The sequence below is a fragment of the Halomonas jincaotanensis genome (genome assembly GCF_018448785.1).
Classification (GTDB): Bacteria; Pseudomonadota; Gammaproteobacteria; order Pseudomonadales; family Halomonadaceae; genus Halomonas; species Halomonas jincaotanensis.
Genome location: NZ_JAHCLU010000014.1, coordinates 1 through 56,314, shown reverse-complemented (window position 1 = coordinate 56,314; position 56,314 = coordinate 1). Strand labels below are relative to the sequence as shown.

57 protein-coding genes (2 of these 57 running past the window's edge) are annotated in these 56,314 nt (G+C 61.9%); 28 read left to right on the top strand and 29 right to left on the bottom strand.

All coding sequences use genetic code 11. From position 1 onward, the window contains the following. Positions 1-56, top strand: partial view of a DMT family transporter gene (locus tag KG088_RS13445; protein ID WP_213826121.1) — the end only. The gene continues 1,006 nt to the left of window position 1, outside the view; the window shows 56 of its 1,062 coding nt (coding positions 1,007-1,062); its start codon lies off the left edge, out of view; it ends in the stop codon at positions 54-56. Here KG088_RS13445 and trmB read toward each other — a convergent pair. The 3 genes in view from trmB to thiS are tightly spaced (at most 32 nt apart) and all read right to left on the bottom strand, a layout consistent with a single transcriptional unit that may run on beyond the window. Then, a protein-coding gene (gene trmB / locus KG088_RS13440; RefSeq protein ID WP_213826118.1) for a tRNA (guanosine(46)-N7)-methyltransferase TrmB crosses the window boundary here: on the bottom strand, positions 1-726 show its 5' portion. The gene continues 18 nt to the left of window position 1, outside the view; only the first 726 of its 744 coding nucleotides appear in the window; it begins with the start codon at positions 724-726; the stop codon falls past the left edge of the window. The two genes, KG088_RS13445 and trmB, sit on opposite strands and share 74 nt — an antisense overlap. Before the next feature lie 32 nt (positions 727-758). Further along, entirely contained in the window at positions 759-1,556 is a 798-nt protein-coding gene (locus tag KG088_RS13435) for a thiazole synthase (protein ID WP_213826116.1), read from the bottom strand. Between the two features lie 23 nt (positions 1,557-1,579). Continuing rightward, positions 1,580-1,780 (bottom strand): sulfur carrier protein ThiS, encoded by a 201-nt coding sequence (gene thiS, locus KG088_RS13430; protein WP_213826114.1) that lies wholly within the window; start codon positions 1,778-1,780, stop codon positions 1,580-1,582. Between the two features lie 144 nt (positions 1,781-1,924). Here thiS and KG088_RS13425 point away from each other — a divergent pair, with 144 nt between their 5' ends. Then, positions 1,925-2,308 carry a DUF423 domain-containing protein gene (locus KG088_RS13425; protein ID WP_213826112.1) on the top strand — a complete coding sequence of 128 codons (384 nt, stop codon included), beginning with the start codon at positions 1,925-1,927 and terminating at the stop codon, positions 2,306-2,308. 4 nt (positions 2,309-2,312) lie between these two features. On the opposite strand, the gene KG088_RS13420 is transcribed toward KG088_RS13425, so the two are convergent. The 3 genes from KG088_RS13420 to KG088_RS13410 all read right to left on the bottom strand — a co-directional run bounded on the left by KG088_RS13420 (position 2,313) and on the right by KG088_RS13410 (position 6,689). Further along, complete coding sequence (locus tag KG088_RS13420) at positions 2,313-3,797, bottom strand: alanine/glycine:cation symporter family protein (RefSeq protein ID WP_213826111.1); 1,485 nt, start codon at positions 3,795-3,797, stop codon at positions 2,313-2,315. A 137-nt stretch (positions 3,798-3,934) separates the two neighbouring features. Continuing rightward, a complete protein-coding gene (locus KG088_RS13415) occupies positions 3,935-4,348 on the bottom strand; it encodes a PaaI family thioesterase (RefSeq protein WP_213826110.1) in 414 nt (137 codons plus the stop codon). 166 nt (positions 4,349-4,514) lie between these two features. Then, on the bottom strand, positions 4,515-6,689 hold the full coding sequence (locus tag KG088_RS13410) for a malate synthase G (RefSeq protein WP_213826107.1): 2,175 nt from the start codon (positions 6,687-6,689) through the stop codon (positions 4,515-4,517). 238 nt (positions 6,690-6,927) lie between these two features. On the opposite strand from KG088_RS13410, the gene KG088_RS13405 reads away from it, so the two are divergent. Further along, positions 6,928-7,929, top strand: coding sequence for an alpha/beta hydrolase (locus KG088_RS13405; RefSeq protein ID WP_213826105.1), 1,002 nt, complete (start codon positions 6,928-6,930; stop codon positions 7,927-7,929). Further along, positions 7,926-8,429: a hypothetical protein gene (locus KG088_RS13400; protein ID WP_213826103.1), complete on the top strand. Its 504-nt coding sequence runs from the start codon at positions 7,926-7,928 to the stop codon at positions 8,427-8,429. The genes KG088_RS13405 and KG088_RS13400 overlap by 4 nt, the downstream gene beginning before the upstream one ends. 14 nt (positions 8,430-8,443) lie before the next feature. Here KG088_RS13400 and KG088_RS13395 read toward each other — a convergent pair whose 3' ends face one another. Next, a complete protein-coding gene (locus KG088_RS13395) occupies positions 8,444-9,949 on the bottom strand; it encodes a YifB family Mg chelatase-like AAA ATPase (protein WP_213826100.1) in 1,506 nt (501 codons plus the stop codon). 73 nt (positions 9,950-10,022) lie between these two features. Further along, a complete protein-coding gene (locus KG088_RS20055) occupies positions 10,023-10,481 on the bottom strand; it encodes an accessory factor UbiK family protein (protein ID WP_213826252.1) in 459 nt (152 codons plus the stop codon). Positions 10,482-10,771: 290 nt separating this feature from the next. Here KG088_RS20055 and KG088_RS13385 point away from each other — a divergent pair, with 290 nt between their 5' ends. The 3 genes from KG088_RS13385 to glnK all read left to right on the top strand — a co-directional run bounded on the left by KG088_RS13385 (position 10,772) and on the right by glnK (position 12,898). Beyond that, positions 10,772-11,110 (top strand): P-II family nitrogen regulator, encoded by a 339-nt coding sequence (locus KG088_RS13385; RefSeq protein WP_213826098.1) that lies wholly within the window; start codon positions 10,772-10,774, stop codon positions 11,108-11,110. Between the two features lie 44 nt (positions 11,111-11,154). Further along, positions 11,155-12,405 carry an ammonium transporter gene (locus KG088_RS13380; protein ID WP_213826250.1) on the top strand — a complete coding sequence of 417 codons (1,251 nt, stop codon included), beginning with the start codon at positions 11,155-11,157 and terminating at the stop codon, positions 12,403-12,405. A 154-nt stretch (positions 12,406-12,559) separates the two neighbouring features. Further along, a complete protein-coding gene (gene glnK / locus KG088_RS13375) occupies positions 12,560-12,898 on the top strand; it encodes a P-II family nitrogen regulator (protein WP_213826096.1) in 339 nt (112 codons plus the stop codon). A gap of 186 nt (positions 12,899-13,084) precedes the next feature. On the opposite strand, the gene KG088_RS13370 is transcribed toward glnK, so the two are convergent. After that, positions 13,085-13,861 (bottom strand): ferredoxin--NADP reductase, encoded by a 777-nt coding sequence (locus KG088_RS13370; RefSeq protein WP_213826094.1) that lies wholly within the window; start codon positions 13,859-13,861, stop codon positions 13,085-13,087. A gap of 144 nt (positions 13,862-14,005) precedes the next feature. On the opposite strand from KG088_RS13370, the gene KG088_RS13365 reads away from it, so the two are divergent. Continuing rightward, positions 14,006-14,932: a LysR family transcriptional regulator gene (locus tag KG088_RS13365; protein WP_213826092.1), complete on the top strand. Its 927-nt coding sequence runs from the start codon at positions 14,006-14,008 to the stop codon at positions 14,930-14,932. A 102-nt stretch (positions 14,933-15,034) separates the two neighbouring features. On the opposite strand, the gene KG088_RS13360 is transcribed toward KG088_RS13365, so the two are convergent. Beyond that, positions 15,035-15,463, bottom strand: a complete 429-nt coding sequence (locus tag KG088_RS13360; protein WP_213826090.1) for a host attachment protein — start codon at positions 15,461-15,463, stop codon at positions 15,035-15,037. 258 nt (positions 15,464-15,721) lie between these two features. Here KG088_RS13360 and KG088_RS13355 point away from each other — a divergent pair, with 258 nt between their 5' ends. Continuing rightward, positions 15,722-16,207: a hypothetical protein gene (locus tag KG088_RS13355; protein WP_213826088.1), complete on the top strand. Its 486-nt coding sequence runs from the start codon at positions 15,722-15,724 to the stop codon at positions 16,205-16,207. Here KG088_RS13355 and KG088_RS13350 read toward each other — a convergent pair. Both KG088_RS13350 and hemE read right to left on the bottom strand, forming a co-directional pair. Next, complete coding sequence (locus tag KG088_RS13350) at positions 16,199-16,591, bottom strand: VanZ family protein (protein ID WP_213826086.1); 393 nt, start codon at positions 16,589-16,591, stop codon at positions 16,199-16,201. The two genes, KG088_RS13355 and KG088_RS13350, sit on opposite strands and share 9 nt — an antisense overlap. Then, entirely contained in the window at positions 16,584-17,660 is a 1,077-nt protein-coding gene (gene hemE, locus KG088_RS13345) for a uroporphyrinogen decarboxylase (RefSeq protein WP_213826084.1), read from the bottom strand. Before hemE ends, KG088_RS13350 begins: the two co-directional genes overlap by 8 nt. A gap of 188 nt (positions 17,661-17,848) precedes the next feature. On the opposite strand from hemE, the gene ribA reads away from it, so the two are divergent. Beyond that, entirely contained in the window at positions 17,849-18,484 is a 636-nt protein-coding gene (gene ribA, locus KG088_RS13340) for a GTP cyclohydrolase II (RefSeq protein ID WP_213826082.1), read from the top strand. A 673-nt stretch (positions 18,485-19,157) separates the two neighbouring features. Next, positions 19,158-19,829 (top strand): PAQR family membrane homeostasis protein TrhA, encoded by a 672-nt coding sequence (trhA, locus tag KG088_RS13335; protein ID WP_213826080.1) that lies wholly within the window; start codon positions 19,158-19,160, stop codon positions 19,827-19,829. A 35-nt stretch (positions 19,830-19,864) separates the two neighbouring features. Here trhA and djlA read toward each other — a convergent pair whose 3' ends face one another. From djlA to KG088_RS13315, 4 genes are read right to left on the bottom strand one after another with little or no spacing between them, the layout of a single operon-like run. Beyond that, positions 19,865-20,626, bottom strand: coding sequence for a co-chaperone DjlA (djlA, locus tag KG088_RS13330; protein ID WP_213826078.1), 762 nt, complete (start codon positions 20,624-20,626; stop codon positions 19,865-19,867). 30 nt (positions 20,627-20,656) lie between these two features. Then, positions 20,657-22,606 (bottom strand): 1-deoxy-D-xylulose-5-phosphate synthase, encoded by a 1,950-nt coding sequence (gene dxs / locus KG088_RS13325; protein ID WP_213826076.1) that lies wholly within the window; start codon positions 22,604-22,606, stop codon positions 20,657-20,659. Between the two features lie 16 nt (positions 22,607-22,622). After that, positions 22,623-23,522 (bottom strand): polyprenyl synthetase family protein, encoded by a 900-nt coding sequence (locus KG088_RS13320; protein ID WP_213826075.1) that lies wholly within the window; start codon positions 23,520-23,522, stop codon positions 22,623-22,625. Then, on the bottom strand, positions 23,512-23,817 hold the full coding sequence (locus KG088_RS13315) for an exodeoxyribonuclease VII small subunit (protein WP_250148258.1): 306 nt from the start codon (positions 23,815-23,817) through the stop codon (positions 23,512-23,514). The genes KG088_RS13320 and KG088_RS13315 overlap by 11 nt, the downstream gene beginning before the upstream one ends. 189 nt (positions 23,818-24,006) lie before the next feature. On the opposite strand from KG088_RS13315, the gene serA reads away from it, so the two are divergent. The 13 genes from serA (at position 24,007) to KG088_RS13250 (ending at position 37,804) form a co-directional block, all read left to right on the top strand. Next, entirely contained in the window at positions 24,007-25,257 is a 1,251-nt protein-coding gene (serA, locus tag KG088_RS13310) for a phosphoglycerate dehydrogenase (RefSeq protein ID WP_213826073.1), read from the top strand. A gap of 116 nt (positions 25,258-25,373) precedes the next feature. After that, positions 25,374-25,823, top strand: a complete 450-nt coding sequence (locus tag KG088_RS13305; RefSeq protein ID WP_213826071.1) for an ion channel — start codon at positions 25,374-25,376, stop codon at positions 25,821-25,823. A 217-nt stretch (positions 25,824-26,040) separates the two neighbouring features. Beyond that, entirely contained in the window at positions 26,041-28,524 is a 2,484-nt protein-coding gene (locus tag KG088_RS13300; RefSeq protein WP_213826069.1) for a glucose/quinate/shikimate family membrane-bound PQQ-dependent dehydrogenase, read from the top strand. Positions 28,525-28,668: 144 nt separating this feature from the next. Next, the gene (locus tag KG088_RS13295; protein WP_213826066.1) at positions 28,669-29,523 is read left to right on the top strand and encodes an SDR family oxidoreductase; all 855 of its coding nucleotides are present in this window, start codon (positions 28,669-28,671) and stop codon (positions 29,521-29,523) included. Positions 29,524-29,557: 34 nt separating this feature from the next. Beyond that, positions 29,558-31,075, top strand: coding sequence for an NAD(P)H-dependent oxidoreductase (locus tag KG088_RS13290; RefSeq protein ID WP_213826065.1), 1,518 nt, complete (start codon positions 29,558-29,560; stop codon positions 31,073-31,075). 157 nt (positions 31,076-31,232) lie between these two features. After that, positions 31,233-31,688, top strand: a complete 456-nt coding sequence (locus KG088_RS13285; RefSeq protein ID WP_213826063.1) for a hemerythrin domain-containing protein — start codon at positions 31,233-31,235, stop codon at positions 31,686-31,688. Between the two features lie 221 nt (positions 31,689-31,909). After that, positions 31,910-32,458 (top strand): hypothetical protein, encoded by a 549-nt coding sequence (locus KG088_RS13280; RefSeq protein ID WP_213826061.1) that lies wholly within the window; start codon positions 31,910-31,912, stop codon positions 32,456-32,458. 81 nt (positions 32,459-32,539) lie between these two features. Next, positions 32,540-32,986 carry a phage holin family protein gene (locus KG088_RS13275; protein ID WP_213826059.1) on the top strand — a complete coding sequence of 149 codons (447 nt, stop codon included), beginning with the start codon at positions 32,540-32,542 and terminating at the stop codon, positions 32,984-32,986. Next, on the top strand, positions 32,983-34,389 hold the full coding sequence (locus KG088_RS13270; protein ID WP_213826057.1) for a DUF3618 domain-containing protein: 1,407 nt from the start codon (positions 32,983-32,985) through the stop codon (positions 34,387-34,389). Before KG088_RS13275 ends, KG088_RS13270 begins: the two co-directional genes overlap by 4 nt. Before the next feature lie 123 nt (positions 34,390-34,512). Continuing rightward, the gene (locus tag KG088_RS13265) at positions 34,513-34,695 is read left to right on the top strand and encodes a DUF3008 family protein (RefSeq protein ID WP_213826055.1); all 183 of its coding nucleotides are present in this window, start codon (positions 34,513-34,515) and stop codon (positions 34,693-34,695) included. Between the two features lie 139 nt (positions 34,696-34,834). After that, positions 34,835-35,623 carry an endonuclease/exonuclease/phosphatase family protein gene (locus tag KG088_RS13260; RefSeq protein ID WP_213826053.1) on the top strand — a complete coding sequence of 263 codons (789 nt, stop codon included), beginning with the start codon at positions 34,835-34,837 and terminating at the stop codon, positions 35,621-35,623. Further along, positions 35,614-36,819, top strand: coding sequence for a cardiolipin synthase ClsB (gene clsB, locus KG088_RS13255; protein ID WP_213826051.1), 1,206 nt, complete (start codon positions 35,614-35,616; stop codon positions 36,817-36,819). Before KG088_RS13260 ends, clsB begins: the two co-directional genes overlap by 10 nt. A gap of 7 nt (positions 36,820-36,826) precedes the next feature. Further along, positions 36,827-37,804, top strand: coding sequence for a lysylphosphatidylglycerol synthase domain-containing protein (locus KG088_RS13250; protein ID WP_213826049.1), 978 nt, complete (start codon positions 36,827-36,829; stop codon positions 37,802-37,804). A gap of 97 nt (positions 37,805-37,901) precedes the next feature. On the opposite strand, the gene KG088_RS13245 is transcribed toward KG088_RS13250, so the two are convergent. Next, complete coding sequence (locus KG088_RS13245) at positions 37,902-38,873, bottom strand: YihY/virulence factor BrkB family protein (protein WP_213826047.1); 972 nt, start codon at positions 38,871-38,873, stop codon at positions 37,902-37,904. A 116-nt stretch (positions 38,874-38,989) separates the two neighbouring features. Further along, positions 38,990-39,472, bottom strand: a complete 483-nt coding sequence (locus KG088_RS13240) for a helix-turn-helix domain-containing protein (protein WP_213826045.1) — start codon at positions 39,470-39,472, stop codon at positions 38,990-38,992. 203 nt (positions 39,473-39,675) lie between these two features. Between KG088_RS13240 and KG088_RS13235 the strand changes: the two genes are divergently transcribed. From KG088_RS13235 to KG088_RS13225, 3 genes are all read left to right on the top strand, one after another. Continuing rightward, complete coding sequence (locus tag KG088_RS13235) at positions 39,676-40,401, top strand: EAL domain-containing protein (RefSeq protein ID WP_213826043.1); 726 nt, start codon at positions 39,676-39,678, stop codon at positions 40,399-40,401. A gap of 330 nt (positions 40,402-40,731) precedes the next feature. Beyond that, a complete protein-coding gene (locus tag KG088_RS13230; protein WP_213826041.1) occupies positions 40,732-42,189 on the top strand; it encodes an ATPase domain-containing protein in 1,458 nt (485 codons plus the stop codon). Next, on the top strand, positions 42,186-44,489 hold the full coding sequence (locus tag KG088_RS13225; RefSeq protein WP_213826039.1) for a putative bifunctional diguanylate cyclase/phosphodiesterase: 2,304 nt from the start codon (positions 42,186-42,188) through the stop codon (positions 44,487-44,489). Before KG088_RS13230 ends, KG088_RS13225 begins: the two co-directional genes overlap by 4 nt. A gap of 4 nt (positions 44,490-44,493) precedes the next feature. Here the strand turns inward: KG088_RS13225 and KG088_RS19860 are convergent, their stop codons facing one another. Both KG088_RS19860 and KG088_RS13215 read right to left on the bottom strand, forming a co-directional pair. Beyond that, positions 44,494-44,685 (bottom strand): HPP family protein, encoded by a 192-nt coding sequence (locus KG088_RS19860; RefSeq protein ID WP_213826037.1) that lies wholly within the window; start codon positions 44,683-44,685, stop codon positions 44,494-44,496. Continuing rightward, positions 44,633-45,358, bottom strand: coding sequence for a Crp/Fnr family transcriptional regulator (locus KG088_RS13215; protein ID WP_213826035.1), 726 nt, complete (start codon positions 45,356-45,358; stop codon positions 44,633-44,635). The genes KG088_RS19860 and KG088_RS13215 overlap by 53 nt, the downstream gene beginning before the upstream one ends. A gap of 259 nt (positions 45,359-45,617) precedes the next feature. On the opposite strand from KG088_RS13215, the gene KG088_RS13210 reads away from it, so the two are divergent. After that, positions 45,618-46,343, top strand: coding sequence for a Crp/Fnr family transcriptional regulator (locus KG088_RS13210; RefSeq protein ID WP_319941435.1), 726 nt, complete (start codon positions 45,618-45,620; stop codon positions 46,341-46,343). Positions 46,344-46,354: 11 nt separating this feature from the next. Here the strand turns inward: KG088_RS13210 and KG088_RS13205 are convergent, their stop codons facing one another. The 9 genes from KG088_RS13205 to KG088_RS13170 form a co-directional block, all read right to left on the bottom strand. Further along, positions 46,355-47,452, bottom strand: a complete 1,098-nt coding sequence (locus KG088_RS13205; RefSeq protein ID WP_213826032.1) for a type III polyketide synthase — start codon at positions 47,450-47,452, stop codon at positions 46,355-46,357. Then, complete coding sequence (locus KG088_RS13200; RefSeq protein WP_213826030.1) at positions 47,449-48,726, bottom strand: NAD(P)/FAD-dependent oxidoreductase; 1,278 nt, start codon at positions 48,724-48,726, stop codon at positions 47,449-47,451. The genes KG088_RS13205 and KG088_RS13200 overlap by 4 nt, the downstream gene beginning before the upstream one ends. Beyond that, a complete protein-coding gene (locus tag KG088_RS13195) occupies positions 48,723-49,454 on the bottom strand; it encodes a methyltransferase domain-containing protein (RefSeq protein WP_213826028.1) in 732 nt (243 codons plus the stop codon). The genes KG088_RS13200 and KG088_RS13195 overlap by 4 nt, the downstream gene beginning before the upstream one ends. A gap of 74 nt (positions 49,455-49,528) precedes the next feature. Further along, positions 49,529-50,344, bottom strand: a complete 816-nt coding sequence (locus tag KG088_RS13190) for a sulfite exporter TauE/SafE family protein (RefSeq protein WP_213826026.1) — start codon at positions 50,342-50,344, stop codon at positions 49,529-49,531. A gap of 8 nt (positions 50,345-50,352) precedes the next feature. Further along, positions 50,353-51,318 (bottom strand): zinc-binding metallopeptidase family protein, encoded by a 966-nt coding sequence (locus tag KG088_RS13185; protein ID WP_213826023.1) that lies wholly within the window; start codon positions 51,316-51,318, stop codon positions 50,353-50,355. 174 nt (positions 51,319-51,492) lie between these two features. Further along, positions 51,493-52,827: a DEAD/DEAH box helicase gene (locus KG088_RS13180; RefSeq protein WP_406565608.1), complete on the bottom strand. Its 1,335-nt coding sequence runs from the start codon at positions 52,825-52,827 to the stop codon at positions 51,493-51,495. Continuing rightward, positions 52,739-54,070, bottom strand: a complete 1,332-nt coding sequence (locus tag KG088_RS19965; protein WP_319941434.1) for an SWIM zinc finger family protein — start codon at positions 54,068-54,070, stop codon at positions 52,739-52,741. Before KG088_RS19965 ends, KG088_RS13180 begins: the two co-directional genes overlap by 89 nt. A 214-nt stretch (positions 54,071-54,284) precedes the next feature. Then, the gene (locus tag KG088_RS13175; RefSeq protein ID WP_213826019.1) at positions 54,285-55,049 is read right to left on the bottom strand and encodes an ElyC/SanA/YdcF family protein; all 765 of its coding nucleotides are present in this window, start codon (positions 55,047-55,049) and stop codon (positions 54,285-54,287) included. Positions 55,050-55,273: 224 nt separating this feature from the next. Beyond that, positions 55,274-55,930, bottom strand: coding sequence for a TetR/AcrR family transcriptional regulator (locus KG088_RS13170; protein ID WP_213826017.1), 657 nt, complete (start codon positions 55,928-55,930; stop codon positions 55,274-55,276). Between the last annotated feature and the right edge of the window lie 384 nt (positions 55,931-56,314).

Here is a 56,314-nt window from a genome sequence, read left to right as displayed (position 1 = left end):
GATCAGGTCCCAGACGCCGTGCCCCAGCCGCTCGCCACGCGCCTCGAACTTGGTGAGCGGCCGAAATTCGGGGCGCGGCACGCAGGATGACATGGCCGAGTCGGTGGTATTGGCATAGCCGGGCGCGGCGCCCAGCACCTCGGCCATCCACTCGGCATAGGCTTCCCAGTCGGTGGCCATGTGCAGCGTTCCGCCGATCTTCAGGCGCGTGCGGATCAGCTCGATAAAGGCCGGCTGGACGATGCGCCGCTTGTGATGCTTCTTCTTCGGCCATGGGTCGGGGAAGAACAGCTGCAAGGTGTCCAGGCTCGCCTCGGGCAGGCACTGTTCCAGCACCGCCAGGGCATCCTCACGGTACACACGCAGGTTGGTCAGGCCATGCTTGTCGGCTTCATCCAGCAACTTGCCAACGCCGGGGGCATGGACTTCAATGCCGATGAAGTCGGTGTCAGGATGGCGCTCGGCCTGCTCGACCAGCGAGGCGCCCATACCGAAACCGATCTCGACCACACGCGGTGCCTGGCGACCGAACAGCGCATCGAGATCCTGACGGCCCTCTGCCAGGGTCAGGCCCAGCCGCGGCCATACTTCTTCCAGTCCGCGTGACTGTGCCTGGGTCATGCGCCCAGCACGCAGCACATAGCTCTTGATGCCGCGACGATGCAGGGGAGCGTCCGGCCACTCGGGGCCGGCGCTGGCAGGATCGTGCGTGTTCAGATCGGTCATGGTATCTCGTGATAAAAAACGGTTCGGGAAACTCAGCCGTGGATGCGGCCGGCGAAGGGCGAAGAAGGCTCGGCGCTCTGGCGACGCGGCATGCGCCCGGCCAGGAAGGCCTCGCGTCCGGCCTCGATGGCCTTCTTCATGGCACCGGCCATCAATACCGGCTGTCGGGCATGGGCGATGGCGGAGTTCATCAGTACGGCATCGCAGCCCAGCTCCATGGCCAGGGCGGCCTCGGAGGCGGTGCCGATGCCGGCGTCCACCAATACCGGCACCCCGGACTGCTCGATGATCAGGCGAATGTTGTAAGGGTTCTGGATGCCGTGGCCCGAGCCGATCAGTGAGCCCAGCGGCATGATCGCGCAGCAACCCAGGCGCTCGAGCTCGCGGGCGACGATCGGGTCGTCGCTGGTGTAGACCATGACATCGAAGCCGTCGGCGATCAGCGTCTCGGCGGCCGACAACGTTTCGACGACGTTGGGGTAGAGGGTCGCATCGTCGCCCAGCACCTCGAGCTTGACCAGGTTGTGACCATCGAGCAGCTCGCGGGCCAGTTTGCAGGTCCGCACGGCGTCCTTGGCCGTGTAGCAGCCGGCGGTATTGGGTAGCAGGGTGAAACGCTCCGGTGGCACGGCGTCGAGCAGGTTGGGCTCACCGGCGTCCTGCCCCAGATTGGTGCGCCTGACGGCAAAGGTCACGATCTCGGCGCCGCTGGCGGCGATGGCCTCGGCCGTCTCGTCGAAGTCACGGTATTTGCCGGTGCCGACCAGCAGGCGAGAGGCGAACTCGCGCCCGGCGATACGCAGCGGCGAATCCTGGAAAAAGTCACTCATATGGGGCTCCTGTAGGCCGACGGCTAACCGCCGCCGATGGCGTGGACGACCTCGACCCGGTCGCCCTCGGTCAGTCGGATGCCATCGTGCTCGCTCTTGGGCACGATCTCTTCGTTGACTTCCACGGCGATGCGCCGACCGGCGAGGCCGAGCGACTCGACCAGCTCGGCAACCGTCGCGTTGGACTCCAGGGCTCGGGTCTCGCCATTGAGTAATATTTGCATGGCGTCCTCTCTCGATGCGCTTGCGCTCAACGAGGCATACGTCATTGGCGCTCCGCAATCGTCGTTTTCATGGAGCCATATTGTAGCCGACTCGAGACCGGCGGGGTACGGTAAGCAGCGATTCGCTCGCAAGGAGACGACGACATGCAAGACAGAGGCTGGTGGTTGGGCACGGCGCTGTCCGGCGCGCTGGTGGTGCTGGCCGGGGCCTTCGGCGCCCATGGCCTGGAGGGTCAGCTAGCGCAACGGCTCGCGGCGGCCTTCGAGACCGGCGTGCGCTATCAGGCCTGGCATACCCTGGCGATGCTGGGGGTGCTGGCGTGGCGCGCCTCCCTGCCACTCGCCGGGCAAGTCCTCGGGCTGGGGCTTTGGGCGGCCGGCATGCTGCTTTTCAGCGGCTCGCTGTACGCCATGGCCCTTTCGGGAGTCGGCGCGCTGGGGGTCGTCACGCCCATCGGAGGCGTGCTGTTGATCGGCGGCTGGCTAGCACTTGCCAGTAGTGTCATACGCGCCAGGCGCATTACTTGAGACGCTACCTCGATGTTGGCATCGGCCAGACGTCGGCATCTACCAGCTCGGGTCGCTTGAGCACGCTGGGGTCGAAGACGGGCTCTTCGATGCCTTCGCGCCGCTGGCGCTCGTAATCTTTCAGCACGGCGAGCGCCGAGGGCACCATGACCAGGATGGCGAAGAGGTTGGTAGTGGCCATCAGCCCCATGGTCAGGTCGGCGAAGTCCCAGACGAAGGTCAACTGAGCGACGGACCCTATCATCACCATGGCCAGGATAGCCCAGCGCAGGGTGTGATCAGCCGCTCGGGCGTGACCGCGAAAAAGATACTCGATATTGATCGACGAGAAGGAGTAGTTGGCCAGCAGCGAAGTGTAGGAGAAGAAGAAGATGATCACCGCGATGAAGATCTCACCGAAACCGCCGAGGTGATCGACCATCGCGTCCTGGGTCAGCTGGATGCCCTGGATGGAGTCACCGGGTGACGTCGCCAGCAGTGTCTCGTAGACGCCCGACAGCAGGATCACCACCGCCGTGCAGCTGCAGATAACGATGGTATCGACGAAGACCCCGAACGACTGCACCAGACCCTGGGCCGCGGGATGCTTGACGTTGGCCTGGGCAGCGGCGTTGGGCGTCGATCCCATGCCAGCCTCGTTGGAGAAAAGGCCACGTTTGATGCCATTCTCCATGGCCACCTTGATGGCATAACCCGCTGCCCCGCCGACGGCGGGGCCGAAACCGAAGGCACTCTTGAAGATCAGCGCCAGCATCGCCGGCACTTCGGGCAAATTCATGGCGAGGATCACCAGCGCCACGATCAGGTAGAGAATCGCCATGGTCGGCACGATCTTCTCGGCGGTACGGGCCACCGACTTGAGACCTCCAAATATCACCAGCGCGACCAGCAGCACCAGCGCGACTCCAGTGATCCACGACGGCACCCCAAAGGCCCCGCTCAAGCCCTGGGCGATGGTATTGGCTTGGGCCGCGTTGAAGGCGAGGCCGTAGGCGACGATGAGAAAGAAGGCGAACAGCATGCCCAGCCAGCGCCAGCCCAGGCAGCGCTCGATGTAGTAGGCCGGCCCCCCGCGGAAGACGCCGTCCTCATGGCGGTGCTTGTAGGTCTGGGCCAGGGTCGATTCGACGAAGGCAGTCGAGAAGCCGACCAAGGCCGTGATCCACATCCAGAAGATGGCGCCCGGTCCCCCCACCCAGAGGGCGATGGCCACCCCAGCGAGATTACCGGTCCCGACCCGAGCCGCCATGGAGGTAGCAAAGGCCTGAAAGCCGCTGATACCGCCTCCCGCCCCGCGTGACGAAAGCGTGACTCTGGCCATATGGCCAAAGAGGCGGAACTGCATGCCGCGGGTGAGCACCGTGAAGAGTATCCCCGCCCCCAATAGCAGATAGACCAGAATGTAGGACCAGACGAAGTCACTGACCGGCGTCATGACAGCGTAAGCGGCGTCGCGCAAGGTCAGGAGAAGGGAAAGCAGGACATCCATGTGGCGCATCTCCGGTCAGGGGGAAGCGATGTGGTCAAGTGATCGGCAGAGATACTGGCAGTGCCTCCTCAAGGTAGCCAAGCCATCCTCTGCTGTCAGGTGCTTCGCTCACGAGCTCGCTCGGCGCGAGGAAAAGCTCACTCCTGGTCGGGAAGGGCATAGGTCGCGGTCACCAACGCCACCGGCGCGTCGTCGCCGGCAGAGAAGAGCTGCACCTCGCCGACCGCCAGGCGCCGGCCCAGCTTGACCACGCGAGCGTTGGCGATCAGGTCACGGTCGCCACGGGCGCGCCGCAGGAAGTGGCAGTTGAGATTCGCGGTCACCGCCATCGGCTCCGGGCCGATCTGGGCCAGTATCGCCACATACAGGCAGACATCGGCCAGTCCCATCATCGTCGGGCCGGAGACGCTGGCGCCGGGACGCAGATGCTCGTCCTCGATGGCCAGGCTCATGGTGGCGCGCATGTGGTCGACGCCCTCGATCGTGCCGTCACGCTGGGGAAAGACGTCATCGAGGAAGTCCTGGATGGCGGCGGCGGTCATCACGGTCATGGCTTGGCTCCGGCAGGCGACGTGGGCTCCAGATAACCCGATCACGATAGCCCAGGCGAGCGACGGCGCACAGTCGTCACCGGTCGTGTCTATCAACGCGAGCGCCCCTGCGGTCAGACCGCAGGGGCGCTCGTAGCGCGTAACCCGTCGCGATTCCTCGTCTCGATTACTTGGCCTTGTGCACGGCACGCCAGTGATGCAGCAGCGGCTCGGTGTAACCGGAAGGCTGAACGCGACCCTTGAAGATCAGGTCACTGGCCGCCTGGAAGGCAGTGGAGGCCGAGAAATCGGCACTCATCGGCACGTACGCAGGGTCACCCGCATTCTGTTCGTCGACCACCTTGGCCATGCGCTCCAGGGTCGCCTGGATGCGCCCGGCGTCGACCACCCCGTGGTGCAGCCAATTGGCCAACAGCTGGCTGGCGATACGCAACGTCGCGCGATCTTCCATCAGGCCGACGTCATGGATATCCGGCACCTTGGAGCAGCCCACGCCATGCTCCACCCAGCGCACCACGTAGCCAAGGATGCCCTGGCAGTTGTTGTCGAGCTCCTGCTGGATCTCGTCATCGCTCCAGTTCGGATTCTCGGCCACCGGCACGGTCAGCAGGTCATCGAGGAAGTCCGGTTCACCCTGGCTTTCCAGTTCGCGCTGCACCTCGGTGACATCCACCTGATGGTAGTGCAGGGCGTGCAGGGCAGCGGCGGTGGGCGACGGCACCCAGGCGGTGTTGGCACCGGCCTTGGGGTGGCCGATCTTCTGCTCGAGCATCGCCGCCATCAGGTCCGGCATGGCCCACATGCCCTTGCCGATCTGGGCGCGGCCGCGCAGGCCGCAGGCCAGGCCGACCTGGACATTGTTACGCTCGTAGGCGCCGATCCAGGCCGAGCTCTTCATCTCGCCCTTGCGGATCATTGGCCCGGCTTCCATGGCGGTGTGCATCTCGTCGCCGGTGCGGTCGAGGAAGCCGGTGTTGATAAACACCACCCGCGAGGTCGCCTCATTGATACACGCCTTGAGATTCACCGAGGTGCGGCGCTCCTCGTCCATGATGCCCATTTTCAGGGTATCGCGCGTCAGGCCCAGGATGTCCTCGACGCGGCCGAACAGGGTGTTGGAGAACGCCACCTCCTTCGCCCCGTGCATCTTCGGCTTGACGATGTAGACCGAGCCACTGCGCGAGTTGCGCGGCTCGTCGGCGCCCTTCTTGAGGTCGTGAATGGCGATCAGCGAGGTCATCACGGCATCGAGGATGCCTTCCGGCAGTTCGTTGCCCTCGGCATCGAGCACCGCCGGTGTGGTCATCAGATGGCCGACGTTACGCACGAACATCAGCGAGCGCCCTGGCAGGGTCACGGTACCGCCGCGGGTGTCGGTCCAGGTGCGATCGGGGTTGAGGCGGCGGGTAATGGTCTTGCCGCCCTTTTCCACCTGTTCTTCCAGATCGCCCTTCATCAGCCCCAGCCAGTTGGCATAGACCCCAACCTTGTCCTCGGCGTCCACCGCCGTCACGGAATCTTCGCAGTCCATGATCGCGGTCAGAGCAGCCTCGACAACCAAGTCCTTGACGCCGGCCGGATCGGTCTTGCCGATCGGGTGGCTCGGGTCGATCTGGATCTCCAGATGCAGGCCGTGATTGACCAACAGGATTGCCTCAGGGCTGGCGGCATCGCCGTCGAAGCCCACCAGCTTGCCCGGGTCCTTGAGGCCGGTATCGCGGCCGCCCTCGAGGGTGACGATCAGGTGACCATCACGCAATGCGTAGTTGACGGCGTCACGATGCGAGCCGGTCGCCAGCGGTGCGGCACGATCCAGAACGCTGCGCGCATAGGCGATGACCTTCTCGCCACGCTTGGGATTGAAACTCGTGCCTTTCTCGGCGCCGTCCGCTTCGGAGATCGCATCGGTACCATACAAGGCATCATAGAGGCTGCCCCAGCGGGCGTTGCCGGCGTTGAGGGCATAGCGGGCGTTGTTGACCGGAACCACCAGCTGCGGACCGGCCTGGACGGCGACTTCGCGATCGACATTGGCGGTCGTTACGCTGACCCTGGACGGCGATTCGACCAGATAGCCGACCTCGCCCAAGAAGGCCCGATAGGCGGCCATGTCGCGCACCGGACCAGGATTCTCGCGATGCCAGGTATCGAGGGTTTCCTGCAGGCGGTCGCGCTCGGCGAGCAATTCGTGGTTCGTCGGGGTCAGATCATGGAAGAGGGCATCCACGCCGGACCAGAAGGCCTCGGGGTCGACGCCAGTACCGGGAAGTGCACGCTCGTTGATGAAACGGTCCAACTCGGCGGCCACCTGCAGACGGTGGCGAGTGACACGTTCGGTCATGGATGGATCTCCTCGTGCTTGGCAGCCGGTCGGTGACGAGGCCGGCCAGGGAATAGAAACAGCGTGGGGATGAATTTTGTGGAAAATACTTCCATTTGTAAACCCATCAACCCGCAATGTCATGTCGAACTCGACCAAAAGAACAAGCCACTTAAGCCTCGACCGCTTGCCTCGAACGGAATTCAGTGACTCACCTAGCGGCATGACGCTAGCATGGCCCAGCGTTGCGGAGGATGCGATGAGTGATTTTACCCCACTGCAGGCTTTGGGCCCGGTTCGTCTGGTCGAACTGACCGAGCAGGTAGCCGGTCGAGGCCACCTCGAGCATTACCTGACCCATTATGGGCTAGCACCGCTGCTGGTCGACCATGTAGGCCTTTACGCCGGTTACGTGGACGCTCCGCCCTTTCGCCTCTGGACGCAGGTGTGGAGCCCAGACGCCCCGATCGGGACGGCTTTCGTGGTGCACGGCTATTTCGATCATCTGGGACTGTATCGCCACCTTCTGGAACGGCTGCTCGATCGCGGTTGGCGGGTGGTACTCTGGGATCTGCCCGGCCATGGCCTGTCGAGCGGGCCGCGCGCCTCCATCAACGATTTTGAAGACTATGGCCGCTGTCTACGTGCCCTGCAGCAGCAGCTTGACGCCCAGGACATGGCGCCGCGTCCCTGGCTCGGCATCGGCCAAAGCACCGGGGCGGCAATACTCGCCACCGATGCCCTTGCCCGCGGCGATGACCAGCACTGGGCCGGTCTTGCCCTGCTGGCGCCGCTGGTGCGTCCCTGGGGGTGGAATCAATCGAGCTGGCTGCATCGTCTTGTGGAGCCGTTCGTGAGCTCGATACCGCGCAAGTTTCGCGATAACTCGACCGACGCCGAATTCGCCACCTTCCTCCGCGAAGGCGACCCTCTGCAGGCGCAGCGTCTGGAAATGGAATGGGTCAGCGCCATGCGCCGCTGGATGCCCCAGCTGCTCGCGCTGACCCCCAGCAATGTGCCGACGCTGATCCTGCAAGGCGAGCAGGACCTGACGGTGGACTGGGAATGGAACCTCGCGGTGCTCGAGAACAAGTTTCCCAATGCCGAGATCCACCGCCATCCTGAGGCTCGTCATCATCTGGTCAACGAAGCCGAGCCGATCCGCAAGGCCTTGTTCAAGACCCTCGACCGCTTCGTTGCTACGCTGGAACCTGATGCCACGCATCTGGCTGGCGCGCCCCCGGAGACCCGACGCCGATGAATGCTCGTCCCGCATCCCTTCCAGCAACCCTGCTGATAGTCCTTCTGACGACCCAACTGGTCGGATGCGCCGGTGCGCCCGAGCGCCCCGAAACCCTCCGCCAGGCACTCTATGGTCTCGGTGAAGTGGCCGCCGAGCGCGTCCTCGCCGCGCCGGCGCTCCCCTCGCCAGGCACCAGCCAGGTACTGCTGCTGGCGACCCCGGAGGTCGACCCCACCCTGGGCATCGACCAGGAGCGGCTACGCGAGAGCCTGACCCGGGCGCTGCTGGGCGCCACCGACGGCCCGCAGGTCCTCAACTGGAGCGACGTCATGAGAGAGGGCGGAGGCGATAACCAGTGGCGCTTGGAAAGTCGGCTGGACGCCGACGGCCCACGCCTGACCCTTTCCGACCGCGACCTGCTGCCCTATCGGTTGACCCTGGCACTGCGCCGCCCTGGCAGTGAGACCGCACTGTGGACCACCGACATCAGCGGGGCCCTGGATGCCAGCGCGCTCTAGGAGGCAGTGGGGACTTATCGCTTGAGCAGACGATCCAACTGTCGATAACCGATCGCCTCGATCAGCTGATCACGCTCGGGATGCGGCAAGCCGGCCAGATCGGCCAAGGTCAAGGCCACCCTCAGCACGCGATGGTAGGCCCGCGCCGACAGCTTGAGCCGTTCCAGCACCCCGGCCAGCCAGGCGCGATCGCCCGTCGAGAGGGCGCAAGCGGCCTCGAGCTCGCGCCCAGCCAGTTGGGCGTTGAGTGATCTCCGTTCCAACTGGCGTTGCCGAGCGACCATGACGCGCTCTCGAACCACCGCCGAAGGCTCTCCGGCCACCCGCGAGGTGAGCTGTTCGGGCGGCAGGGCCGGAACCTCCACCTGAAGATCGATGCGGTCGAGCAACGGCCCGGATAATCGAGCCTGGTAGCGCTGGATCTGCGCCGCAGTACACTGACAGCGCTGGCGTGGGTCGCCGAGGTGGCCGCAGGGGCAGGGATTCATTGCCGCCACCAACTGGAAGCGTGCCGGAAAGCGGCGCTCGTGATTGGCCCGCGCGATATGGATGCGCCCCGATTCCATGGGTTCGCGCATCACCTCCAGCACGTGACGCGAAAACTCGGGAAGCTCGTCCAGGAACAACACCCCATGGTGAGCCAGGGAGATTTCACCGGGACGCGGCCGAGAGCCGCCACCCACGAGAGCGACGGCGCTGGCGGTATGGTGTGGCGAACGGAAGGGACGACGTCCCCATTCTTCACGCAGCGCCAATCCGCTTACCGAACGAATGGCGGCGACTTCCAAGGCCTCCTCCTCGCTGAGCGGCGGCAGAATGCCGGGAAGACGACTGGCCAGCATGGTCTTGCCGGTACCCGGCGGCCCGGCAAACAGAAGATTATGCCCCCCGGCCGCGGCGACCTCCAATGCCCGGCGTGCCTGGTGCTGACCGCGCACCTCGGCCAGATCGGCGCCCAGATCCACCGCCGGCGCCGGTCGCTCGAGACGGTGCGCCGGAATCGGTGTCTGGCCGAGCAGGTGGGCCACCACCTCGAGCAGATGATCGGCGGCGATGACCTGCAGGTCGCCGGCCAGTGCCGCCTCATCGGCATTGGCACGCGGCACGATGAGCTTCCTGCCGGCTGAGCGAGTGGCGAGCGCCAACGGCAAGACGCCGTTTACCTGGCGAAGCCGACCATCCAGGGCTAGCTCACCGACGCACTCCAGACCCTCGAGGGCTTCTGGCGGCACCTGACCAGACGCCACCAGCAAACCTAGGGCGATGGGCAGATCGAAGCGCCCGCCGTCCTTGGGCAGATCGGCGGGCGATAGGTTCAGGGTAATGCGGCGCGTATTGGGAAAATCGAAGCCGGCATTGACCAAGGCGCTGCGGACGCGTTCGCGGCTCTCCTTGACGGCGGTCTCGGGCAGGCCCACCAGGGTCATGCCGGGCAGGCCGTTGGCCAGATGCACCTCGACCTGCACTTCTGGCGCCTCGAGACCGAGCCCGGCACGGGTATGGATGATTGCCAGCGTCATAAAGGCGCCCTTCGCCGCGAATGTGCCCTTAGGCTACCCCAGGTCGGCACGCCTCGCCCAATGACGCAGCGGATTACGGATTCCTCTTGTCGTCGCGGGGCTCGTTGTCTAGCGCAGAATGGCCTGGCGTGGAAGGCCCCTTTGCGCCTGGCTCGTCAGCCGTCACATCGGGAGTCGGCGACGCCTGAGAGGGCTTATCTGCCGCTTTTTTGGCCACACCTTCGCCTGCTGTTGCGCCTGTGGCGGTCCAATCCGTCTCAGTACCTTGCGCAGTCGTGGTCGATGGATTGCCCTGTACCGCTTTTTCCAGCTCAGCGACCTGCTTTTCCAGCGCCTCGATCCGGCCCCGGGTGCGCTGTAGAACATCCATCAGGATGTCGAAATCCTCGCGCGACACCAGCTCGAGGCGGTCGACGGCGCCACGCACCACCTGTTGAATCCCTTTCTGCATTTCCTCGGGGGCCCGCGAGGCGCCTTGCAAACGGTCGCCGATCTGCTGGGCCAGGCGGCTAATACGGTCATGGCTCACCATGGGGTCTCTCCTGATTAATGAAGTGCCTGACCACAGGATACGCAAGGCGTCGATGATACGCATGCTCTCCCGCCATGCTCTCTTTTAGCGCACATGCACCGCCGCAAAGCACCAAATCGGTGCACTATAACTGTCTCTACACGACGACAGCCGTATAAAGCGCCGAAACAATCTCACTATCTTACTGAAATAATTGATGACTACTGGCTTCTGGCATGCTTTACGCATGGTCGCAATCGTCATGCATCGGCGGCAAGTTGCCGTCACTAACTCAGTAGTGGAGATACGGGATGAAGCTCATCACCGCCATCATCAAGCCATTCAAGCTCGACGACGTTCGCGAGGCGCTGGCCGAGAACGGCGTACAGGGAATTACCGTCACCGAGGTCAAGGGCTTTGGCCGCCAGAAGGGCCACACCGAGCTCTACCGTGGGGCGGAATACGTGGTCGACTTCCTGCCCAAGGTCAAGGTGGAAGTCGCTGTCGACGACGCGCGACTCGAAGGGGTGCTCGACGCCATCTGCACCTCCGCCAACAGCGGCAAGATCGGCGACGGCAAGGTCTTCGTCACGCCACTCGAGGATGTCATCCGCATCCGCACCGGCGAGCGCGGTGCCGACGCCGTCTGAAGTCGCTTACCGATCCCCTCTACGGAGAGTTCCCTATGAATGATATTCCCGAACTTGTCGAGCTGATGTACGCCGTCGACACCTTCTACTTTCTGATCTGCGGCGTGCTGGTCATGTGGATGGCCGCCGGCTTCTCGATGCTCGAGGCCGGCCTGGTGCGCTCAAAGAATACCGCCGAGATCCTGACCAAGAACGTCGCGCTGTTCGCCATTGCCTGCACCATGTATCTGCTGCTCGGCTACTACCTGATGTACTCCAGCAGTGCCGGCGGCATCCTGCCCAATCTGGGCTTTCTGATCGGTGGCGAGAATACCGTCGACGCCATCACCTCCGGTGAAGAGGGCGCACCCTACTACTCCATGCGCTCCGATTTCTTCTTCCAGGTGGTGTTCGTGGCGACCGCCATGTCCATCGTCTCCGGTGCCGTGGCCGAGCGCATGAAATTGTGGGCCTTCCTGGCCTTCGCCGTGGTGATGACGGGTGTTATCTACCCTACCTCCGGCTACTGGACCTGGGGCGGCGGCTGGCTCTCCGAGGTCGGCTATTCGGATTATGCCGGTTCCGGCATCGTGCACCTGGCAGGTGCTGCGGCAGCCCTCGCTGGTGTGCTGGTGCTCGGGCCGCGTAAGGGCAAGTACGGCAAGGATGGCAGCATCTACGCGATTCCCGGTGCCAACTTACCGTTGGCGACCCTGGGTACGTTTATCCTGTGGATGGGCTGGTTCGGCTTCAACGGCGGCTCTGAATTGAAGCTCTCCGATGCGGCGTCCGCCAACAATGTCGCCCAGGTATTCGTAAACACCAACGCCGCGGCCGCCGGTGGCGTGATCGCCGCGCTGATCCTGGCCAAGCTGTGGTTCCGCAAGGCCGACTTGACCATGGCCCTGAACGGCGCCCTGGCCGGCCTGGTCGCCATCACCGCCGATCCCCTGTCGCCCTCCGCGCTAGGCGCCGCCATGATCGGTGCCGTGGGTGGCCTGATCGTCGTCGCCGCCATCGTCGCCTTCGACAAGCTCAAGATCGACGATCCGGTCGGTGCCATTTCGGTGCACGGCGTGGTCGGCATCTGGGGCGTGATGGTCGTGCCGCTGACGAATGGTGATGCCAGCTTCGGTGCACAGATCATTGGTATCCTCGGCATCTTCGGCTGGGTGTTCGGTGCAAGCCTGATCGTCTGGCTGATCCTCAAGGCCATCATGGGTGTTCGCGTCAGCGAAGAAGAAGAATACGAAGGGGTCGACCTGGCCGAGTGTGGCCTGGAAGCCTACCCGGAGTTTAGCGCCTCGAAGAAATGAGGCGACATACCGAGTGAGCCGGTCGGCTCCTACTGGCCTCCTTAGGGAGGCCTTTTTTCTTCCCAGGCCACGCGGTGTATGCTTGTCTCCAACGCCACCTCACACGCGCGATGGTGACCGCCATCGTCACCCGGACAGGACGAGGACAGAGATCATGAAACTGGTAACCGCCATCATTAAACCCTTCAAGCTGGACGACGTGCGTGAATCCCTCTCCGAAATTGGCGTTCAGGGCATCACCGTGACTGAGGTCAAGGGCTTTGGTCGGCAGAAAGGCCATACCGAGCTCTATCGCGGCGCCGAATATGTGGTCGACTTTCTCCCCAAAGTGAAACTGGAAGTCGCCATTGACGACGACATGGCCGACAAGGTGATCGACGCCATCACGCAAGTCGCCAACACGGGCAAGATCGGCGACGGCAAGATCTTCGTCATGCCGATGGAGCAGGTGATCCGCATCCGTACCGGCGAGACCGGAAAAGACGCGGTCTAAGCGCCGAGCGACGAGCGCCGAGCGCCGAGCGCCGAGCGCCGAGCGCCGAGCGCCACAGGATGATGCCACCGGTTGTTGTAACGTCCACGAAGAAACCCCGCCGGATTCCACATCCCGCGGGGTTTATCGTTTTCAACCTCTTCACCCGCCGTATCTGCCGGGCGCTAGGCGCTTGCAGCTGGGCGCTTACTTCTCCACGAAGGCGCGCTCGATCACGTAGTCACCGGGCTCACCCATCCGCGGCGAAATCGTGAAGCCGAGATCGTCGAGCAGGCCGCTGGTGTCGTCAAGCATCGCCGGGCTACCGCAGATCATCGCACGGTCCTGGCGCGGATCCAGCGGCGGCAGGCCGGTATCCTCGGCCAGCTTGCCACTGCGGATATGGTCGGTCAGCCGACCCTGGGTGTGGAAGTCCTCACGAGTCACGGTGGGGTAATAAACCAGCTTCTCGCTGATCTCCTCGCCGAGGTACTCATGAGCGGGCAGTGCCTTTTGAATGAACTCCGCGTAGGCGAGTTCGCTGACGTTACGTACCCCGTGAATCAGCACAATCTTCTCGAAGCGCTCGTACGCTTCAGGGTCCTGGATCAGGCTCATGAACGGGGCGAGCCCGGTGCCGGTGGAAAACAGGTAGAGATTACGGCCCGGCAACAGGTCATCGGTGACCAGGGTGCCGGTAGGCTTGCGGCTGACCATGATCTGGTCGCCAACCTGCAGGTGCTGGAGCCGTGAGGTGAGCGGGCCGTCCGGCACCTTGATGCTGAAGAACTCTAGATGATCCTCGTAATTGGGGCTGGCAATAGAATAGGCCCGCATCAGTGGCTTGCCGGCAACCTCGAGGCCGATCATCACGAACTGACCGTTCTTGAAACGCAGACTGCGCTCACGCGTGGTGCGAAAGCTGAACAAGGTGTCGTTCCAATGGTGAACACTCAGGACTTCTTCCAGGGCGAACTTGCTCATGCCGACTCCTCGATATTCCCGATTCGAATAATTTGTCTTGATTAGATTTGATAACAATTCTAAGAGACCGGCGAATATCTGTTAAATGGTTTGTATGGATATCGATCATCTATAATATAGATATACAGACTGAGGAGCCGGTTCATGCGCTATACCCTGCGTCAGCTAGAAGTCTTCATCGCCGTGGCCCAATACGAGAGCGTCTCGCGCGCCGCCAAGGTACTGGCGCTCTCGCAGTCGGCGGCGAGCACGGCGCTGGGCGAACTCGAGCGTCAGTTCGATTGCCAGCTACTGGATCGAATCGGCAAGCGGTTGAAGCTCAATGCCTTGGGCTTCCAACTCCTGCCCAAGGCCGTGGCCCTGCTTGACCGCGCCGAGGAAGTCGAGGAGCTGCTGCGGGGCCAGCAGGGCGTGGGATCGCTGGACGTGGGCGCCACCCTGACCATCGGCAACTATCTGGCGACGCTGCTGATCAGCGACTTCATGCAGCGCCACCCCGGAAGCCGAGTGCGACTGTCGGTGCGCAACACTCGCGCCATCATCGACCGTATACGCCAGCACGAGCTGGACCTAGGGCTGATCGAGGGACAGTGCGAAGACGACGACGTCATTACCCAGCCCTGGGTAGAAGACGACCTGGCGGTGTTCTGCTCGCCACGCCATGCGCTGGCCGGAAAGGGGCCGATCGAACTGGACCGACTGCTGAGAGAGGACTGGATCATGCGTGAGCAGGGCTCGGGCACCCGCCTGACCCTGGAACAGGCCGCCCGGCACCGTCGCGGTCGCTTCAATACCTTGCTGGAACTGGAACACACCGAAGGGATCAAGCGGGCCGTCGAGTCGGGTTTAGGCATTGGCTGCGTGTCACGACTGGCCCTGCGGGATGCCTTCCGTCGCGGCAGTCTGGTGCCTATTCCGACGCCCGAACTCGACCTTAGCCGCCAGTTCAGCTTCATCTGGCACCGTCACAAGTACCTGGCCACCGGCATGCGTGAATTCTTGCGGCTGTGCCGGCAAATGACCGAGGGCGTCAAGCGCAGCGACGAGATCGATCTGCCCCATGTGGGCTGACGTTCATCACTAAGGCAGGCCATCCCCGACAACTGACGCCGGACAGGGGCCGAACACCAGTTGTCGGGCAAACTTGCGTAGTCAGGGGAGGACAGGCCTCACTCAGCGTAGATCACTGACTGCATCCTGGATGCTTTCCAAGCTGCCCTTGGAGAGATCCTTGGAGAGGGTGTGGATTACCCGCTTGGCAGTGGGGCCGTCGAGCTTGTCGCGAAGCCGACCCAGAAAACGCGGCGGCGCCACCAGGATCAGCTTTTCCAGCGTGTTTTCGACGCGTGCCCGATAGAGACGCTCGGACACCTGTTTGGCGAAGATTTCATCTTCATGATTCGTGGCAGAGTTTTCCTGGCCTGAGGAGCGCGAGGTAGTCGATGTCGACTCGTGCACGTCGCCTCCACGATCGGTCACCAGATCGCCTTCGTGCAGTCGACCCTCGGCGTGCACCAGGCTCTCCTGCTCGACCAGCTTGAGCGCATCACGGGTGAAGATCCTGGCCCGTGCTGCATCTGCTACCACGATATAGGTTGTCATAGCCGCTCCTTGAGGCGGGGGGAGATACGACGCAGGCCTGCCCTATCCGGGCTTCCTGCCTTTGTTGCATATTCAAGTATTGCAGATTCAAGAACTGCACGTTAAAGATTGGCAAGGCCCCCTCGAAGGGTCAACAGCGGTGCGGGCTAATTGCTCTGCAGTGCTGCAGCGCCGCGAAAACTGGAGTAGCATTCCCAAGGGCCAGTACGGAGACTGGTTCGCTCATCGCCTTGATGCGTTATTCCCGGGAGGACTCCGATGCTACAGTTCCTGTTTCCCCGCCGCCCACTCGCCCGCTCCACCCTGCTGACCTGCCACCTGCTGCTGCAGTTGGGTCTGGTGATTGGGGCAGCGTTGTGGCTGGTTCCCCGTACGCCTTGGGTGGCTCCCGTCGCCTGGGTCAACGTCTGGCCGACGCTGGCACTCGGCGTTGCCGCTTGGCTGCTGAGCGCCATCGGCCTGCGGCTGCTGGCCGAGTTGTGGCTGCTGCCTTACCACCTCTCGAACCTTCGACCCGGCTTCACGCCCGGCGCCGTCATCACCCGCTCCTTCGAGCGCCGTCCCGCCGTACACGACGAGGACGACTCCTGGACCAGCGAGGCGCGTCCGGTGGACACCGACACAGGCGTGGTCGGCAGTGCCCGGGTGAGACGACCCGCCGAACGCCTGCGTCCTCAAGCCGCCAACCACGAGCCGACCGTCGATCTGGCCGATGCCGACCCGCTAGGCAAGGGCTCACCCTGAACGCTGCTCCAGCGGCAGGCTACGCAACCCCAGCAGCACGACGACAGCCGCGGCCGCGCCCAGGCCGTTGGCGAGGATATCGGCCCAGTCGCCACCGCCGCGGCCGGCGACCGGGATCTGCAGTAACTCGATGGCGATACCGAAACTCAACGCGGCCACAAAAGCGAGTGGCAGACGCACGCCAGCGAGGCCCATCAGTCCTGATAAACCGGCGTAGCCGATGAAATGATTCGCCTTGTCCCACGGCAGGTTCGAGGGCATCTCGTTTCCCGGGACGAGACTGCCAAAAGCGATCATCAACGCCGCTAGTCCGGCCAGCAGCGCCCAGCGGCGGCGCCACTTGCTATCCTCGCTCCAGGCTACCCGCCGCAGCCACTCAACCATGCTGAATCTGGCGATGATAGGCAGGGCTCAGCTCGTGCAGGGCGTCCATGAAAGCGGTGACATGCGCCGGATCGGTGAACTGGCTGATGCCGTGGCCAAGATTGAAGATATGCCCCGGCCCGCTGCCGTAGCTGTCCAGAACCCGCGCGACCTCGGCACGGATCGCCGTGGGGCGGGCGAACAGCACGTTGGGGTCGAGATTGCCCTGCAGGGCGACTCGCTTTCCGACACGCGCACGCGCATCGGAAAGCTCAGTGCTCCAGTCCAGCCCCAGGGCGTCGGCCCCCGAGGTGGCCATGTCCTCGAGCCACTGCCCACCATTCTTGGTGAACAGGATCACCGGCACCCGACGACCCTCGTGCTCGCGGATCAGACCCGCGACGATCTGCTCCATATAGCGCAGCGAGAACTCCAGGTAGGCCGGGGTCGACAGCGACCCGCCCCAGGTATCGAAGATCTGCACCACCTGAGCGCCGGCGCGGATCTGGGCGTTGAGGTAATCGGTGACCGCATGCGCCAGGGTATCGAGCAATCGGTGCATAGTGTCGGGAGTGTCGTAGAGCATCGTCTTGACGTGACGGAAGTCCTTGCTGGAAGCGCCTTCCACCATGTAGGTCGCCAGCGTCCAGGGGCTGCCGGTGAAGCCGATCAGCGGCACCCGGCCGTTGAGTTCACGACGGATCGTCGCGACCGCCCGCATCACGTAATCGAGATCGCGCTCGGCATCCGGCGCCACCAGCGCCTTGACGTCGGCGGTGGTGCGCACCGGCTTGCGAAATTTCGGCCCCTCGCCGGTCTCAAAATACAACCCCAGGCCCATGGCATCGGGAATTGTCAGGATGTCCGAGAACAGGATGGCCCCGTCCAGGGGGTAGCGCTCCAGCGGCTGCAGGGTCACTTCGCAGGCTCGATCCTGATCGCGACACAGGTCCATGAAGCTGCCAGCCTCGCCCCGCACCTGTCGATATTCGGGAAGGTAACGGCCGGCCTGACGCATCATCCATACCGGCGTACGATCCACCGGTTGGCGCGCCAGGGCGCGCAGCAAGCGATCATTCTTGAGTTCCATGCAGGCGCTCATCCACGGGAAATGTGGGCGCTATTGTACCCGAACATCCGAGCCCGAACAGCGCGCCAGCGCCTGACGCTGGCCTTACGATTCGTGAGCCCGTCGCGGCTTCCTGTTAGAATGGCCGTCCACCCGCCGCCACCGCCCTGCCGTGGACAAAAAAGAAGGGCCTGACACCGAGGTATTTCGTGACGATCCGATTCATCGCCGACTCCCGGCTACCCACTCCTTGGGCCACCTTCACCATGCATGGCTTCGAAGACGACGCCACCGGCAAGGATCATATTGCCCTGACGTTAGGCGAAGTGGCCGACAGTGCACCGGTGCTGGGGCGGGTGCACTCCGAGTGTCTAACCGGCGATGCGCTGTTCTCGATGCGTTGCGACTGCGGTTATCAACTTCAGGAAGCGCTCAAGCGCATTGCCGAGGAAGGTCGGGGAGTGCTGCTCTACCTGCGTCAGGAGGGTCGCGGCATCGGCTTGCTCAACAAGATTCGCGCCTATCACCTCCAGGACAAGGGCGCCGACACCGTGGAGGCCAACGAGCAGCTGGGCTTCGGTGCCGACTTGCGCCGTTACGATCTCTGTGTGCCGATGCTCGACCATCTAGGAATCAATGCCCTGCGGCTGATGACCAATAACCCGCGCAAGGTCGAGGCGTTATCCCGTGACGGCGTCACCATTAGCGAGCGGCTCCCCATTACCACTGGCCTCAATCCGCACAACGAGCAGTACCTCACCACCAAGGCCGGCAAGCTCGGCCACCTGATGGCACTGGATGATTTCACCCAGGCCAGCGACGTCGACATCGAACGCAAGCCCTGAGTCCGAAAGAGGTCAGCGATGGCCTGCGATATTTCGGGACCTTGGGGATCCCGGCCTATGCCCATGAACGTCTCATAACTGGCGATTCCAGGCTAAGGGCTATGAGCCTCCATCTACAACCTGCACTTCTGGCGATTCCGCAACACTGCGTTCGCCAGCGCACAGTAAGTACGTGCCGAAAGGGTCATCATTAGGGGGACGTGGCAAAGGATATGTATAAACAAGGACGTTGCTTCCCGCGCTGAAAACGTAATAACGCAGCCCTATAAAGAGTAATGTTCATGAATACCCCGAAACTTAAATCCAATTCATTCGAGAAAGTAAAATCAACTTCATTTGATGTTGAAGTCCTAGAGTTCTGGGGCGAGCGGGCGCGGATTCAACTGTCTTACATGGACGCAAATGCAGCGTATCTTGACTGAGTTTCCCTGTCACATGAAAGAATCGTTAATCTACTGATGCACACTTCTGATGCGCCATGAAAAATGTTTCTGGCAATAGTGGGGGTGTTGATACCACGAAATATCGGACTCGAAAAAAGTAGCTCTCAAGGATTCGAGTTCAAATGGCCAACTTTTTAGTGACCCTATATTTTCTGGATCAATATGCCCCCGGCCCGACCTAATAGCTTACCAAGATGCGTAATCAGGAAAGGATAATAGAGGAATAGCCATTGAACCGCGACCCGGCATCTTCAGAGTTCGGCTTCACGCTTCTCGAAGAGTGGCTGCACAGCATCAGCCACGGCATCGGTGCCCTGTTGAGCCTTGCCGGCATGATCACGCTGATCCTGCTGGCCTCGCTGGCGCCCCAGGTCGATGTCTGGAAAGTGGTCGCGGTCAGCCTCTACGGTGCCACCCTGGTACTGCTCTATACCGCCTCGACCCTGTACCACGCCACGCAACGGCTGAAACTGAAACGGCTCTATCGGTTGCTGGATCACTGCGCCATCTATGCGCTGATCGCCGGCAGCTATACGCCCTTCCTGCTGGTCAACCTTCGCCATTCCGTTGGCTGGACATTGCTGACGATCATCTGGGCGCTAGCGCTCGCGGGGATCGTGCTCAAGCTGGTCTGGCCGAAACGCTTTGGCGTACTCCACGTCATCGTCTACCTCGCCATGGGCTGGCTGATCGTGTCGGCGTCCGGCGAGCTCGGAGAAGTCACTTCTGAGACCGGCCTGAGCCTGCTGGTGGCAGGTGGGCTCGCCTATACCGGCGGCGTGCTGTTCTTCGCGATCCGCGCCATACCCTATAACCACGCCATCTGGCACCTGTTCGTCATTGCCGGCAGCGTATGCCATTACCTCGCGGTCTATACCGATGTGTTGCCCTACCAGGCCTGACGCACCTCACCAGCAGCGCTAGAGCAATGACCTCATCAGGCGGCACGGGCCTCGCGGATGCGCTCGTAGGCATTGCCAATCTCGCTGGTACGCTGCTGGGCGAGTTCGCGCATGCTCTCGGGCAGCCCCTTGCCCGCCAGCTTGTCGGGGTGGTTCTGGCTCATCAGCCGGCGATAGGCCCTCTTGACCTCGGAGTCGCTGGCCTCCCTCTCGACCCCCAGTACCCGATAGGCATCGGTCAGCGCTTCTTCACTAGCCCCCTTCGAATTGGCGGCCGCGCCATGCAGCATGGCCTCGATCTGCTGGACCTCCGCCTCGCTGCAACCCAGTCCATGGGCCACGCGCAGGATCATGTCGTGCTCGGCAGGATGAAGCTCGCCATCGGCGGCAATGGCCGACAGCTGCACCTGGAGGAAGACTTGGCGCAGGGCCGTCGGGCCGGAGGTGAAACCGCGCACCTCGGCCAGTTCGGCATCGAGGTCGAAGTCATCGGCACGTCCGCGCTCGAAGGCCGCCCGGGCCTGGTCACGCTGCTCGCCCTGAAGGTGTAGCTGGTCGAAGAGCTTTTCGGCGATATCGCGCTCGTCCTTGGACACCTGCCCATCCGCCTGACACAGACAGCCCATGACAGAAAAGGTCGAGTTCATAAAACGCGATTGCGCCTGGGCCCGTGCCTTGCCCAGCACCCGCCGCACCCGGCGCCCGGCCCACCAGCCCAGGGCGCCGCCGACCAGCATGCCCAGCGGGCCGCCAATCGCCAGCCCCAGCAGGGCACCGATCATGATAAGAAACAGCATTGCAGCCTCGCTAAGAAAGAAGATGAAGGATCAAGCCTCGCCGCTCAGGCGCGCTCGTATGCTGGCCTCGATACCCGGGGCGTCCAGGCCGCATTCGCTCAGCAGTTCGGCCGGCTTGCCGTGCTCGACGAAGGCATCCGGCAGTCCGAGGTTGAGTACCGCCACCTTGACACCCTGGGAAGCGAGCAGTTCATTGACGGCGCTACCCGCCCCACCGGCGACCACGTTCTCTTCCAGCGTCACCAACAGGTCGTGCTCGGCGGCTGCCGCCAGCACGGCCTCATGATCCAGCGGCTTGATCGAGCGCATGTTGAGGTGGGTCGCGTCCAACGATTCGGCCACCGTCGAGGTCGGGACATTGAGGCTACCGAATGCCAGCAGCGCAATGCTGCGGCCCTGTCGGCGCCGCTGGGACTTGCCGATTTCGAGCGGCTCGAGATGCTCGGGAATTTCCGCACCTGGCCCGGTGCCACGCGGGTAGCGCACGGCTGCAGGGCCAGGATGGTGATAGGCGGCGCTGAGCATGGCCCGGCACTCCGCCTCGTCGGCGGGTGCGAGCACGACCATGCCGGGCACACAGCGCAGATAAGCGAGATCCAAGGCGCCATGATGGGTCGGACCGTCTTCGCCGACCAGCCCTGCGCGGTCGATGGCGAAGGTGACATCCAGCGACTGCACTGCCACGTCGTGGATCAGCTGGTCGTAGCCACGCTGCAGAAAAGTCGAGTAGATAGCGACAACCGGCTTCATGCCCTCGCAGGCCATGCCGGCGGCCAGGGTGACGGCGTGCTGCTCGGCGATCGCCACGTCGTAGTAGCGCTCCGGGTATTCCCGGGAAAAGCGGATCAGGTCCGAACCCTCGCGCATGGCGGGGGTGATGCCGATCAACCGCGGGTCGACAGCCGCCATGTCGCACAACCAGTCACCGAACACGCTGCAGTACTTTTTTGGCTTGGGCCGGTTTGGCTTGGGCGGAGTGGTGTTGGCCGGCGTGTTTTGGGGCTTGAGCGGTACCGGCGTATCGACCGGCTTTTCCGGCTCGCGCTTTTCCAGCTTGGTGATGGCGTGATAGCCGATGGGATCGGCTTCGGCGGGCAGGAAGCCGCGGCCCTTGCAGGTCTTGACGTGCAGGAACTGCGGCCCATCCAAATCACGCATGTTGTGCAGGGTATGCGTCAGCGCATCGAGGTCATGACCGTCGATAGGGCCGATGTAGTTGAAGCCCATCTCCTCGAACAGCGTGGCCGGACTGATCATGCCCTTCATGTGCTCTTCGGTGCGCCGCGCCAACTCGAGGGCGCCGGGCAGGTGAGAGAGGACCTTCTTGCCGCCCTCGCGCATGCTGATATAGGGCTTGCTGACCAGGATGCGTGCCAGATAGCTGGCCATGCCACCGACGTTCTCGGAGATCGACATCTCGTTGTCGTTGAGGATCACCAGCAGGTTGGCATCGACATGGCCGGCATGCGCCAGGGCCTCGAACGCCATGCCGGCGGTCAGGGCACCATCGCCGATGACCGTGCAGACGCGACGGTTCTCGCCACGCGTACGGGCAGCCAGTGCCATGCCCAGGGCCGCCGAGATAGAGGTGCTCGAGTGGCCCACGCCGAAAGTGTCGTATTCCGACTCGGTGCGGCGTGGAAAAGCCGCCAGACCGCCGTAGCAACGAATTCGGGTCATCGCCTCGCGCCGCCCCGTGAGAATCTTGTGCGGGTAGGCCTGATGTCCGACGTCCCAGACCAGGCGGTCGTAAGGCGTATCCAGCGCCTGGTGCAAGGCCACGGTGAGCTCCACCACGCCGAGCCCAGCGCCGAAATGGCCGCCAGAGACGCCCACGCTGTAGAGCAGATAGGCACGCAGCTCATCGGCCACCTGGATCAGCTGATCGAGGTCCATGGCTCGCAGGGCGGCCGGAGTATTCAGGGTGTCGAGCAGCGGCGTTGCCGGACGCTCGACGGGAATGTCGTCGAACAGCTTCATGGGCTCATCTGTCGTGTCAGTGGTCACGTTCGATCATGTAGCGCGCCAGGCAGGCCAGGGGGTCCTTGGCACTGCCCAGTGGTGCGAGGGCGGCGATCGCCTCCTCAATCAGCTCGTTGGCGCGCACGCGGGCTCCCTCGAGTCCCAGCAGGCTGGGGTAGGTCGGCTTGTGGCGAGCGGCGTCGGCGCCGGAGAGTTTGCCAAGGGTTGCAGTGTCGCCGGTCACATCGAGAACATCATCATGAATCTGGAAGGCCAGGCCGATCGCCTGAGCATAGACATCCAGGGCGGTCATGCGCGGGTCATCATCATCGACCGCGATCAGCCCGCCCAGCCGCACCGCAGCACGGATCAGCGCGCCGGTCTTGTGGGCATGCATGGTGGCGAGGACCTCCACGCTCGGTTGCCCCCCTACAGCGGCGAGATCCAGCGCCTGCCCCCCGACCATTCCATCTCGGCCGGCGGCGTGAGCCAGGGTCAGCATCAGGGCTGGCAACCGCGGCGGTGCCGCACGCGCCAATACTTCGAAGGCCAGCGCCTGCAGCGCATCCCCAGCCAGCACCGCCGTTGCCTCGTCGAAGGCGCGGTGCACCGTGGGCTGGCCGCGGCGCAGATCATCGTCATCCATGGCCGGCAGATCGTCGTGGACCAGCGAGTAGGCGTGGATCAACTCCAATGCCATCGCCGGGGCATCGAGGGCGTCGTCGTCGGCACCCAGGGCGCGACCGGCGGCATAGACCAGCACCGGCCGCAACCGCTTGCCTCCCACCATTACCCCGTGGTGCATGGCGGCGTCGAGGCGCGGCGCCGTGGCCGTTCGGGCGTCGTCTGAACGGGAATCGAAGAGCGCCTCGAGGCAGGCGTCGACGCGCGCCCGATCCGCCACTAAGCGAGCCGTCAGGACCTCAGTTCTCACTCTCGCCCTCCCCGCTTTCCTTACCGCTTGGCGCGGTGAAACGCTCGAACTCGACGCTGCCTTCCGGCGCCTCGATCAGGGTACGTACCTTGAGCTCGGCCTCGTCCAGGCGACGTTGCGCATCGCGAGTCAGGCGCACGCCCTGCTCGAACGCCGACAACGATCCCTCCAGCGACAGCTCACCGGATTCGAGTCGCTCTACCAGCTTCTCCAACTGCTCGACGGTGGCGGCAAAGTCACCGCAGGACGCCTCACCTTCCGTCATCTCGGCTGGCCGCTCGTCACGCTCTGCCATGGAACCTCTCGCCAGTCACGGATCCAAAAGACGATAGTATACACGCTCTCCCCCGGGTGCCGTCTGCCCCGGCGATGCCCCAACATGCAGTCGGCTCATCACCGCAGCGCAGCATTTTCATTTTCACTCATGCCCGCTGTGCTAACATAAGCGCCTTATTTCGAGCCTGTAGAAGGGGTTGATTCGACCATGGCCAAAACGTCCCTGGACAAGGGCAAGATCAAGATCCTGCTGCTCGAGGGCGTCCACCAGAGCGCGGTGGACAACTTGTTGGATGCCGGGTACACCAATATCGAGCATCTACCGACCTCGCTCGATGAAGCGACGCTGATCGACAAGATCCGCGATGTCCACTTTCTGGGCATCCGCTCGCGCTCCCAGCTTACCGAGAAGGTGTTTGCCGCCGCCGAGAAACTCACTGCGGTAGGCTGCTTCTGCATTGGCACCAACCAGGTCGATCTCGACGCGGCGCTGGTTCGTGGCATACCGGTGTTCAACGCCCCCTACTCCAACACCCGCTCGGTGGCCGAGCTGGTGCTGGCCGAGGCGATCATGCTGCTGCGTGGCATCCCCGAGAAGAGCGCCCGCGCCCATCAGGGCGGTTGGCTGAAGTCAGCGAGCAATTCCCACGAGGCGCGCGGCAAGGCGCTGGGCATCGTCGGCTATGGCAGCATCGGCTCCCAGCTCTCGGTGCTCGCCGAGTCGCTGGGGTTCGACGTCATCTACTACGACGTGGTGACCAAGCTCGGCATGGGCAACGCCCGCCAGGTCGCGAGCCTCGAAGAGCTGCTGGCCCGAGCCGACGTGGTCAGCCTGCATGTGCCGGAGGTACCATCCACCAAGTGGATGATCGGCGCCGAGCAGATCGCGCTGATGAAGCAGGGCGGCATCCTGATCAATGCCTCACGGGGGAGCGTGGTGGCGATCGAGGCGCTGGCCGAGGCACTCGAGGCCGGCCGGCTCAATGGTGCGGCCATCGACGTGTTCCCGGTGGAACCCAAGGGTAACAACGAGGAGTTCGTCAGCCCGCTGCGCGGCCTCGAGAATGTCATCCTGACGCCGCATATCGGCGGCTCAACGCTGGAAGCCCAGGAGAACATCGGCATCGAGGTCTCCGAGAAGCTGATCACCTACTCCGACAACGGCACGACCGTCGCCTCGGTCAACTTTCCCGAAGTGGCACTGCCCGCCCACCCCGACAAGCATCGCCTGCTGCACATTCACGACAACGTGCCCGGCGTGCTGTCCGAGATCAACCGGGTCCTCTCCGAGAACGGCATCAACATTGCCGGCCAGTACCTGCAGACCAACGAGAAGGTCGGCTATGTGGTGATCGATGTCGACAAGGCCTATGGGGTTCAGGCGCTTGAGGCACTCAAACATGTACAGCATACCCTGCGGGTGAGGGTGCTCTACTCCGAGACCAACTATCAGGATTGATACGAGCGGACTGACCTCGCGAGCTAGCGACACGATCCCGTCATCACACCATCCCGGTGCGATGGCGAACTCTTTTCACGACGCCAACTTTAGAGCATTCATTGCAAGGACGCCTCATGCTCGACGCCACTTTACGTTTTGAAAACCTCATGACGGCAGCGGTGACGCTCGCCGTTTTTGTTTGCTGTGTCTCTCTGCATTACGAGGCATCGATACGCTTGAGCCGACATATCGAGACGTCAAAGCGCTCGCTGCGTTGGCGATTCCTGGTCCTGATGTCGGGGATCTTCGTTACCCATGTGGCGGAAATCTGGCTCTTTGCCGGGGGCGCCGCCCTTCTCTTGCATGTTCCTGCGGCCGGCAATTTTACCGGGGGCGAGCCTCGCCACTTTCTCGATCTCGTTTACGTTTCTACGATGGCTTATTCATCGCTTGGTTATGACAAGCTGTCGCCTGAGGGGCCTATCCGTTTCCTCTTCGGGACAGAAGGCCTGCTGGGCTTCATGATGATCACCTGGTCGGCCTCCTTGACCTTCCTCAAGATGCAGAACCACTGGGCGGTCTAACGTCCTGGCTGACGAGGTTTGACGAGGCACGTTTCACAGGGCGTTATTGTTATTTTACCTCCTGCTCATTATGCGCTCGCCCCAACTGACCTATGCTATTGGTACGTAGCTCATGCAATAGCTCATGCAATAGGAGCGCCACTACCCTTCGCGCAAAAGGGGGTGAGTACCCTAATGGCGACTCCCAGGAAAGCGCGACAATGCCAAGGAGAGCGAAATGGCAGCAGTATTAACGGGAGGAATCCTGGTGTTGTTGGGGGTGGGCCTGGCCGTCGGCGGCGTATGGCTCGCAGCCCTTGGGGGGAGCTGGTTTTACCTGCTGGCAGCGATAGGGTTTCTGGTCACCGGCGCCCTGCTGATCAAACGTCATATCGCGGCCCTGTGGGTCTATGCTGCAGTCGTGCTCGTCACCCTGCTGTGGGCGTTATGGGAGGTGGGGCTCGACTGGTGGGCTCTGGTGCCGCGTTGCAGCCTTGTCGTCCTGATTGGTTTATGGTTGCTCACGCCCTGGGTCACCCGGGCGCTAGGCACCCCTGCGTCGTTACGCTCCCCGGGCTCTGCTACCGCCAGATCATTCAGCTCGACGTTCGACTGGCCGACCATGGCGCCGCTGGCCGCCGCGGTGGTCGTGTCGGCGATCGTGGCACTGGTCTCGCTGTTCACCGACCCACACGATGTCCAGGGCCAGCTGCCCGAAGCGGCGGCGAACCCGTCTCAAGACGAAGGCACCCCGAACGATGGCCTGCCCGAAGGCATCGCCGACGGGGAGTGGCATGCCTATGGCCGTACCGGGTATGGCCAGCGCTACTCGCCGTTGGACGAGATCACGCCAGAGAACGTGGACGAACTTGAGGTCGCCTGGACCTTCAATACCGGCGATGTGCGCGGCCCAGGGGACCCCACCGAGACCACCTACGAAGTCACCCCCCTCAAGGTGGACGACACGCTGTACCTGTGTACGCCGCATAGCCTGGTTATCGCGCTTGATGCCGACGATGGCAGCGAGAAATGGCGCTTCGATCCGCAATCCCCGCAGAACATCAACCGTCAGCACCAGACCTGCCGGGGCGTCTCGTATCATCCTGGCATTGGTGAGTCAGACGCCCCGGCAGACGAGAACGCCGACGCTGACAATGAAACGACAACCGCGACAGCCGATGCCGCTATCGATACCAACGGCGAAGCTAGCGAGTCGCTCTGCCAGCGGCGAATTTACATGCCAACCGCCGATGCCCGCCTCTTCGCCCTCGATGCCGAGAGCGGCCGCGTTTGCGAGGGCTTCGGCGACAATGGCGCCATCGACCTGTCGGCCAACATGCCGAATTACCGCCCGGGCTTTTATTATTCCACCTCGCCCCCGGTGGTCACGCAGGACCTGGTGATCGTCGGCGGCGCCATCAACGACAACGTGACCACCGACAACACCTCGGGCGTGATCCGCGCTTACGATGTACAGAGTGGCGAGCTGGTCTGGAACTGGGACCCGGGCAACCCCGAGGAAACGGACCCCATCGCCAACGATGACTTCTATCACGCCAATGGCCCCAACATGTGGTCGACCGCCAGCGTCGATGAAGACCTCGGCATGGTCTACCTGCCCATGGGCAACCAGCCCCCCGACCAGTGGGGTGCCGAGCGTGACACATTTACCGAGCGCTTCTCCTCGTCAATCGTGGCACTCGACCTTGCCGATGGTCAGGTCGTGTGGGTCTTCCAGACCGTCCATCACGACTTGTGGGATTACGATGTCCCCTCCCAGCCCAGCCTGATCGACCTGAGCATGCCGGAAGGCAAGGTACCGGCGCTGGTGGCCCCCACCAAGCAGGGCGATCTTTTCGTGCTAAACCGCGAAACCGGCGAGCCGATCCTGCCGGTCGAAGAAGAGGACGTATCCCAATCGACACAACTCCCCGATATCGCCCATCCCACTCAACCGGCTTCGGCGCTCTCCCTGGAGCCACCGCCGCTGGACGAGAAGGACATGTGGGGTACGACGCTCTTCGACCAGCTTGCCTGTCGCATCGCATTTCGCAAGCTGGACTACGAGGGACGCTATACCCCGCCGTCCACCAATGGAACGCTCATCTACCCGGGCAATTTCGGTGTCTTCAACTGGGGGAGCATCGCTATCGACCCCGAGCGCCAGGTCGCCTTCACCTCGCCGGGCTATCTCGCCTTCGTGTCGCGTCTTATTCCGCGCGACGACGAGGATACCGTCCATGTCAGCGTGGATGCGCCTGGGCCAGGCATCAACGAGAACTTCGGCGCGCCTTACGCGGTTGAGCTCATGCCCTTCATGTCCCCCATCGACCTGCCCTGTCAGCAACCGCCCTGGGGCATGGTCGCCGGCGCCGACCTGCGGACCGGCGACGTGGTCTGGCAACACCGTAATGGCACCGTCCGCGACCTCGCGCCGCTACCCCTGCCGTTCAAGATGGGCGTGCCAGATCTGGGTGGCCCGGTCATGACGGCGGGTGGTGTCGCTTTCATGAGCGGCACGCTGGATTACTACGTGCGGGCCTATGACGTGACGACCGGCGAGCAACTCTGGGAAGACCGCCTGCCCGCCGGCGGGCAGGCCACGCCGATGACCTACAGCAACTCCCACGGCCAGCAGATGGTACTGGTCGTGGCGGGTGGTCATGGGTCGCTGGGCACCAAGGCCGGAGATGCCATCATCGCCTATGCACTTCCCGAATGAGTAGACCCTGGCCGAGTGAGGATCTATCTTCAGGTCGTTGCCGACACCCAGGGAAAAGGGTGTCGGCGTCCTATCCACGACGTTTTGTACGTTTAGGCACAATTCGTTTGGGAAAAGCACGTGTGATCAAAGGAGTGACAGCACATGTCCGAGCGGAAACAGCCTCCCCAGCATCAAGACACCCAGCCGGGTGACGAACATGACATGCGTCCCGAGCCGGAATTCATCCGGGCCAGCTATCAGGGTGTGGATAGACTGAAGGACAAGGTGGCGATCATCACTGGTGGCGACAGCGGCATCGGACGCGCCGTGGCGATTCACTACGCCCGCGAAGGGGCCGACAGCGTGATCGTTCACCTCGAGGAGGATCGCGATGCCGAGGATACCCAAGCCCTTGTCGAGGCCGAAGGGCGCCGATGCCTGGTGCTCAAGGGCGATGTCGGTGACCCCGCGTTCTGCCGCGAGGTCGTCGACAGGACTCTCGAGCATTTCGGCAAACTCAACATCCTGGTCAACAATGCCGCCGAGCAATACGACTGGGATGACATCACCCAGATTCCCGACGACCAGCTGCTGCGCACCTTCAAGACCAATATCTTCAGCCATTTTTATCTGACCAAGGCAGCGCTGCCGCACATGAATGAGGGTGATACGATCATCGCCACCTCGTCGGTCAATGCCTTCAAGGGCAATGACTCCTTGATCGACTACAGTGCCACCAAGGGGGCGATCCAGGGGCTGGTGCGCTCGCTGGCGACCGGCCTGGTCGACCGGGGCATTCGCGTCAACGCCGTGGCCCCGGGGCCGGTGTGGACGCCCTTGATTCCAGCCAGTTTCGACGATGAGAAAGTTGCCGGCTTCGGCGGCCAGGTGCCGATGGACCGCGCCGGTCAGCCTAGCGAGATGGGACCCGCCTACGTCTATCTCGCCTGCGAGGAGTCCTCCTACATGACCGGACAGACGCTGCATCTGAACGGCGGTGTAGTGCTGAACACCTGATTGTCCACCTTCCTGTTCCAGAGGGGATCCGTTGATGAACGTGCTGGTCATTCTTGGCCATCCGCGCGTCGATAGTCTGTGCGGAGCACTCGCCGATGCGTTCTGTGACGGTGTGCGCGCCGCGGGTGTGGCGCTGCGCCGGCTCAACCTGTCGGAGCTGGAATTCGACCCGCATGTGCACATGGCCTCGCCCAATGATCAGGCGCTGGAAGCGGATCTCGAGCAGGCGCGCGAGCTCATCCGCTGGGCCGATCACCTGGTGTTCGTCTATCCCACCTGGTGGGGAACGACGCCGGCCCTGCTCAAGGGCTTTCTCGACCGCATGATGTCGCCAGGCTTTGCATTTCGAACCTGTGAGGGCGGCATCGGCTATGAGGGGCTACTCAAGGGTCGCTCGGCACAGCTGATTACCACCATGGACACGCCTCCCTTGATCCATCGCCTGCTCTACCGCGAGCCGGGCAGAAACGCCATGGCGCGGGCGACCCTGGGCTTCTGCGGCATCCACCCGGTGCGTGCCGTGGCCTTCGGGTCGGTCAAGGATGCGTCGGGTGAACAGCGCGAGGCCTGGCTGGCGCGAGCCAACCACCTGGGCCGCCAACTGATGCGCGGCCGGATCACGCCAAGCGAGAAAGTGCGTCACAAGGCGGGGGCCTGGCTCAAGGCCGTGCGACTGCAATTCTACCCCATGACCTGGGTGGCCTATGCGATCGGCGGGCTTGCGGCCTCTCCCGAGCAGGGCGTATTTGACAACCCGGTCTTCTGGCTTGGCTATCTCTGTCTATTTCTGCTTGAGGTCGCCACCGTGTTGACCAATGAACTGGTCGATCTGGACACCGACCGCCACAATTGCTTCCACAGTGCCCTGACCGGCGGGTCGCGCGTACTGGTCGAAGGCCTGTTAATCCGACGCGAGGTCAGGGCCGGCATTATCGTCACGCTGCTGGGTTTTGTGTTCGGTACTGTATGGCTGATAGCCATCGCGCCGGCGGCGCCAATCCCGATTTTGCTCGTGCTGGGTGGGCTGGCGATACTCGCGCTCGGCTATACCGCCCCACCGCTGAAACTCAGTTATCGCGGCCTGGGCGAGCTCGATGTCGCGATCACGCACAGCATCGGTGTCATGCTGTGCGGCTATGTCTTTCTGGGCGGCGCCTGGCATGGCTCGCTGCTCTGGTGGCTGAGCCTGCCGCTGCTGCTCGCCATCATCCCGTCCATCACCTTGTCCGGCATCCCCGATCTCGAGGCCGATGCCGCTGCCAGCAAGCGCACGCTGGCGGTGCGGCTGGGACGCAGCGGCGCCCTGTGGGTGGCGCTGATCTTCACTGTGCTGTCTGCTGCCTGCGCGGCGATATGGCAGCTCGCGGGACTCGCCGAGGGCGCCTACGGCGGCATCGCTTTCGCCGTGGTGCCGCACGGTGGCCTGCTCGCCTGGTGGCTCATCCGCCAGCTTCGATCACCCAAGCCGCCCGGACGCATCGACGGACTCATGACCGCCTCGCTCAGTTATGTGTTGTGGTTCGGGCTATTTCCCTTGTTTCAACTTTCCTGAAAAATTCTCCTACTGATTAACAAAAGTTAGTATAATAAAAACTCACTGTTTGACAGCTCATTACCATTGTCTATCTTCAAGCGGTGGTTGCCACTTTAAAAAACCGTGCTAGCACGCGAGCCTAGACAGTTAATTGATGTCGACAGGAGGTTACATCATGAATGCCCTGGATCTGCTCAAGCAGGATCATGACAAGGTGCGAGATCTATTGACCCAATTGGTCAACACGACTGAGCAGGCCGGGAAGAAGCGTCCGGAGCTGCTAGCCAAGATTGAAAAAGAATTGCATGTGCATACGCAAATCGAAGAAGAAATCTTTTACCCTGCCTTCGTGAAAGCGGCGAAAAACAAGCAGGACGAAAAACTCTACCATGAGGCACGTGAGGAACACCGTGCGGTGGAAAACATGGTGATGCCCGATTTGAAAAATACCGATCCAGGTGGTGTCGAGTTTTCCGGGCGAGCGAAGGTGCTCAAGGAGCTCGTCGAACACCATGCCTCAGAAGAAGAGGAGGAGATGTTCGAACACGCCCGCAAGCTCATCTCGAAAAGTGAGCTCGAACAGCTGGGCGAAGAGATGGAGGCACGTAAAAAGCAACTTTTGGCAAGTTAACAGCAGGGCGACCGCCCTCTTAAATACAGCTTTACATTCAGCTTATCTTGATAAAATACGCTTTAATTAAACTTATTTAACATCAAGGTTTCTGGTAATAGATGTTTTTGACAACTTGCCACTGCCCACTATATTGCAATGAGTCAGCCGCCGCCCATGCGCGCGGCCCGACCAGGAAGCCAGAGGGGTGGCGCCTTAGCCCCCCGACAAGGAGGTAACGGATGAACGAACACGACCAGCACCGCGGTGCGGGGACCACGTCGCCGTCGACGACCGGGACGCGCGACGACCTCAAGGGACGCGCGCGCGACAGCGCCGAGGATATCAAGGGCGCGGCGCAGCAGCGGGCCGAAAGCCTCTTCGACAACCAGAAGAGCGCCGCCGCCGAACAGACGCACAAGATCTCGCAGGTACTGCACAAGATGGGCGACGAGTTCGACCAGCAGCAGCAGACCACCTTCTCGCGCTGGGCCAATCAGCTGGCCGATCAGACCGACCGCGTCTCCGACCAGCTGCGCCATCAGGACCTGCAGCGCCTGATGGACAGCGCCGGTGCCTACAGCCGTCGCGAGCCGATGCTTTTCATGGGCGGGGCCATTGCCGCGGGCTTTCTCGTCTCGCGGTTCCTGCGCAGCTCGCAGCGTCATACCCATGACGACACGACCGGCTCGCCGTCCTCGCGCGGCGCCTATCCGAACGCGGCCCCGGACGACCCGGGCCGGACCCCGGGCGGCGTCACCCACCCGGGTAGCCAGACGCCGGGGCTCTGACCCCGTTGATGCCGGGCCGCGCCGAGGCGCGGGCCCGGACCGCCTAATGTATAACCGTCATCGCCATGGAGGCGAGCAAGCATGGATGCAGAGCATAATCGAACCACGTCGACGTCTGAAAGCACGTCCCTGGGGTCGCTGTTGACGACGCTGACTCGCGAGATGAGTTCTCTCGTGCGTCAGGAAACCCAGCTGGCAAAAGCCGAGATGTCGGAGAAGACCCACCAGGCAATGAGCGGTGTGGGCGCCATTGCCATCGCCGGGGCCGTGCTGTTCAGCGGCTTTCTGGTACTGCTGGCCGCGGCAGTCTTCCTGCTCAACGAGGTCCTGCCACCCGACACCACGCCGTGGCTGTCGGCGATCATTGTCGGCCTGGTGGTTGCGATCATCGGCTACGTGATGCTCAAGAGCGGGCTCAAGAAGCTGCAGACCCAGAACCTCATGCCCAACCGCACGATGGCCAGCCTGCAGAGCGACAGGGACCTCGCCCGGCATCACGAGACGCATGCCAAGGAGGAGCTGAAATGAGCCAGCATGACAAGCAGCGCAGTCCCGACGAGATCGAGAGCGAGATCCACCAGACGCGCGAACGTCTGGACAGCACCCTGCACGAGATCGAGGAACGCATCTCGCCGCAGAAACTGTGGAATTCCTCCTACGAGTACCTGCGCCAGGGCGGCGCCAACGAGTTCCTGTCCAACCTGGGGAGCAGCGTCAAGCAGCACCCCCTGCCGTTTCTGATGACCAGCGTGGGGCTGGGCTGGTTGATGATGGCCCAGCGCCAACCGCCGCGTCAGGCCAGCGCCGCGCCGACGCGGCCGATCCCCGAGAGCGCGTCCTCCTCGACGCCCAGCACGAACCCTTCCCCCGATAGCGGCTTCACGACGAGCCGCTCGACCGAGAGTCGCGTCACCGCCGGCCGGCCCTACGGCAGTGCCACGACCGGCACGCATCAGGGCACGCATGGCGACACGGCCTCGATCAGCGCTTCATCCACCGGGACCACCTCGCCGGTCGCGGCGACCTCGACGGCCGGCACCCCGTCGTCGTCCGGGGCTTCCTCTAGCGCCATGGGCACCGGGATGCTCTCGTCCGCCAGTGCCTCGGGCAGCGGCAATACCGGCACGAACAGCGGCCATGACAGTGGTGGCGGCAACATGAAGGGTCGCCTGCAGGAAACGACAGCTAGCGTCAAGGAGAAGACACAGCACATGACCGAGAAGATGACGGAGCGCGCCCAGCACCTGCGCGAGAGCCTGCACGACCGGACCGCCCACGCGCAGCAGGGCTACCAGGCCCGCCGGCAGGACATGAGCCAGCGCACCCGGCACCTTGGCCACCAGACGACGGGCTTCATCCAGGAGCACCCGCTGGTCGCCGGGGCGATGGGCTTCGCGCTCGGCGCGGCGCTGGGCAGCCTGCTGCCCGCCTCGCGGGTGGAAGACGAGTACCTGGGCGAGTACCGCGACCGGGCGCTGGACAAGGCCAGCGAACGCGGCCAGGGGCAGCTGGAAAAGGCTCAGCAGACCCTGCACGAGAAGGCCGAGGAAACCCGCAAAGAGGCCCGGACGAGCGACGAGAGCCACAACTCGAGCCCAGGCGATGGGGCGCCCACGAGAGGCACCGCCTCCGGGACTGTGAGCGGCCCCGCGGCGAGCAGCAAATCCCCAGCCCCCGGTGCCCTGTCCTCGCCCGGCGCTACTTCCACGCCCGGCGGCACGTCTACCCCCGGCGGCACCGCCAGCACCCAAGGTAAGGGCACGGGCCGCCCCGAGGCGAGTAGCACGCCCCCTGCACCCGGTGCCCTGTCCACGCCTGGCGCCACCTCCACGCCCGGCGGCACGTCTACCCCTGGCGGCACCGCCAGCGCGAAGGACAAGGGCCTGGGTCAGGCAGGAAGTGGCAGCACCCCGCCGCCGCGCAACACCTGAGCGACGCCGAGGGGGTAAAGGAGACTAATGCTCGAGCCAGGCATTCAATACATCTGCCTGGCTCGAGTCTCGAGTGTTTCTACATGAAGGATGATAACAACAGGGGGATAAAGGAGGACCAGGATGCCTGCGAAATCTCAAGCCCAGCAAATGGCTGCCGGGGCGGCCCTTTCCGCCAAGCGTGGCGAAACCAAGGTTAGTGAGTTGGAGGGTGCGGCCAAGTCGATGTACGACTCAATGAGCGAAGAAGAACTGGAAAAAATGGCCTCTTCGAATCGTAAACCGGACCATAAGTCCGACTCGTGAAGCGCTATTACGGCGACCCGTCCAGTGGTGAGGATCCCAACATCAGTATGGTGCGCAAGGCACCGCGATTTATATGCCTTACCATATACCTATCTTCAAGGAGCCGTGAAGCGTTGCCCGTTAAGAAGGGAGAGGTAGGATGAGGACTGCGGACCGAGTCTCGCAGGAAAATACGCGCTCCACGGCGCGCTTGCAGACTCTGCATATCATGACAATAAACGTGCACAAGGGCTTCAGCCACTTCAATCGGCGCCATGTCCTTCCGGAGTTGCGCGAAGCAGTCAATACACTTTCTACCGATATGGTCTTTCTTCAGGAAGTGATAGGCGTAAACAGAAAACATGCACTGCGGTTTTATGACTGGCCGGATGTTCCGCAATATGAATACCTAGCCGATACAATGTGGCAAGACTTTGCGTATGGTCGTAACGCCGTATATCCAGAAGGTGATCATGGAAATGCCTTGCTCTCAAGGTTTCCAATTCTGCAGTATGAAAACAGGGACGTTTCCATCTCGGGTACCGAGGAGCGGGGGCTACTTCATTGCACGCTGGAGGTGCCAGGCCATCCGAACGTACACGCCGTTTGCGTTCACCTCGGTTTGCGTCAAGCGCATCGGCTTGAGCAATTGGCTCTCTTGTGTGAGCTGCTGGAGTCGATACCGAGAAACGAACCCATTATCGTCGCGGGTGACTTTAACGACTGGCGGCTACAGGCCAACAAGATACTCGCTGAATGCGATGTTCACGAGGCTTTTGTTTCTCACTACGGCCGTCCTGCAAAAAGCTTTCCAGCACGCTGGCCGTTTCTGCGACTCGACCGGATTTACATCAGAAATGCTCGCGTTCGCCATCCTGCAGCCCTTTACCACAGACCTTGGTCACACCTCTCTGATCATGTGCCACTCATCGCAGAGGTATGTTTGTGAACTTTGAATGGCGAGAAGGTAATCAAGTCGAACTACTCATAAATGGGTGCCAGTTCTTTCCGAGAGTCTTCGACTCCATACGTTCTGCTCGCCATGAGATTCTTCTCGAAACTTTTATCATTTTCGATGACCAAGTTGGGCGAGGGCTGAAAGACGCCCTTCTGGAAGCTGCAGAAAGGCAGGTGAGAATTGAAATTACAGTGGATGGATACGGCACGGCGGATCTGAACAGCGACTACATTGCGGAATTACGGGCCGCAGGTATCAACATGCATATATATGATCCGCGCCCGCGCCGGTTTGGTATGCGTACGAACCTGTTTCGTCGTCTGCATCGCAAGATTGTCGTGGTGGATGGTGAGGTCGCTTACATCGGTGGTATCAATTTTGGCGCCGACCATCTACCTGAAAAAGATCCCATGGGCAAACAGGATTATGCCGTCCGCGTACGTGGCCCGATAGTAGATGATATTCGCGCTGCTGCCGAAACGTTGCTTTTGGAGCACCAGGCGATTCAAGAGTTGCCCGCGCTCATGCCAGCTGCGCCTGAAGTCGGGGAAGCTGCCATATTGTTGGCCGTGCGTGATAACCATACCCACCCGACCGATATCGAAGAACAATACTTATTAGCGATTCGATCGGCCACTTCTCGACTGATAATTGCTAATGCCTATTTTTTTCCCAGCTATCGCATCTGGCATGAATTGGCTAATGCGTCACGCCGTGGCGTAAACGTGATATTGATATTACAAGGTCAACCCGACAGGCCCTGGACAAAGAATCTGTCAAGCTCACTCTACAACCCATTGCTAAGCGTTGGCGTGCGTATATTTGAATATAAAGAGCGCCCCCTGCATGGCAAGATCGCCATTGCCGATCATGAATGGACAACGGTGGGTTCCAGCAATCTTGACCCGCTCAGCTTATCCTTGAATCTAGAAGTTAACCTCTTCATTCGAGATACCAAGCTCAATCGAGAAGTATACGAGCATCTCGTTGATATCATGAATAACAGCTCTCAGGAAGTGACACCTGAATCGGCTGCGAAAGGCCCTTGGTGGCGGGCACCATTAACAGTAGTTAGCTTTCACTTTTTGCGTCACTTCCCCAATATTGTGGGATGGCGTCCCGCCCATTCCCCGAAGATCAAGCCATTGACAGTGAAGACGTCAAAAAAGAAGCGAGTGCTGCGCTGAGGCCGACATGGAAGTGGACAAGAAATCGGGTGTAAGAAAGAAGCTCAAGCGTCAACCCTGGCGTCACTGGCTCAAGCGTGGTGTTACGCTCTTTTTCTTCATTCTGATTCCGGTTCTGCTGTTTTCGCTGCTCCGCAATGTGGATTGGCCTGAAGTTGTCGCCACGCTGCAGAGTTACGGTACTCTGACGCTGCTAGCCGGAGTGGGTATCGCCGCTGCCAGCCATGCAGTATTCAGTGGCTATGATCTGTTGGGTAAGACCTATACTAGCCATCAACTACCGGCGCGATACGTCATGCCGTTGGCTTTCGTGTGTTATGCCTTTAATCTGAATTTTGGAGCCTGGATCGGAGGCATTGCATTGCGCTACCGCCTCTATACTCGTTTTGGCTTGAGTGTAGGAATAATAACTCGTGTTCTGAGCCTAAGCCTCATCACAAACTGGCTGGGTTACATGATTCTGGCCGGTGCCATATTCACTCTAGGGCTGCTCACGCTTCCAGAAAGGTGGCAACTTGGCGTGGTGGGCTTACAGTTGATTGGTGTCGTGCTGTTAGCCGCATCATTCCTGTATCTGGCGGCTTGTCGCTTTTCCAAACGGCGTACTTGGCGGTGGCGAAACCATGAGATCGTATTACCCTCGCTTCGCATGGCGCTGTTCCAGGCAGGTCTGGGAGCAATGAATTGGTCCTTGATGGCCGCACTGGTCTATCTTCTTCTGCCGGAGGATATATTTTATCCCAGTGTTCTTGGCATTCTTTTGATCAGCAGCATCGCAGGGGTGGTGACACATATTCCCGCAGGCCTGGGCGTGCTTGAAGCCGTCTTCATCGCTACACTTCAGCATCAGGTGGCCAAAAGTGAGATACTCGCTGCCCTGATTGGCTATCGCACGATTTATTTTCTCCTCCCTTTGGCGGTAGCCAGCATTGTTTACCTAAGCTTGGAAAGATGGTCAAAGATTGAGCATACGCCCGACTCTTGAAGCGCCAGTACAACCTCTCACGGCGTCTGATAGCCCAAGGTTGAACGGAGCCGGCAGCTGTTCAAAAAACACTTTTTATTGTTAACGGCGTATACACTCACGCGTCTTTTGTCTTGCCTAGCGTGTCCGCCGAGTGGGCATCACGCTGTCCCATGGGTTCCTTATGGCCAACCGTTGTATCGCGCTTGGTCTGCCGCTCCATTTCACTATTGAGTTCCGCCCCCATGAGCATGATATAGGCGGAAAGCCAGAACCAGATGAGCAGAATGATCACCGCCCCTAACGAGCCATAGGTTTCGTTGTAACTGGAGAAATTTCGCACATAAATCGAGAACCCTATCGAGCCCAGGACCCAGAGAAAGACCGACAAGGTAGAGCCAACACTCGTCCATTCCCAGCGGGGTTCGTCGCGGTCGGGGCCATAGCGGTAGAGAATGGCAATGCCGATGGACACGATCACAAAAAGCAGTGGCCAGCGCGCCAGATTGATCAACGTGCCAACGATATTATCCAGGCCCAGCAGGCCGACGATCATGGGAAGGACGATGATGGTGCCGAGCGCGACAAGCGTCATGAGGATCCCGCCCAATGTCAGGGCCAGGGTCACCAGGGTTTTCTTGACGATGCCCCGGGTTTCTTCCTCGTCATAGATGATATTCAGCCCTTCGATAAGCGCCTTGGTGCCCCTGGACGCGCTATAGATCGCAAACAGCAAACCGCCGATGGCCGCCAGACTCAGGCCGGTCGAGACATCCTGGCTGGCCTGCTGAACTTGTTGCTGAATGATGTTGGCCACTTCGGCGGGCAGTAGATGAGTGATCGATGCAATCTGCTGAGACATCTGCTGGGGATCAAACAGCAGCCCCCAGAGCGAGAGGGTCGCAACGATGGCTGGCACGATCGCCAGAAGCCCGAAGAAGGCCATGCCCGCCGCGATGATCGACACATGGTCTCGCGTCATCTCGTCCTTGACTCGCCATAGAATATCCAGCCAGCCGGACTTGGGGATTTGCGTGGGGTGCTCGGCATGGCGCCCGTGGTCGGACGCCGACGGCTTGGAGTTCGCCATATTTCCTCCGTGAAATAGACATGCATCCATGCATGCGAGAAACGACGAGAGAACTCACCTCAAGATAGTGACGTCAAGCGGGTAAAGCAAAAACCTCATCCTAAGCCTTCTTCACGCTAAGGTTTCTGGTCGTGATGATCGGATTTCTCCTTGTGATTGAGTGTTTCGTTGTGGTCGAGTTTTTCGTTGCGATCCAGTCTTGGCGACTTGGCATGGTCGAACTCCGTCGAGCGGCTTCCCTCCGAGGCGTCACGAGCGATCTCCGACAAATCGACGGGACCACGAGACGCCCTGGATTTCAGCAGCTTGGCAAACTCAAGCAGCAGTTCACGGTCATCGGCCAGCAGGGAGATGAACGCGGTATTCAGCGCCAACCGCTTTGGATCGCGGCTGTGCTCTCCATCGCTGAGCGCGAAAATGTCCGCCAAATGGTAATCCAGAGAATTAGCCAGGCGAAACAGCAATTCAAGGCTCGGCTTGGTCAAGTCGCGCTCGATGCGCGAAAGATTACCCACATGGGAGTCAACCCGCGCCGCCAATTGAGCCAGGGTCATGCCCTGTTCACGTCGTATTTGCTTGAGCGTTCTCCCGAGACTCATACCCGCCCGTTACCTCCGCTACTGCCCCTTGCATTGGGATTCTACCCTCTCTCCTGCAGAGAACCTCAATGTTCGTCACCGAGCTGACAAATTTTTCTTTATAGGCACTCATCGTTATATAAATTTGCGTGCGTAGCAATTTTTAACTGAGTTGGGTAACTTGACCCACTGTGGTTTTAACGTGCTGCCCCTCAGGAGGCCTAATGGCCAATCAAATCAGTCGTCGGCCAGAACAGGAGATACGGTTCTTCCCGGTCGTGGATACCCGGGCTTCCACCGTGTTGCGCTATACCGTGCTGCTCCCGGCGGGAGGCTTGGCAAGCGAAGAGGCAGGTTCCTCCCAGTGGAGGCGTGATCTGGCAATGGTCGAAGCGACGCTGAAGCTCCTCGCGGAACGACAACGCACCGGCCAGATCCAGATGGTCGGGCTCTCGCTGCCGATACATCCCGCTCCATTGCGAGATAGCGAGTTCATCGATGCCCTGCGCCAGTTTCTGGACGACTTCGCCCTATCGACCGTGGTGCTGAGCGTCGACCTGATCGAGCCCCCCACGCTGGATCTTTCCGAGCTGGATGCGTTTCTCGCGCCCCTCAAGGCGCTGGGCATCAACGTAGGCCTGGATAATTACCTGCCGGACAGCATGAGCATTCCGGCGCTGGTGGCCGCCAATGTCGACTGCTTGATGCTCCATGAACAGGGGCTGGTACATCTGCTCAATAACGCTACCATTTGCCGCTTCTTGCAAGGCATGACGCAGCTTTGCGAGGTGCTATCAAAAACCATGGTCGTCAAAGGCGTCAACAGCGCGGCTCAGCGAGAGCTACTGGAAAGCATGGGCCTCTATTATATGCAGGGTCGGTACTTCTCCGAGCCATTGTTAGCCACGGAGCTGGTGCTGTTCGAAGCCGAAATGGCAAAGCGACGATAACGTGACACTTAGGCGTGCACGATGCGCCTCACTCCTGCGTGGCAAGCTCTCTTCGGGTGGCTTTCTTCGGGTGGCTTTCTTCGGGTGGCTTTCTTCGGGCGCCTATGTTTCTCACTTAAGTTTGCTCATCTCGGCCCAACCACTTTCGCCGCCGCATGGACGAATCAAGCCAACTGTAGTAGTATATAACTAATATTATTGTTTTAGTTAGAAAATAAGTCCCCGGGGGAATTTGCCAACAGTACATAGTCTGACGCGATGGTCGGCTCTCGTGTATCGGTAAACACTTATCCTGTGCTGCAGGAACCGAAGGCCTAGAGGAGCTTAAAAATGCCTCACCTCACCGACTCACGCCTGCTCACCGGGGTCGCCGGTCTCGACCAGATACTTCACGGAGGCTTGATTCCACGGCGGGCCTACCTGATCCGAGGTGGCCCCGGGTCGGGCAAGACCACGCTCGGCATACATTGCCTGGTCGCCGGTCACCGCTCGGAAAGCCTGTTTATAACGCTTGGTGAGTCAGAGGAACAACTGCGCGAAAATGCCACGCGCAGTGGGCTGTCGATGAGCGATGTTGACGTGTTGGACGTGTCACCGGGGCAGGTTGGGAAAACTGACGGCACCTACAACCTGCTGGAAAGCTGGGACGTCGAAGGCAATGTCATTCATGACCAGATTCTCGAGCATGTTCGCGCGCACCGCCCCAAGCGTATCCTGATCGATTCACTCAGCCAGATGCGCTACCTGTCGGCCGATACCTTCCAGTTCCGCAAGCAGGTCCTCTCATTGTTGCGGACACTGACCGGGGAAGGCGCCACTGTGCTCTTCACCTCGGAAGAGGGAGCCGACGATGACGATCAAGCCCTGGCATTTTTAAGCGATGGCGTGATCAGCCTGGAGACGACCGAATATGGCCGGCTATGCCGGATCTCCAAGTTTCGCGGCTCGGGGTTTGAAGAAGGCGCGCATTATTACCAGCTCGGCGAGAACGGTGTAACGCTCTTTCCGCGCCTGGTACCCAACAATTATTTCCGCACCAATAACCATACCCAAATGAGCTCCGGTATCCCTGAGCTCGACGCGCTCACCCATGGCGGTATCGAGCGCGGCACGGTGACCTTGCTGTCCGGGCCTACCGGCGTGGGCAAGACCACCCTGGGCGCCCAATTGCTGAGCCAGGCGGACCCCAGCCCGGAGCGGGCGGTCATCTACAATTTCGATGAGAGTGCATCGACCTTCTTTACTCGCTGTCGCCAGGTCGGCCTGCCGGTCGAGGAGATGCTCGACGATGGCAGCCTGCGTTTCAAGCCAGTGGAGGCCTTGCTCTATCACCCCGATCAGTTCGCCGCGGAAGTGCGCAAGGAAGTCGAAGAGGCCGGCACGACCATGGTGATGATCGACAGCCTCTCGGGGTATCAACAGTCGATGCGTGGTGAAAACCTGCAGGCGCGCGTACATGCCTTGTGCCGCTACTTGGTCAACATGGGCGTGACCGTGGTGCTGGTCAACGAAATCTTCTCCATCACGGGCGATCAAGCACGGGTAACGGAATATGGCTTAAGCTACGTCGCCGATAATATCATCATGCTTCGCTACATCGAACTGGATGGCGAGCTGCGCAAGACCATCGGCGTGCTCAAGAAGCGGGCCGGCAGTTTCGAAAAAGCCCTGCGCGAGTTCGACATTACTCAGGAGGGATTGAAAGTCGGCCGGCCATTGCGTGGTATGCGAGGCCTGATGAGTGGCGTGCCGGAAATGATCCCGACAAGCAGCAGAAACACCCCATGACATCTCGTGAGCACAAGCTCCAAAAACCGCCTGTCATGATCATTGCCCTGGCGAACATGGCAAACGCCCGTCTGCTCGATCGGATGCTTGGCGCACAATTTCATTTACAGCATACGCTTGCCGAAGAGGACGACGAAACGCTCCTCGAGGCCGACCTCATCGTGGCAGACACGGCGTCATTGCAGCACAATCGCGAACGGATACTGCATATGCGCCGGCGTGCCGCGCCGAACATTCTGCCGGTGTTGCTGGTCGCCGACAGCCGGTCGCGGCTCCCTCCACGCATCACCGCCGAATTGGGTCATAGTGTCGATGATATCTTACGCATTCCGACCAACCAGGCAGAATTGCAGGCCCGGATCGACAACTTGCTACGCTTGCGCACCTTGTCGCACCAGCAGGAAACCAACCGCCAACAGCTCGTAGGCGTCGTCAGCGCCCTGCGTACCCTGAACGCCTGCGACAGGGTGATAGTTCGCTCCAAGAACGAAGACGAGATGCTCAGTTCGCTGTGCCGAACGATCGTCGCTGAAGAAGGCTACAACCTGGCATGGGTGGGGTTCGCCATCGACCGGGCCGACAAGCCCATCGAGGTGCGGGCCAGTGCCGGGCCAGCCGCCGGTTTTCTGTCAGAGCTGACGCTCGGCTGGGGCAGCGACGCCATAGGGTCTGGACCGGCCGGCCAATCGATTCGCTCGGGCCGGGTCCGTATCGTTGACGATATTACCAGCGAGCCCGCCCTGGCCCATTTCGCGGAGCGTGCACGCGCTCACCGCCTGGCGTCGGCCATCTCCCTGCCGTTGATCTTCGAGTCCGGCCTACCGGGCTGCCTGAGCATCTACTCACGAAACCCAGGACATTTCGGGCCGGAAGAACGCCAGCTGCTGGAACGGCTCGCCGACAACCTGGTATTCGGCTTGAACGCCTTGCGCACGCTGCGAGAACGCGAACATCAATCTGCCGAGATTCATTACCTGGCCTATACCGATGCGTTGACCGGTCTTCCCAATCGTCGCCACCTCGTTCATTACCTGGACGGCATGCTGGAAGCCAATGACAATAGCGAAACCTCAGGAGCGGTGCTGTTCATCGATCTCGACCGCTTCAAGCTGATCAACGATGCCCTGGGCCATGAAGTGGGCGACCAAGTGTTGGTTCAGATCGCGCAGCGCCTGCAAGGTGCCGTACGCAATGCCGACCAGGTGATTCGTCAGGGCGGCGACGAATTCCTGGTGCTGATGATCAATGATCCTCGCCAGGGTGGCACCTCGACACGGGAACAGATCATCATCAACGCCTGCGCGCTGGCCGATCGGATCATCGCTCATCTGGGCGCGCCCATGCTGGAAGGTGGCTTCACGCACCATATTGGCGCCAGCGTTGGAATCAGCCTGTATCCCGATCATGGGCGCAATGCCACGACCCTGATCGAAAATGCCGACAAGGCGATGTTCGAGGCCAAGCGCCAAGGCAGCGGCGGCCGTATGCTGTTTTCAGAAGACCTTTCGGCCAACCGCCAGCAACGCTTTGCCATGGAATCGCGCCTGCGCAAGGCGCTGGACAACGAGGAATTCGAGCTCCATTACCAGCCAATCTTCGAGCTCGACAGCTGCCGGATTGTCGCCGTCGAGGCGCTGATTCGCTGGCCACAGGCCGATGGGAAAATCCTCATGCCCGGCGCTTTCATGTCGGTGGTCGAAGAAACCGGCATGATCAAGCCCCTCGGCGACTGGATACTGGAAACCGCCGCGCGGCAGTTGAAGGCCTGGCATGACCAAGGGTACATGCTGGCAATGTCGGTCAACGTCAGCCTTAACCAGCTATACCCAGGCTGCATCGCCGAGAGTTTCGCCGCCCTGGTAAAGCCCCATGTCGATCCCCGCTGGATACATCTCGAAGTCACCGAAAATGCCTTGATGGTCGACCCGGAAGCCATCGAAACCTTGCTGGAAGAGCTGCATGCCCAAGGCTTCCAACTGGCCATCGACGACTTCGGCACCGGTTATTCCTCGCTGAGCCGGCTGCAACATCTATCGATCCAGACATTGAAGATTGACCGCAGCTTCACCAACGAGCTGGGTCAACCGGGAAGCAAGGGGGCGGCATTGGTGGCCATCATCCAGCAGATGGCCGCCAGTCTGAACCTATACACCATTGCCGAGGGTATCGAAACCGATGAACAGCGCCAGTTTCTGCTGGAAATGGCCGGTGTCAATTGCTGGGGGCAGGGTTTCTGGTTCAGCTGCGCGATTCCCGCCAATGAGCTCGTAGCGCGACTGAGAGATCAGCAAGAAACGTGAGGGATTACCACAAACGCGGGTAGCGACGATGGCGCGCAAGGTTATTGATGAGTATCGCGATCAACAGCATCACGCTAGTGCCGATACCGATTGGCATCAGCGGATACCACCAGCCCATCTGCTGAATCTCGCGGCCGCCAATGTCAATGCGGCGGGTCGGGCAGCAAACGCGCGATCTCGTTTCTGACTTTGGCATAGCATTCGCAACACAGCTGCTCGAGTTTGGGACGGTCGATGACCTCGATACGGCCACGGCGGTAGTTGATGGCGCCCAGCCGATGAAGTTTTCCGGCGGCTTCGGTGACACCCTCGCGGCGAACCCCCAGCATGGAAGCGATCAGCTCATGCGTCATGACCAGCTGGTTGCCCGACAGACGATCTAGTGACATCAGCAACCAGCGACACAATTGCTGCTGAACCGTATGGTGCCGGTTGCACACCGCCGTCTGGGCCATCTGGGTCATCAGCGCCTGGGTATACAGCAACACGTGGTGCATCAGCCCGGCGTGGCGTTCAAACTCCTCAAGAAATTGGGCCTCCTTGATACGAAAGGCCTCACCCGCTACCTGTACCAAGCCCTTGCCAACCGCCGTCTGCCCACCCATGAACAAGGCGATGCCGACCATTCCGTCGTTACCGACCAGAGAAATTTCAGCGGAGTGGCCGTCGTCCAGTTCATAGACGAGTGACACGATGCAGGTAGCGGGAAAATAAGCGTAGCGGGTCGTTTTACCCGATTGCTGAAGCACCTCGCCAAGCGGCAGGGTAACGGTTTCAAGGTTAGGAAACAGCCGTTCCTTGACCTCGTCGGGCAAGGTCGCCAACAAATGGTTCGTTTCCGGCGAAGGGAAGTCAGGCTTGTCAGTCATATATGCCCCTCTTGATTCACACCTCGAGTCGTCTTGTCTCGGTTCATCTTATAAGGTTAGTGGTCCAAGCCCGATAAATCGACTGCTGGCGCGATGCTTTATAACAGAAAGCCATAACAAACAAGAGCGTGACCAGGACCATCACGTCTGATAGTTTTATGTTATCTACCGAACATATTGGGTGCCATAATTAAGATTATTCTTTTATTAGGATGTTCATGCTAAGTCTTGATGCATGCCTGGCGAGAGGAGACGTGCCGTGATCGAAGCACTGGTTAATAAACTGGAAAACTACCTGACACTCTCCGATGCCGATAAACAACAGCTGAAGAATGCGGTTGTTCGAGTGGAAGACATTAAGAAAGACCAGGACGTGATCTGCGTGAACGAAAGGCCCGAGTTCGTTCACCTCATCGTCGATGGCTGGGCATGCCGCTACAAGCTCATTGAAAATGGTGACCGCGCAATAGTCGCTTATCTTATACCCGGCGATCTTTGCGATATCCATATTGCCATGCTGGATCATATGGATCACTCGGTCTGTAGTCTGACGCCATTAAGAATTGCTTATCTGGAGCGACAGAAAGTCGAGGAAATTTTCTTTAGCAATAACACCTTGGCCCGGGCTTTCTTCTGGTCGACGCTGATTGAAGAATCCATCATGCGGGAATGGTTCGCCAACGTGACCAGCCGGCCGGCCGATAAACGCCTGGCTCACATGTTCTGTGAAATCATGATGCGCTATCGCGCGGCGGGACTGACGGAACGCCACGACTGCATCAACTTTCCCTTGACCCAAATCGAGTTGGCCGATGCCGCCGGACTCTCCGTGGTACACACCAACAGGGTGCTTCAGAGGCTACGCAAGGAGGGGATGATCACCTTCGCCAGCAAACGCCTGGAGATCAAGAACTGGGATCGGCTGAAAGCCTTCGGCGATTTCGATCCGCGCTACATGCACTTGAGAGAAGAGGTCATGCAATAGCATTGCTGATTTTACTCGCACAGGATCAGCGCGGCTTCCAACGACAGGCCAGGGCCGAACCCCATCGTCACGCAGGGGCCGGTGGCGCCCTGGGCACGCAAACGCTCGAGAATGAACAGCACGGTAGGCGACGACATGTTGCCATGCTCGGCCAGCACCTCGGCCGATAGCTGGGCGGCCTGCTCTGGCAAGGCCAGGGCACTGGTCGCTGCGCGCAGGATCTCCGGGCCGCCGGGGTGAATGACCCAGTGGCGTATATCGCCCAGCGTCATCCCGTGACCCGCCAACCATTGCTCGACCCAGGCAGCGAGCGTCCCCCGTATCAGCTTGGGCACCGCGCTTGATAGCGTCATCTCGAAGCCGTGATCACCAATGCGCCAGGTCATCGCGTCCGCTGACCCGGAGGTCAGACGGCTGGCGGTATCGACCAGCCGCCAGGCGTTCTCGCTCGCCCCACCCACCACGACGGCTCCGGCGCCATCGGCAAAAAGCCCATTGGCGACGATCCTCTGGGCATCCCAGCCATACTGGAAGTGCAGGCTGCACAGCTCGACACAGCACACCAGCACACGCGGCCGAGCGCCCATCTGAGCCAGGGCACTCGCCGTGCGCAGGCCGTTGAGGGCGCCGTGGCAGCCCATGAATCCCAGGTGCAGGCGCCCGATATCGACTGACAGCCCCAGCCGCTCGACCAAGTGCGCGTCGAGCCCCGGCGCCATCATGCCGGTGCACGACACGCACACCAGATGGGTGATCTCGCCGGGATCAATCGTGGCATTCGCCAGCGCCCGACGGCACGCCGCCTCGGCAAGCGGCGGCGCCTCCCGCTCGTAGCGCTGCAGGCGCGACGCCGTGGTCGGCCCGCGCTCGTCCGGCGTTTGCGGCACGGGAAAGAAGGCCTCGAATCCGGCCGTTCCCTGCTCGGCATCTACCAGCACACTGCCACGACGCTGAATGCCGCTGTGCCGATAGAGGCGGCGAACCCAGGCCTGCTGACGCGGCGTGTCGCCACAACGCACCTGAGCCAGCGTGGCCGCCGTCTCCTGACGGGTAAGGGCCGGGGGCGAGGCCACCCCGAGTCCCAGGATGCTTGCCTGCAATGTGGTCATTTTGCCTCCCGTGGCTCGAGCCATCGGTCGTCATGATTGAAATAGCCTTTGAAATAGCCCTGATGGAGCCAGGCCGTGAAGGGCGCGGCCAGCCCCGGCGCGGCGTGCAGGATAGGCAACAGCGCCGAGACCAGCCGTGGGCGGCGCAGCATCGCCGCCACCCCGTGACAGCCCCGCTGACGGGCATACAGCAACTTGCCGTGTCGAGTCGTCCAGCGGCTGACGATGTTGTCATGCCAGGCACTCACCGCCTCGAGCGCCAAGGGCTCCAGGGCCGCGGCACTTGCCAGCGCCCAGCCCATGCCCTCGCCGGTAAACGGCTCGACGTAACCGGCCGCATCGCCCAGCACCAGCACGCGCTCGCCGCCCAGCCGGGTGCGACGGCGGGTCAGTCTTGGCGTGCCCTGCCAGACGCACTCGTGCAGCGCGCCGGGTGAAGGCAACCGCGTCTGCGTCAACAGTGCTGCGACCGCCGGCCCCGGGCCGCCCTGCAGCTTCACCCAATGCGGGTCGAGTGCGGCGCCGATATTGAGCGCCTCGTTCTCGACCCGCACCAGCCCGACATAGCCAGGCGCCCCGCACGCCATATGGATCGCCCCGGGCGGGTACGCCGCCGGCGCTTCGATCTTGGAACTGTGAACACCAGCGCCGCGAACAATCGTACCCAGGCCGATCCGCGCCTCGGCATCGACGTGCATGTCGCCCGGTGCAACATCGCGCAGCAACCGGCTGCCCAGCCCGTCGCTGGCGACCACCAGCCTGGCCGCGACTCTGGCCTGCTCACCCGCGGCCGCCAGCCAGACGCTCCGTCGCCCATCATCAATTCGCTCATGACCTTCGCCAATTCGCTCACGGCCTTGAACAATTCGCTCGCGCCCATGGCCACACGGCGGCTCGAGTGACGCCCGTGTCGCGGAAAGAAAATGCACCCCCTGGGCAACGGCCTGGTCCACCAACAGCCCATCGAGCCGGCGACGGCTGACGGCCCGGCCCGCGGGCAGGGCCAGCTCGGCCTGACGCTTGCCGCAGGCCAGGTGCAAGCGGTGGTAGACCGCGCCGGCAAGCTCGATGTCGGCCAGACCGAGGTCGCGAAACCCCTGCAGTGTCGCGGCGTTGAGGCAGCCGCCGCAGGGCTTGTCGCGGGGCCAGGCGGCCTTCTCGACCAGCAGTACCCGGCAGCCACGGCGCGCCAGGCGAAAGGCGCTCACGGCGCCAGCGATTCCCGCACCCACCACGACCACATCCCAGTCGCGGGGCAGACTCGCCAGGCTCATGAGCGGCTTTCCTTGCCAAACTCAGGAGACGACCACTGCATCAAAAAGCGGCTCGGCCAGTGGCACTGGAAGGTCACCGCCGCCAGGCCCGCCTCTCTGACCAGCCGGCGCGCCTCGGGCAGGGTCAGGGCCGCGCGCACCGAGCGCACGCCGTCCTCGTGCACCATCGGCGACGACGAGAGCAGGCGGGTGCCGACATAGGCCAGCCCATAGCCCAGGCGGCTTCGCAGCAGGTCGCTGATCAGCAGGTGATCGGCCTGACACGACAACTGGCGCAGAAGGGAGACAATTTCGGGGTCCTCGAGGTGATGCAGGAAGAGCGTCGAGATGACGATGTGGTAATGTCGCGGTAGCGGCTCGATGCGCGCGTCCCAGCAGAAACAGCGCACCGCGACATGCTGGCGCCGGGCCGCCTCGTCGGCCACATGCAGGGCGGTGGGGCTGATATCGCAGGCCTCGACCTCCAGGGCGATGCCCGCACGCCGGGCGCGGCAGGCGAGTTCGATCGCCACATCGCCGCCGCCGGTGGCGATATCCAGCAGCTTCAAGGGCCGGTGATGCCGCGCCTCGGCGATACGCAGGATGCACGGCCAGAGCACGGCAGCCGTGCGGCTCGCGACATTGATACGCCGCAGGCCCCGCAGTGCCTGAAGGTGCGTCTGGTCATCGAGATCGGCAGCATCCATCAGCTCACCCTCGAGCCGACGATGCGAAAGCAACGTGAACATGTCCCTATGCTCGTCGTGAAGTCAGGAATGCGGCGAGGCCACTCAAACTACTATCGTCAGCATGCTCGGGGGGGTCAAGCTGGCGGCCGGATCAGCCCCACCACGCTGACGATAATCAGCACAGCGCCCAGCACCCGAAAGAACAGCCCTGTGTCGGCCTTGAGCATGTACCGGTGAGCGCGCTCGCCGACCAGGTGACCGGCAAAGGCACACGGCAGCAGCCAGAGATGATGGATCAGCTGCAGGTCCACCCCGGCGATCAGGAACGACACCATCTTGATCACCACCAGGATGAACCACAGCACGAACATGGTATCGCGCAGTTGCGCCTTGGCCACGTGAGAAGCGAACACCGCCACGATCAGCGGCGCCCCGATCAACGACGTTCCACTCACATAGCCGCCGAGCCCCAGCAATACGTAATCGACGTATTTGTTGTTGCTCCTGAACGGCCGGTTCAGCACGTAGCCGATGGCATAGACGATCACGATCACGAAGATGATGCTGGTCATCACGTTCGCGGGCAGCGTCAGCAGGCCCACCACGCCGATCAGCTTCGGCACGATCATGACCTTCAGCGCCTTGAACAGATACGCCCAGTCGATGTTGCTTTCTTCCGGGGCCACGCTCACGCCCAAGGGCACCGTGCCGGCGCTCGTCTTTCGCTGACGGCTCTGTAGCTGACGATGGCCCTGCCAGGCGATCCAGCTAGAAAATATCAATAGATGCACGGCGATGATTGGCAAAAAGACCAGCGGCTCGTTCATCACCAGCAGCAGGAAGGGCAGCGCCAGCACGGCCCCGCCGAAACCCAGACTTGTCCTGACGAAACCGCTCCAGGCAAAGATCAAGCCGATCAGCAGATATTCGTACCAGAAGAGATCGGACATGGACTCGCTTATCGTCCCTGTGCACCACGACGCAGCCAGTCATGCACGAAGGCAAGCTTGCGCAGCGCCACATCGGACAGCACGAAGGGATAGAGGTCCGCCAACCCCATGGAGCGGTTGACGTGGTTAACGCCGGCCACCAGCGATGCCGCAACATGGATCAGACGCTCGGCATCCGGCTCGGCATAGACATCCCAGCCCGGGTGCGGCAGCTCTGGAGTCGACAACCCTGCCGCGACAAAGCTATCGGTAATATCGGTCAGGTGCAGCAAGTGGGCGGCGGTTTCCGCCCAGTCTTCATGCGGGTGTGCGGAGGCGTAGGTCGTCAGGAAGCGTTGCCTCCAATCCGGCGGCGGGCCGTCATGGTAGTGACGCTGGAGGGCGGCGGGATAATCCGCGCGCTCATCGCCGAACATTTCTCGGAAGGCATCCAGAAAATCTTCGCGCAGGCTCAAGCGCCACCACAGCATATGCGAGATCTCATGACGCATATGCCCAATCATGGTGCGATAAGGTTCTTCCAGCGCCTCGCGACGAATGGTGCGTAGTACCGGGTCGGCCTCGGCCACGCTGATGGTCACCACGCCGCCCACATGCCCCATGGGAACCGGCGTTGCTCCCTCGGCAAGCATATGAAACACCGGTGGAGCGCCGGGATCCTCGGGGCGGAACCAGTGCCAGCGGCCAAGATTGTCGATTACCCAGCGCTTGGCGGCTTCAGTTTGCGTCCAGTTCGGAATGGCATTCGGAATCGAAGGATCGGGAGCCAGCGCCGTCATGGCACAAGATCGACAGAAGGCACCCTGCTTGGGAGCGATCCAGTTACAACCGATCACCTCTCGGTTGGCACAAAAAGGCGGCATGGGCAAAAAAGCCCGAGCCTGCGGATCGTATGCAACCGGGAAGCCATCGGCAGTCACCAGGTTATCAAACCAGAGCGAACCGGAACCGACCGGGTTGGAAAAAACTCGCATGAGCCTGGCACTCCAGAAGAAAGGAAACTCCAGTCTGAGTGTGCCGCCCCTGGAAAGTCCAGAAGCCTTTACCAAGGAAGTGTGCCAACACTTTAACTAAAAAAAGAAAAATTTATATATGCACTTAGGTAGGCCATAGCGCAGTAGGCCAAGGAGAACGCGTGCCTCGGCACGTTACGCCACCGGTGCGAACAGCAGCGCCAAGTCGTCTTCGTCGAACAGCGGACCCTCGCCCCGTCGCTCGCTGCCACCCTCCAGGATCGAGGCGGCCAGGTCCGCCTTGCGTGCCTGCAGGTCGAGGATGCGCTCCTCCACCGTCCCCGCGCACACCAGCTTGTAGACGAACACCGGGTTCTGCTGCCCCAGCCGGTGGGCACGGCCGGTGGCCTGAGCCTCCACCGCGGGGTTCCACCAAGGGTCGTAGTGGATCACCGTGTCCGCCGCGGTGAGGTTGAGGCCCGTACCGCCGGCCTTGAGGCTGATCAAGAACACGGGTATCTCGCCCTGCTGGAAAAGCGCCACCCGTTGGCTGCGCGTCTTGCCGGGGGTGTCGCCGGTGAGCGTGGTGTAGGGAATGTTATCGCGCTCCAGCGCCTGGCCGATCAGGCCGAGCATCTCGGTGAACTGCGAGAAGACCAGGATACGCCGCCCCTCCTCGATCAACGGCGGCAGCAGTTCGCGCAGCTGATCCAGCTTAGCCGAGCGGCGCACCTTACGGGCGCTGGCCAGCTTGACCAGCCGCGGATCACAACAGACCTGGCGCAGCTTAAGCAGTGCATCGAGCATCACGATGCCGGAGCCAGCCAGGCCGCGTTCGGCCACCGCCTGCTGCACTCGCTGGTGCTGGGCCAGGCGCAGGCTCTCGTAGAGCTCGCGCTGTGTTCCCGTCAGGACGATCTCACGCTGACTCTCGGTCTTGTCGGGCAGTTCCCCAAGCACCTGCTGCTTGGTACGCCGCAGCATGAGCGGCGAGATCCGTCGCGAGAGACGTTGGCTCAGCGCGACATCGCCGTCCTTCTCGATGGGCGTACGGAAATGCTGGCCGAACCACTGCTGGCTCCCCAGCGCTCCCGGCGCTACCGCATCCAGCTGGGCCCAAAGCTCGCCCAGGTGGTTCTCCAGCGGCGTCCCGGTCATCGCCAGGGCGCGCTTGGCGTTGAGCTCGCGCACCGCGCGAGCGGTCTGGCTGGCGGCGTTCTTGATCGCCTGGGCCTCATCGAGCACCAGCAGGCCGAATTCGCTCTCGCGCAGGCGCTCCAGGTCGCGGATCAGCAGCGCATAGGTGGTCACCACCAGATCAGCCGCGGGCAACGCCTCCTCGAACTGGCGCTCGCGCTGCGCCTTGGCGCCCTGCAGCGCACCCCGGGCGCGCTCATCAAGCATATGCGCCAACACCTGCACGGTCTTGCCCAGCCCCATGTCATCGGCCAGGATGCCGCCGGTGCCGAGCTCGGCCAGAAAGCGCAGCCAGGCCAGGCCGCGGGACTGATAATCGCGCAGCTCCCCCACGAAACCCGGCGGCGCCGGCAGGCTGGCGGGCAGCTCGCGCAGGCGCTGTGCCAGGGCGGCCACATCCTCGCGGCCCGTTCAGCGCTCGTGCTCGGCCAGAGGTGACACTTTCTCGGCGGCACTGATCGGCAGGCACCGCGCCGGTCTCTTGGAGCCGTTCCAGCGTCACCATACCGGACGGCAAGCCGCTCATCTCCAGTGGCAGCGGCGGCGAATAGCGCAGGCGCCGCAGCAGCTCGGGGTCGCCCGACAGGCGCCCGATGCGGCCTCGCTCCTGGTCGAGATAGCAGAGTTCGCGGCCGGCACGCACCATGATCGCATTTCCCGACACGACGTCCGCCGGCTCGATATCCGCCTGCAGGTACTGATTACCCTCGGCGTCCGGCACCCAGGCCAGGGTCAACTGGCACGCCGGGCCCACGTCGAGCAGGGTGCCGGTCTGCTTCTGATAAAACAGCAGTGGCGGCGTGTCACTCTCCAGCAGCGACCACAGCGCACGCGCCTGGAAGGCCTGTGAGATCACGCCCCACAGCGGCTCATTACCGACGCTGTACGGACGCTGGGTCCCGGCCTGCAGCAGCAGCTCCAGGGCCTCTTCCTGCTCAGGTGCCCAGCCCGCTGGCGGCATGGGCTGAAGGCCGCCTCTGCTCCGTGCCTGAATGGCGCGAGGCTTCACCCAACCATGGCCGCGGGTACGCTGCCTGGAGGGGCGCAACCACACCGGCGACACCTTGAGCGTCGGTGACAAAGGGTCCCTGTCGATATCGAGAAACAGCGCCAGGCGGCACGTCTCCTCGACGCGATCCACCGGGATGCCGGTAGTGCCGGGAGCCTCAAACTCCGCCAGCCACGCCTCCCAGCGCTGCTCGAGCCTTGCCGTAGCATCGCGCTCCGGGATGCCGTTGGCCTCCATCTCGTCGATAAAGGTGCCGATCACCGCTACCGCATGCTTGCACTGTCGCCCCACTGGGCAGCTGCAGTCACTGATCACCCCCATCTCGGGGTTGCCAGGATCCACGGCCAGGTTTGTCCCGTAGCGACTGCGCCCACTGCCATCCACCTGCGCCCGCAGCACCAGTAGATCCCCCTGGCGCTCAAGGCGGGTGCCCTCGCGCACCCTGCCCTGTCGGGCATAGCCCATTCCCCGCGCGAGCGAACCCGGATCAAAGCTCTGCTGCCAGCCGACATCTTCCAGGGCGTGGTAAAGCGTCAGGGCGGGATCGGAAATAGGGACGTCCGACACGGCATCTCCTCGAGGCGAGAATGCAAGGGCACTATTGGAGCGAAACACAGACACCGCTGCAACCGGCACGCCGCCGTCATGGCCGCCAGAGAGCGACAGCGTCACGGATTCGCTGCCGGAGACGCTCATCCCGCTGCGTGTCGAGCTGACTCACTTCGAGTTCCCGGTCGATCCCCGTTGGTTCAGGGCAGAATAGCGGTACATGATATTGCCCTCACCATTCCCAGCGCGTGGCAATCATCCCCAGCGTCTCGTATAACGCCCGCTCGCTCTTGCGAAGGTTCTCGGAAGACGGCACCCAGTACGCCAGCGTATCGGGGTCCCCGCGGTGCGCCAGGTAGTGGGTAGGCGCCGCGATGGGCGCCAGGCCCACCGCCTGGAAATGCGCCATCGCCCGCGGCATATGTGAAGCCGAGGTCACCAGCAGCAGGCTCGTGCCTTCCCCCAGCACCTCGCGTACCGCCTGGGCTTCCTGGCCGGTGTCGGTTGGCGTATCCAAAACCAGAAGCCGCTCTCTTGGCACGCCAAACTCCCTGGCCGCCTCGGCGTAACCATGCGCGACGGGCTGGTCTGACGCTCGGCGACTGGCCCCAGTCACCGCCAGCACCACCTCGGGCTGTTGGCGCCACAAGCGAACCCCCTCCATCAACCGCAAGGCGGAACTGGTGTTGAGTTGGCTGGTGATCGGCCAGGGGCGATCCGGCTGCCAAGCGGCACCCAGCACCACCACCGCGCGGATCTCCTCGCCGGCCAGCCATTGATCCACCGCCGGGTAGCGCGCCTCCATCGGCCCCAACCAGCGGTCGGCCACCGGCGACCAGCTTGCCAGCAACAGCAGCAAAACCGCCCCACCCGCGATGGTGCCACCCAGCCGGCGCCAACCCAGCCAGCCAATCGCCAATCCCATCATCAAAAACATCACCACGAGGGGCAGCGGCGAGAGCAACAGCGCCGCCAACGTCTTCACCAATTCATACATTTCGTAGTTCGCTATTCCGTCAGAAACTCGGGACCCGGGTGACTGATTACGCGGTTCCAGAATAATTCGAGCCTGTCGAGCTTGACCGATCGACGCGAGAAACACGAATTTCGAGACAAGTTTACCGGTCTGATGAGGCGAATAGCCCACTAGCTAACAAATCAAGTCGAATGAACTTGGCCTAAAGGCCGGGCTCCGCAGTGGATCAGCGTTAAGTCCGAAGGCTAGAGAGTCCCCTCAGGCGGGACCTTGCCGTGTTCGCCCCCCCCCCCCGGCATCCATTTCATCCAGCCCTCGCCCTGGCTCAATCGCTTTTCCAGGAAGCGACGCGTCCGCGCCTGGCCATCGCTGTGATCGCGGGCCCACACCGCCAGGGTGGCCAGGAACAACGTCGTCAGTGCCACCTCCTCCACCTGTGCACGCCGGGTGCCGTAGCGGGCATCGAGGTCGGCCGCCTCGCGCAGCCACTGGATGGTGCGCGAGAGATCGAAGGCCATCGGCACCCAGGTGTGCAGGTGCGGCAGGTGTGCCTTGGTACGCAGCATCTCCACCGTGACGCGACGGTGGCCGGCGAAGGCATCGAACCAGGCCAGCAGGCAGTGCTCGAGGCGCGCCCGCTCCGGCCAGTGGCTGAAGCCCTCGGGCTTCTCGTCCAGCATCGCCCGCCAGCCGCGCTCGAACCAGGCATTGGCCACCGCGTCGAGATCACGGTAATCAACCAACACCCGGCTCACCGGCACCTCTAGGCGGGTCGCCACCTCGGTCAGGCGCACCCCCTCCCAGCTGAGGACCTCGGCCTGGCGTACTGCCTCTTCCACGATACGCTCGGCGAGCGGGGTCGCGTCGATCCCCGGCTCGTGATGGACGGCAATCATGCTCATTTCGCCCCTCTCCGCTGTCTGCTATCCGCTATCTGCTTAAGAGCAGCATAGCCCCCAGCGCGGGTAAGAGGATTTGAGTAACTGGCACAGGGGGAGCGGTGCATGTAAAGGATTTCGGGTGGCCATCGCGAGATACAGGGAGAACGGTTGGGTAGGCCGGGCGATTACGCGTTCCGGTCCAGTACTCCAGTTCCTCGGTGCTGGCCTGTTCCAGCCTTTGCTGCATCTCGTCATCGAGTGGGCCAAAGCGACACACCAGCTGCTTGCAGAGTAAGTGCTTAGGCAAATGTCTTCGTGCATAATGCTGTCAAGACCTTACATCAGGATGAGAGCATGGCAAGGCGTTTCGTATCCCCCCTCACGGAGGAGGAACAGCAGGCCTTG

Bases quoted from the DNA above. Each gene is read 5' to 3' on its own strand.
- KG088_RS13435 (WP_213826116.1), bottom strand. From the start codon at position 1,556: ATGAGTGACTTTTTCCAGGATTCGCCGCTGCGTATCGCCGGGCGCGAG.
- thiS (WP_213826114.1), bottom strand. From the start codon at position 1,780: ATGCAAATATTACTCAATGGCGAGACCCGAGCCCTGGAGTCCAACGCG.
- KG088_RS13425 (WP_213826112.1), top strand. From the start codon at position 1,925: ATGCAAGACAGAGGCTGGTGGTTGGGCACGGCGCTGTCCGGCGCGCTG.
- KG088_RS13420 (WP_213826111.1), bottom strand. From the start codon at position 3,797: ATGGATGTCCTGCTTTCCCTTCTCCTGACCTTGCGCGACGCCGCTTAC.
- KG088_RS13415 (WP_213826110.1), bottom strand. From the start codon at position 4,348: ATGACCGTGATGACCGCCGCCGCCATCCAGGACTTCCTCGATGACGTC.
- KG088_RS13410 (WP_213826107.1), bottom strand. From the start codon at position 6,689: ATGACCGAACGTGTCACTCGCCACCGTCTGCAGGTGGCCGCCGAGTTG.
- KG088_RS13405 (WP_213826105.1), top strand. From the start codon at position 6,928: ATGAGTGATTTTACCCCACTGCAGGCTTTGGGCCCGGTTCGTCTGGTC.
- KG088_RS13400 (WP_213826103.1), top strand. From the start codon at position 7,926: ATGAATGCTCGTCCCGCATCCCTTCCAGCAACCCTGCTGATAGTCCTT.
- KG088_RS13395 (WP_213826100.1), bottom strand. From the start codon at position 9,949: ATGACGCTGGCAATCATCCATACCCGTGCCGGGCTCGGTCTCGAGGCG.
- KG088_RS20055 (WP_213826252.1), bottom strand. From the start codon at position 10,481: ATGGTGAGCCATGACCGTATTAGCCGCCTGGCCCAGCAGATCGGCGAC.
- KG088_RS13385 (WP_213826098.1), top strand. From the start codon at position 10,772: ATGAAGCTCATCACCGCCATCATCAAGCCATTCAAGCTCGACGACGTT.
- glnK (WP_213826096.1), top strand. From the start codon at position 12,560: ATGAAACTGGTAACCGCCATCATTAAACCCTTCAAGCTGGACGACGTG.
- KG088_RS13370 (WP_213826094.1), bottom strand. From the start codon at position 13,861: ATGAGCAAGTTCGCCCTGGAAGAAGTCCTGAGTGTTCACCATTGGAAC.
- KG088_RS13365 (WP_213826092.1), top strand. From the start codon at position 14,006: ATGCGCTATACCCTGCGTCAGCTAGAAGTCTTCATCGCCGTGGCCCAA.
- KG088_RS13360 (WP_213826090.1), bottom strand. From the start codon at position 15,463: ATGACAACCTATATCGTGGTAGCAGATGCAGCACGGGCCAGGATCTTC.
- KG088_RS13355 (WP_213826088.1), top strand. From the start codon at position 15,722: ATGCTACAGTTCCTGTTTCCCCGCCGCCCACTCGCCCGCTCCACCCTG.
- KG088_RS13350 (WP_213826086.1), bottom strand. From the start codon at position 16,591: ATGGTTGAGTGGCTGCGGCGGGTAGCCTGGAGCGAGGATAGCAAGTGG.
- hemE (WP_213826084.1), bottom strand. From the start codon at position 17,660: ATGGAACTCAAGAATGATCGCTTGCTGCGCGCCCTGGCGCGCCAACCG.
- djlA (WP_213826078.1), bottom strand. From the start codon at position 20,626: ATGCTGTTTCTTATCATGATCGGTGCCCTGCTGGGGCTGGCGATTGGC.
- dxs (WP_213826076.1), bottom strand. From the start codon at position 22,606: ATGAAGCTGTTCGACGACATTCCCGTCGAGCGTCCGGCAACGCCGCTG.
- KG088_RS13315 (WP_250148258.1), bottom strand. From the start codon at position 23,817: ATGGCAGAGCGTGACGAGCGGCCAGCCGAGATGACGGAAGGTGAGGCG.
- serA (WP_213826073.1), top strand. From the start codon at position 24,007: ATGGCCAAAACGTCCCTGGACAAGGGCAAGATCAAGATCCTGCTGCTC.
- KG088_RS13305 (WP_213826071.1), top strand. From the start codon at position 25,374: ATGCTCGACGCCACTTTACGTTTTGAAAACCTCATGACGGCAGCGGTG.
- KG088_RS13300 (WP_213826069.1), top strand. From the start codon at position 26,041: ATGGCAGCAGTATTAACGGGAGGAATCCTGGTGTTGTTGGGGGTGGGC.
- KG088_RS13295 (WP_213826066.1), top strand. From the start codon at position 28,669: ATGTCCGAGCGGAAACAGCCTCCCCAGCATCAAGACACCCAGCCGGGT.
- KG088_RS13290 (WP_213826065.1), top strand. From the start codon at position 29,558: ATGAACGTGCTGGTCATTCTTGGCCATCCGCGCGTCGATAGTCTGTGC.
- KG088_RS13285 (WP_213826063.1), top strand. From the start codon at position 31,233: ATGAATGCCCTGGATCTGCTCAAGCAGGATCATGACAAGGTGCGAGAT.
- KG088_RS13280 (WP_213826061.1), top strand. From the start codon at position 31,910: ATGAACGAACACGACCAGCACCGCGGTGCGGGGACCACGTCGCCGTCG.
- KG088_RS13275 (WP_213826059.1), top strand. From the start codon at position 32,540: ATGGATGCAGAGCATAATCGAACCACGTCGACGTCTGAAAGCACGTCC.
- KG088_RS13270 (WP_213826057.1), top strand. From the start codon at position 32,983: ATGAGCCAGCATGACAAGCAGCGCAGTCCCGACGAGATCGAGAGCGAG.
- KG088_RS13265 (WP_213826055.1), top strand. From the start codon at position 34,513: ATGCCTGCGAAATCTCAAGCCCAGCAAATGGCTGCCGGGGCGGCCCTT.
- KG088_RS13260 (WP_213826053.1), top strand. From the start codon at position 34,835: ATGAGGACTGCGGACCGAGTCTCGCAGGAAAATACGCGCTCCACGGCG.
- clsB (WP_213826051.1), top strand. From the start codon at position 35,614: ATGTTTGTGAACTTTGAATGGCGAGAAGGTAATCAAGTCGAACTACTC.
- KG088_RS13250 (WP_213826049.1), top strand. From the start codon at position 36,827: ATGGAAGTGGACAAGAAATCGGGTGTAAGAAAGAAGCTCAAGCGTCAA.
- KG088_RS13245 (WP_213826047.1), bottom strand. From the start codon at position 38,873: ATGGCGAACTCCAAGCCGTCGGCGTCCGACCACGGGCGCCATGCCGAG.
- KG088_RS13240 (WP_213826045.1), bottom strand. From the start codon at position 39,472: ATGAGTCTCGGGAGAACGCTCAAGCAAATACGACGTGAACAGGGCATG.
- KG088_RS13235 (WP_213826043.1), top strand. From the start codon at position 39,676: ATGGCCAATCAAATCAGTCGTCGGCCAGAACAGGAGATACGGTTCTTC.
- KG088_RS13230 (WP_213826041.1), top strand. From the start codon at position 40,732: ATGCCTCACCTCACCGACTCACGCCTGCTCACCGGGGTCGCCGGTCTC.
- KG088_RS13225 (WP_213826039.1), top strand. From the start codon at position 42,186: ATGACATCTCGTGAGCACAAGCTCCAAAAACCGCCTGTCATGATCATT.
- KG088_RS19860 (WP_213826037.1), bottom strand. From the start codon at position 44,685: ATGCCAAAGTCAGAAACGAGATCGCGCGTTTGCTGCCCGACCCGCCGC.
- KG088_RS13215 (WP_213826035.1), bottom strand. From the start codon at position 45,358: ATGACTGACAAGCCTGACTTCCCTTCGCCGGAAACGAACCATTTGTTG.
- KG088_RS13205 (WP_213826032.1), bottom strand. From the start codon at position 47,452: ATGACCACATTGCAGGCAAGCATCCTGGGACTCGGGGTGGCCTCGCCC.
- KG088_RS13200 (WP_213826030.1), bottom strand. From the start codon at position 48,726: ATGAGCCTGGCGAGTCTGCCCCGCGACTGGGATGTGGTCGTGGTGGGT.
- KG088_RS13195 (WP_213826028.1), bottom strand. From the start codon at position 49,454: ATGTTCACGTTGCTTTCGCATCGTCGGCTCGAGGGTGAGCTGATGGAT.
- KG088_RS13190 (WP_213826026.1), bottom strand. From the start codon at position 50,344: ATGTCCGATCTCTTCTGGTACGAATATCTGCTGATCGGCTTGATCTTT.
- KG088_RS13185 (WP_213826023.1), bottom strand. From the start codon at position 51,318: ATGCGAGTTTTTTCCAACCCGGTCGGTTCCGGTTCGCTCTGGTTTGAT.
- KG088_RS13175 (WP_213826019.1), bottom strand. From the start codon at position 55,049: ATGTATGAATTGGTGAAGACGTTGGCGGCGCTGTTGCTCTCGCCGCTG.
- KG088_RS13170 (WP_213826017.1), bottom strand. From the start codon at position 55,930: ATGAGCATGATTGCCGTCCATCACGAGCCGGGGATCGACGCGACCCCG.